Annotated in this window: 52 protein-coding genes, 1 tRNA gene and 5 pseudogenes (2 of these 58 only partly in view); 30 read left to right on the forward strand and 28 right to left on the reverse strand. The window is 64.6% G+C overall.

What is annotated here, in order from left to right:
- A protein-coding gene (locus PKO50_RS25720; RefSeq protein ID WP_275627617.1) for a transposase crosses the window boundary here: on the forward strand, window positions 1-161 show its 3' portion. 283 nt of this gene lie to the left of the window's left edge; the window shows 161 of its 444 coding nt (coding positions 284-444); the start codon falls outside the window, past its left edge; it ends in the stop codon at window positions 159-161.
- Between the two features lie 100 nt (window positions 162-261).
- On the opposite strand, the gene PKO50_RS25725 is transcribed toward PKO50_RS25720, so the two are convergent.
- Window positions 262-1275, reverse strand: coding sequence for a succinylglutamate desuccinylase/aspartoacylase family protein (locus tag PKO50_RS25725; RefSeq protein ID WP_275627618.1), 1014 nt, complete (start codon window positions 1273-1275; stop codon window positions 262-264).
- Between the two features lie 103 nt (window positions 1276-1378).
- Between PKO50_RS25725 and PKO50_RS25730 the strand changes: the two genes are divergently transcribed.
- Window positions 1379-2002, forward strand: a complete 624-nt coding sequence (locus PKO50_RS25730; RefSeq protein WP_275627619.1) for a TetR family transcriptional regulator C-terminal domain-containing protein — start codon at window positions 1379-1381, stop codon at window positions 2000-2002.
- Here PKO50_RS25730 and PKO50_RS25735 read toward each other — a convergent pair.
- The 4 genes from PKO50_RS25735 to PKO50_RS25750 all read right to left on the reverse strand — a co-directional run bounded on the left by PKO50_RS25735 (window position 1999) and on the right by PKO50_RS25750 (window position 6402).
- Window positions 1999-2748: an ABC transporter permease subunit gene (locus PKO50_RS25735; protein ID WP_109934208.1), complete on the reverse strand. Its 750-nt coding sequence runs from the start codon at window positions 2746-2748 to the stop codon at window positions 1999-2001. The genes PKO50_RS25730 and PKO50_RS25735 overlap by 4 nt on opposite strands.
- Window positions 2749-2758: 10 nt before the next feature.
- Entirely contained in the window at window positions 2759-3469 is a 711-nt protein-coding gene (locus PKO50_RS25740; protein WP_109934209.1) for an ABC transporter permease subunit, read from the reverse strand.
- Between the two features lie 48 nt (window positions 3470-3517).
- Entirely contained in the window at window positions 3518-4306 is a 789-nt protein-coding gene (locus tag PKO50_RS25745; protein ID WP_109934210.1) for a transporter substrate-binding domain-containing protein, read from the reverse strand.
- 68 nt (window positions 4307-4374) lie between these two features.
- Complete coding sequence (locus PKO50_RS25750; protein WP_275627620.1) at window positions 4375-6402, reverse strand: aminotransferase class I/II-fold pyridoxal phosphate-dependent enzyme; 2028 nt, start codon at window positions 6400-6402, stop codon at window positions 4375-4377.
- Between the two features lie 360 nt (window positions 6403-6762).
- Here PKO50_RS25750 and arnB point away from each other — a divergent pair, with 360 nt between their 5' ends.
- From arnB to PKO50_RS25790, 8 genes and pseudogenes are all read left to right on the forward strand, one after another.
- Complete coding sequence (arnB, locus tag PKO50_RS25755) at window positions 6763-7902, forward strand: UDP-4-amino-4-deoxy-L-arabinose aminotransferase (RefSeq protein ID WP_109934212.1); 1140 nt, start codon at window positions 6763-6765, stop codon at window positions 7900-7902.
- A 5-nt stretch (window positions 7903-7907) separates the two neighbouring features.
- Window positions 7908-8921 (forward strand): undecaprenyl-phosphate 4-deoxy-4-formamido-L-arabinose transferase, encoded by a 1014-nt coding sequence (arnC, locus tag PKO50_RS25760; protein WP_109934673.1) that lies wholly within the window; start codon window positions 7908-7910, stop codon window positions 8919-8921.
- Entirely contained in the window at window positions 8918-10921 is a 2004-nt protein-coding gene (gene arnA / locus PKO50_RS25765) for a bifunctional UDP-4-amino-4-deoxy-L-arabinose formyltransferase/UDP-glucuronic acid oxidase ArnA (RefSeq protein ID WP_109934213.1), read from the forward strand. The genes arnC and arnA overlap by 4 nt, the downstream gene beginning before the upstream one ends.
- Window positions 10921-11802 (forward strand): 4-deoxy-4-formamido-L-arabinose-phosphoundecaprenol deformylase, encoded by an 882-nt coding sequence (gene arnD / locus PKO50_RS25770; protein ID WP_109934214.1) that lies wholly within the window; start codon window positions 10921-10923, stop codon window positions 11800-11802. The genes arnA and arnD overlap by 1 nt, the downstream gene beginning before the upstream one ends.
- Window positions 11799-13444, forward strand: a pseudogene (gene arnT / locus PKO50_RS25775) (lipid IV(A) 4-amino-4-deoxy-L-arabinosyltransferase). The gene arnD and the pseudogene arnT overlap by 4 nt, the downstream one beginning before the upstream one ends.
- Window positions 13441-13785 (forward strand): 4-amino-4-deoxy-L-arabinose-phosphoundecaprenol flippase subunit ArnE, encoded by a 345-nt coding sequence (gene arnE / locus PKO50_RS25780; protein WP_109934216.1) that lies wholly within the window; start codon window positions 13441-13443, stop codon window positions 13783-13785. Before arnT ends, arnE begins: the two are co-directional and overlap by 4 nt.
- Window positions 13782-14228: a 4-amino-4-deoxy-L-arabinose-phosphoundecaprenol flippase subunit ArnF gene (gene arnF, locus PKO50_RS25785; protein ID WP_109934217.1), complete on the forward strand. Its 447-nt coding sequence runs from the start codon at window positions 13782-13784 to the stop codon at window positions 14226-14228. Before arnE ends, arnF begins: the two co-directional genes overlap by 4 nt.
- 17 nt (window positions 14229-14245) lie before the next feature.
- A complete protein-coding gene (locus tag PKO50_RS25790; protein WP_109934218.1) occupies window positions 14246-15622 on the forward strand; it encodes a UDP-glucose/GDP-mannose dehydrogenase family protein in 1377 nt (458 codons plus the stop codon).
- Window positions 15623-15894: 272 nt separating this feature from the next.
- Here the strand turns inward: PKO50_RS25790 and PKO50_RS25795 are convergent, their stop codons facing one another.
- The 3 genes from PKO50_RS25795 to ptsP are packed head-to-tail and all read right to left on the reverse strand — an operon-like array spanning window position 15895 to window position 21485.
- Window positions 15895-17631 (reverse strand): PTS fructose-like transporter subunit IIB, encoded by a 1737-nt coding sequence (locus PKO50_RS25795; protein WP_275627621.1) that lies wholly within the window; start codon window positions 17629-17631, stop codon window positions 15895-15897.
- A 48-nt stretch (window positions 17632-17679) separates the two neighbouring features.
- Complete coding sequence (gene pfkB / locus PKO50_RS25800) at window positions 17680-18609, reverse strand: 1-phosphofructokinase (RefSeq protein ID WP_275627622.1); 930 nt, start codon at window positions 18607-18609, stop codon at window positions 17680-17682.
- A complete protein-coding gene (ptsP, locus tag PKO50_RS25805; RefSeq protein ID WP_275627623.1) occupies window positions 18609-21485 on the reverse strand; it encodes a phosphoenolpyruvate--protein phosphotransferase in 2877 nt (958 codons plus the stop codon). Before ptsP ends, pfkB begins: the two co-directional genes overlap by 1 nt.
- A 228-nt stretch (window positions 21486-21713) precedes the next feature.
- Between ptsP and cra the strand changes: the two genes are divergently transcribed.
- Entirely contained in the window at window positions 21714-22706 is a 993-nt protein-coding gene (gene cra, locus PKO50_RS25810; protein WP_109934222.1) for a catabolite repressor/activator, read from the forward strand.
- A 5-nt stretch (window positions 22707-22711) separates the two neighbouring features.
- Entirely contained in the window at window positions 22712-23491 is a 780-nt protein-coding gene (locus PKO50_RS25815; protein ID WP_275627624.1) for a TatD family hydrolase, read from the forward strand.
- Window positions 23492-23819: 328 nt separating this feature from the next.
- On the opposite strand, the gene PKO50_RS25820 is transcribed toward PKO50_RS25815, so the two are convergent.
- From PKO50_RS25820 to PKO50_RS25835, 4 genes are all read right to left on the reverse strand, one after another.
- On the reverse strand, window positions 23820-25850 hold the full coding sequence (locus PKO50_RS25820; protein WP_275627625.1) for a methyl-accepting chemotaxis protein: 2031 nt from the start codon (window positions 25848-25850) through the stop codon (window positions 23820-23822).
- A gap of 152 nt (window positions 25851-26002) precedes the next feature.
- Window positions 26003-26842 (reverse strand): regulatory signaling modulator protein AmpE, encoded by an 840-nt coding sequence (gene ampE / locus PKO50_RS25825; protein WP_275627626.1) that lies wholly within the window; start codon window positions 26840-26842, stop codon window positions 26003-26005.
- On the reverse strand, window positions 26839-27399 hold the full coding sequence (ampD, locus tag PKO50_RS25830) for a 1,6-anhydro-N-acetylmuramyl-L-alanine amidase AmpD (protein ID WP_275627627.1): 561 nt from the start codon (window positions 27397-27399) through the stop codon (window positions 26839-26841). Before ampD ends, ampE begins: the two co-directional genes overlap by 4 nt.
- A 697-nt stretch (window positions 27400-28096) precedes the next feature.
- Window positions 28097-30379 (reverse strand): DUF1631 domain-containing protein, encoded by a 2283-nt coding sequence (locus tag PKO50_RS25835; protein ID WP_275627628.1) that lies wholly within the window; start codon window positions 30377-30379, stop codon window positions 28097-28099.
- 270 nt (window positions 30380-30649) lie between these two features.
- On the opposite strand from PKO50_RS25835, the gene nadC reads away from it, so the two are divergent.
- The 4 genes and pseudogenes from nadC to PKO50_RS25855 all read left to right on the forward strand — a co-directional run.
- On the forward strand, window positions 30650-31498 hold the full coding sequence (nadC, locus tag PKO50_RS25840) for a carboxylating nicotinate-nucleotide diphosphorylase (RefSeq protein ID WP_275627629.1): 849 nt from the start codon (window positions 30650-30652) through the stop codon (window positions 31496-31498).
- A 419-nt stretch (window positions 31499-31917) separates the two neighbouring features.
- Window positions 31918-32169, forward strand: coding sequence for a helix-turn-helix domain-containing protein (locus PKO50_RS25845; RefSeq protein ID WP_089390530.1), 252 nt, complete (start codon window positions 31918-31920; stop codon window positions 32167-32169).
- Window positions 32169-32844 (forward strand): annotated as a pseudogene (locus PKO50_RS25850) (HipA domain-containing protein). Before PKO50_RS25845 ends, PKO50_RS25850 begins: the two are co-directional and overlap by 1 nt.
- Window positions 32838-33053, forward strand: a pseudogene (locus tag PKO50_RS25855) (nicotinate-nucleotide diphosphorylase (carboxylating)); the annotation flags it as partial. The pseudogenes PKO50_RS25850 and PKO50_RS25855, both read left to right, overlap by 7 nt.
- Before the next feature lie 12 nt (window positions 33054-33065).
- Here PKO50_RS25855 and PKO50_RS25860 read toward each other — a convergent pair.
- The 5 genes and pseudogenes from PKO50_RS25860 to PKO50_RS25880 form a co-directional block, all read right to left on the reverse strand.
- The gene (locus PKO50_RS25860) at window positions 33066-33398 is read right to left on the reverse strand and encodes a DUF5615 family PIN-like protein (RefSeq protein WP_109931574.1); all 333 of its coding nucleotides are present in this window, start codon (window positions 33396-33398) and stop codon (window positions 33066-33068) included.
- Window positions 33395-33622 carry a DUF433 domain-containing protein gene (locus PKO50_RS25865; RefSeq protein ID WP_109931572.1) on the reverse strand — a complete coding sequence of 76 codons (228 nt, stop codon included), beginning with the start codon at window positions 33620-33622 and terminating at the stop codon, window positions 33395-33397. Before PKO50_RS25865 ends, PKO50_RS25860 begins: the two co-directional genes overlap by 4 nt.
- Before the next feature lie 154 nt (window positions 33623-33776).
- Window positions 33777-34067, reverse strand: a pseudogene (locus tag PKO50_RS25870) (type II toxin-antitoxin system HicB family antitoxin); the annotation flags it as partial.
- Complete coding sequence (locus PKO50_RS25875) at window positions 34064-35137, reverse strand: diguanylate cyclase (protein WP_275627630.1); 1074 nt, start codon at window positions 35135-35137, stop codon at window positions 34064-34066. The pseudogene PKO50_RS25870 and the gene PKO50_RS25875, both read right to left, overlap by 4 nt.
- A 151-nt stretch (window positions 35138-35288) precedes the next feature.
- Window positions 35289-35364 (reverse strand) — tRNA-Thr (locus PKO50_RS25880).
- A 192-nt stretch (window positions 35365-35556) separates the two neighbouring features.
- Here PKO50_RS25880 and PKO50_RS25885 point away from each other — a divergent pair.
- The 4 genes from PKO50_RS25885 to PKO50_RS25900 are packed head-to-tail and all read left to right on the forward strand — an operon-like array spanning window position 35557 to window position 38570.
- A complete protein-coding gene (locus PKO50_RS25885; protein ID WP_089390525.1) occupies window positions 35557-36861 on the forward strand; it encodes a nucleotide sugar dehydrogenase in 1305 nt (434 codons plus the stop codon).
- Between the two features lie 10 nt (window positions 36862-36871).
- Window positions 36872-37564 carry a class I SAM-dependent methyltransferase gene (locus PKO50_RS25890; protein ID WP_275627631.1) on the forward strand — a complete coding sequence of 231 codons (693 nt, stop codon included), beginning with the start codon at window positions 36872-36874 and terminating at the stop codon, window positions 37562-37564.
- Window positions 37561-37878: a hypothetical protein gene (locus PKO50_RS25895; RefSeq protein ID WP_275627632.1), complete on the forward strand. Its 318-nt coding sequence runs from the start codon at window positions 37561-37563 to the stop codon at window positions 37876-37878. The genes PKO50_RS25890 and PKO50_RS25895 overlap by 4 nt, the downstream gene beginning before the upstream one ends.
- A 23-nt stretch (window positions 37879-37901) precedes the next feature.
- On the forward strand, window positions 37902-38570 hold the full coding sequence (locus tag PKO50_RS25900; protein WP_275627633.1) for a hypothetical protein: 669 nt from the start codon (window positions 37902-37904) through the stop codon (window positions 38568-38570).
- 940 nt (window positions 38571-39510) lie between these two features.
- Here PKO50_RS25900 and PKO50_RS25905 read toward each other — a convergent pair.
- Genes PKO50_RS25905 through PKO50_RS25925 form a run of 5 tightly spaced genes read right to left on the reverse strand, consistent with a single transcriptional unit; the run spans window position 39511 to window position 44657 of the window.
- A complete protein-coding gene (locus PKO50_RS25905) occupies window positions 39511-40335 on the reverse strand; it encodes a hypothetical protein (protein ID WP_275627634.1) in 825 nt (274 codons plus the stop codon).
- The gene (locus PKO50_RS25910) at window positions 40332-41420 is read right to left on the reverse strand and encodes a UDP-N-acetylglucosamine 2-epimerase (RefSeq protein WP_275627635.1); all 1089 of its coding nucleotides are present in this window, start codon (window positions 41418-41420) and stop codon (window positions 40332-40334) included. Before PKO50_RS25910 ends, PKO50_RS25905 begins: the two co-directional genes overlap by 4 nt.
- A 1-nt stretch (window position 41421) precedes the next feature.
- A complete protein-coding gene (locus PKO50_RS25915; protein ID WP_275627636.1) occupies window positions 41422-42297 on the reverse strand; it encodes a glycosyltransferase family 2 protein in 876 nt (291 codons plus the stop codon).
- Window positions 42298-44196, reverse strand: coding sequence for a hypothetical protein (locus tag PKO50_RS25920; RefSeq protein WP_275627637.1), 1899 nt, complete (start codon window positions 44194-44196; stop codon window positions 42298-42300).
- A gap of 59 nt (window positions 44197-44255) precedes the next feature.
- Entirely contained in the window at window positions 44256-44657 is a 402-nt protein-coding gene (locus tag PKO50_RS25925) for a pilin (protein ID WP_275627638.1), read from the reverse strand.
- Window positions 44658-44883: 226 nt separating this feature from the next.
- Between PKO50_RS25925 and pilB the strand changes: the two genes are divergently transcribed.
- From pilB to PKO50_RS25960, 7 genes and pseudogenes are all read left to right on the forward strand, one after another.
- Window positions 44884-46587 carry a type IV-A pilus assembly ATPase PilB gene (gene pilB / locus PKO50_RS25930; protein ID WP_275627639.1) on the forward strand — a complete coding sequence of 568 codons (1704 nt, stop codon included), beginning with the start codon at window positions 44884-44886 and terminating at the stop codon, window positions 46585-46587.
- A gap of 3 nt (window positions 46588-46590) precedes the next feature.
- Window positions 46591-47808 (forward strand): type II secretion system F family protein, encoded by a 1218-nt coding sequence (locus PKO50_RS25935; protein ID WP_275627640.1) that lies wholly within the window; start codon window positions 46591-46593, stop codon window positions 47806-47808.
- Window positions 47809-47810: 2 nt separating this feature from the next.
- A complete protein-coding gene (locus PKO50_RS25940; protein WP_275627641.1) occupies window positions 47811-48683 on the forward strand; it encodes an A24 family peptidase in 873 nt (290 codons plus the stop codon).
- Between the two features lie 69 nt (window positions 48684-48752).
- Window positions 48753-49361, forward strand: a complete 609-nt coding sequence (gene coaE, locus PKO50_RS25945) for a dephospho-CoA kinase (protein WP_089390517.1) — start codon at window positions 48753-48755, stop codon at window positions 49359-49361.
- A complete protein-coding gene (gene yacG / locus PKO50_RS25950) occupies window positions 49358-49567 on the forward strand; it encodes a DNA gyrase inhibitor YacG (protein ID WP_089390516.1) in 210 nt (69 codons plus the stop codon). The genes coaE and yacG overlap by 4 nt, the downstream gene beginning before the upstream one ends.
- Window positions 49568-50019: 452 nt before the next feature.
- Entirely contained in the window at window positions 50020-50259 is a 240-nt protein-coding gene (locus PKO50_RS25955; protein ID WP_275627642.1) for a ribbon-helix-helix domain-containing protein, read from the forward strand.
- Window positions 50259-50348, forward strand: a pseudogene (locus PKO50_RS25960) (PIN domain nuclease); the annotation flags it as partial. The gene PKO50_RS25955 and the pseudogene PKO50_RS25960, both read left to right, overlap by 1 nt.
- 311 nt (window positions 50349-50659) lie before the next feature.
- Here the strand turns inward: PKO50_RS25960 and PKO50_RS25965 are convergent.
- From PKO50_RS25965 to PKO50_RS25980, 4 genes are all read right to left on the reverse strand, one after another.
- Window positions 50660-50875: a hypothetical protein gene (locus PKO50_RS25965; RefSeq protein WP_275627643.1), complete on the reverse strand. Its 216-nt coding sequence runs from the start codon at window positions 50873-50875 to the stop codon at window positions 50660-50662.
- Window positions 50876-50982: 107 nt separating this feature from the next.
- Window positions 50983-51699 carry an energy-coupling factor ABC transporter permease gene (locus PKO50_RS25970; protein WP_275627644.1) on the reverse strand — a complete coding sequence of 239 codons (717 nt, stop codon included), beginning with the start codon at window positions 51697-51699 and terminating at the stop codon, window positions 50983-50985.
- Entirely contained in the window at window positions 51696-52166 is a 471-nt protein-coding gene (locus PKO50_RS25975) for an FAD/FMN-containing dehydrogenase (RefSeq protein ID WP_109934231.1), read from the reverse strand. The genes PKO50_RS25970 and PKO50_RS25975 overlap by 4 nt, the downstream gene beginning before the upstream one ends.
- Window positions 52167-52168: 2 nt before the next feature.
- On the reverse strand, window positions 52169-52585 hold the full coding sequence (locus PKO50_RS25980; RefSeq protein ID WP_275627645.1) for a GNAT family N-acetyltransferase: 417 nt from the start codon (window positions 52583-52585) through the stop codon (window positions 52169-52171).
- A 132-nt stretch (window positions 52586-52717) separates the two neighbouring features.
- On the opposite strand from PKO50_RS25980, the gene PKO50_RS25985 reads away from it, so the two are divergent.
- The 3 genes from PKO50_RS25985 (at window position 52718) to PKO50_RS25995 (ending at window position 54933) form a co-directional block, all read left to right on the forward strand.
- A complete protein-coding gene (locus PKO50_RS25985; RefSeq protein WP_089390510.1) occupies window positions 52718-53347 on the forward strand; it encodes a DUF1780 domain-containing protein in 630 nt (209 codons plus the stop codon).
- A gap of 69 nt (window positions 53348-53416) precedes the next feature.
- Complete coding sequence (locus PKO50_RS25990; RefSeq protein WP_009617611.1) at window positions 53417-53590, forward strand: DUF3094 family protein; 174 nt, start codon at window positions 53417-53419, stop codon at window positions 53588-53590.
- Between the two features lie 44 nt (window positions 53591-53634).
- On the forward strand, window positions 53635-54933 hold the full coding sequence (locus PKO50_RS25995) for an NAD(P)/FAD-dependent oxidoreductase (RefSeq protein ID WP_275627646.1): 1299 nt from the start codon (window positions 53635-53637) through the stop codon (window positions 54931-54933).
- Window positions 54934-55229: 296 nt separating this feature from the next.
- Here PKO50_RS25995 and cyoE read toward each other — a convergent pair whose 3' ends face one another.
- Together cyoE and cyoD are read right to left on the reverse strand one after the other, a co-directional pair.
- Window positions 55230-56117, reverse strand: coding sequence for a heme o synthase (gene cyoE / locus PKO50_RS26000; RefSeq protein ID WP_089390508.1), 888 nt, complete (start codon window positions 56115-56117; stop codon window positions 55230-55232).
- Window positions 56118-56127: 10 nt separating this feature from the next.
- Window positions 56128-56410: the 3' portion of a cytochrome o ubiquinol oxidase subunit IV gene (gene cyoD / locus PKO50_RS26005; RefSeq protein WP_109934233.1), read on the reverse strand. Its footprint extends 56 nt past the window's final position; the window shows 283 of its 339 coding nt (coding positions 57-339); the start codon falls outside the window, past its right edge — the gene reads right to left on this strand; it ends in the stop codon at window positions 56128-56130.

The raw sequence follows: 56410 nt of genomic DNA on the forward strand, positions 1-56410 counted from the left end.
GACGAACAGGAAAAGCCTGGCAATCCGGCTACCACGACCGGGCACTGCGGCGCGAAGAAGACCTCAAGGCCGTCACCCGCTACATCATCGCCAATCCACTACGGGCCGGCCTGGTGAAACGCGTCGCCGACTACCCCTTCTGGAATGCCGTCTGGCTGTGATGCCGCAGGTGCTCTTCGTAGGAGCGAGCTTGCTCGCGAACAGATTCCGCAGCAGGGCTGGTTCGCGAGCAAGCTCGCTCCTACGAAAAGCGGTGTCGCGTCACGGATCCAACGCACCGGAACTCCAGGTGGACGACGGCGCCGAGCCGGTGAACTTCGCCGCTATCGCCCCGCGCGGGATCAGCCGGTCGCGATAGCGGGTGACGAACAGGCCGCTCTGCGGCGCCCGCAGCACCACTTCACTCTCCGCGTCCCCCGGCCTTGCGATGATGCGGGCGAAGCGTTCGCCCGCCTGCACCACCTCGCCCAGCTCGCGCTCGAACACCAGTACCCCGGCCACCGGGGCGAACACCGTTTCCATGAAGCCCATGGGCACTGCAACGCCCTTCCAGGCCGGCAACGCCACCGCGTCGTCGATCACCCCACGCCCACAGAGGAAGGCCCACAGCCCATCGGCATCCTGCTGCGCCAGCGCATCGCTGACGTCGCCCTGCCCGCGTAGCTCCACCGTGGTCACCAGGCGCCCGTCGAGGCGGCCCTCGGCCAGCCAGGGTTCGATCACCACTTCCTCGAAGGCGCCGTCGCTGTCGCCTTCCCAGATGATCGCCAGCTCGGCGCGCAGCGCCGCGGCCAGGTCCCGTGCCGCCGGCCACAGGCGCTCGTGGACGTAGAGGTACTGCAGCGCCTCGTCGTCGGTGTGCAGGTCCAGCACTATGTCCGCCGGCGCCGCCAGGGCGGCCAGCTGGCGTTGCCAGTCGGTGAGGTTATCCACAGTGCCCGTGGCTTTCGCCGAGGCCGGGAAGCCGCGGTTGAAGTTGCGCGCCGTCGCTTCGTGATGGCGGCCGAGGATGCGCCCCTGGCGGAACTGGCCGCTGCCGAAGGGGTTGGCCTGGGGCACCAGGGTCACGCTGCCGTTGAGCCGGCCCTGCTCCACCGCCTGGCGCAGCCGCGGCAGCAGCTGGTGCAGTACCAGCATGCCGGCGATCTCGTCGGCGTGCACCCCGGCCTGCAGGTGCACCCGCGGCCCCGGCCGGCCGCCGTCGATGCGCCAGGCCGGCACCGGCAGCGGCGCGCCGGAATCCCCCGTCACCCGCAGCGATACGTCTTCGATCATGCTTGCCTCCTCCCTCGTCGCGGGGCGTGGCAAACTTGCCCGGCGCCCCCTAGTATCGATTCCACCCACCGCGCCCCGGCGCCCCGCACAAGGAACTCCCCGCGTGGACAGCCCCCGCCAGAAAGCCCGCCGCGCCACGCCCGAGGAACGCCGCGACGACCTGGTGCGCGCCTGCCTCAAGTGCCTGGTCGCCGATGGCCACGCCGGCATCTCGGTGCGGCGCATCGCCAGGGAGGCGGGGGTGGCCGTCGGCCTGGTCAACCACCACTTCGGCAGCATCGAGGCGCTGGTGGCCCAGGCCTACGAGACCCTCGCCGCCGAGGTCACCCAGTCGCTGCGCGAGAGCGTCGCCGCTGCCGGCATCGACCCCGCCGCGCGCCTGGACGCCTTCCTGGTCGGCTCCTTCTCGCCCGGCGTGCTCGACCCCGACCTGCTCAGCCCCTGGGTGGTGTTCTGGAGCCTCATCCGCCACTCCACGCCGGTCAACGACGCCCACGAGCGCGGCTACCGCGCCTACCTGCAACTGCTGGAAACCCTCATCACCGACCTGGCGCGCAGCGAGGACTTCGCCATCGCCAACCCGCGCCTGGCCTCCATCGGCCTGTCGGCCATGCTCGACGGCCTGTGGCTGGAGTGGTGCCTGAACCCCACCACCTTCAGCGCCGAGGACGGCCTGCAGCTCAGCCGCCACTGGGTCGAAGGCCTGCGCCGCGGCGCCTACGCCTAGGCCTTCGCCTTGCGCCGCCAGAACAGGAAGCCGGCGCGCGAGCGCGGCGCGGTGGACTCGCGGCGCACCGGGGTGGCCCCCTCCAGCAGGTTGAACAGGCCCTCGATGATGAACGTCAGGCACACGTAGATGGCCGCCACCAGCAGCAGCGGTTGGTACACCTGGAAGGTCTGCGCGCGCACCACGTTGGCCGCGCCGAGCAGGTCGACCACGGCGATGGTCGAGGCCAGCGCGGTGGACTTCAGCAGCAGCACCGTCTCCCCGGCCAGGGTCGGCAGCAGCAGGCGGATGGCCCGCGGCAGCCACACGCGGTAGAGCACCAGGCGGCGGTGCATGCCAAAGGCCGCGGCGGCTTCCAGCTCGCCGCGCGGCACGGCCCTGAGGCCACCGCGCACCACCTCGCCGACGTAGGCCCCCACCGACAGCACCAGCGCCAGCACGATGTACCAGTAGCCGTCGCGCAGGTATGGCCAGAGGAAGCTGCTGCGGATCGGCGGGTAGGTGGCGAACAGGCTGCCCAGGCCGTAGTAGCAGGTGTAGATCTGCACCAGCAGCGGCGTGCCGCGGATGACGCTGGTGAAGGCCAGGCTGGCCTTGGCCACGAACAGGTTGCGCGACATCCGCGCCAGCGCCACCAGCAGCGCCAGGGCGAAGCCGAGCACGGCGCTGACCAGCAGCAGCGACAGGGTGGTGCCCAGGCCGCGCAGCAGCAGGCTGCCGTAGGTGAATATCCAGTGATCGCTCATCGCGCGCCCCTCACACCGCCGGTATCCAGCGGCGGAAGCGCCGCTCGAGCCAGCCGGAGAACAGGTTGGAGAGCACCGTGAGCAGGTAGTACAGCGCCGCCGCGGTGAGGTAGAAGGTCAGGTAGCTGCGCGTCGAGCCGGCCGCCTGCTTGGCGGTGTAGAGCAGCTCGTTGGTGCCCACCACGCTGATCAGCGCGCTGTCCTTGATCAGGTTGACCCACAGGTTGGCCATGCCGGCCAGGGCGTTGGGCGCCATGATCGGCAGGGTGACCCGGCGGAACAGGCCGAAGCCGTGCATGCCGTAGGCCCGCGCCGCCTCGATCTGGCCGTAGGGGATGGCCTGGATGGCGCCGCGGAAGATTTCCGAGGCGTAGGCCCCCTGCACCAGGCCGAGCACGGCGATGGCGACCACGGTGCCATTGAGCTTGACGTCACCGTAGCCGAGCCAGGCGAACAACTGGTTCAGGCCCATGGAGCCGACGTAGTACAGCAGCAGGATCAGCAGCAACTCCGGCACCGCCCGGCACAGGGTGGTGTAGCCGCGGGCGGTGGCGGCCAGCGGGCGCGGGCCGCTGAGCTTGGCGCTGGCGGCGCCCAGGCCGATGAGCATGCCGACCAGGAAGGCGCCGAAGGAAATCTGCAGGGTGACCAGCAGCCCGCGCAGCAGCGCCGGCCCCCAGCCCTGGGCGCCGAAGCCGACGAGGTCGAGATAGGATTGCATGGCGATGTCCTCGAAGCGCGGCGCCGCCCGCCGGGCGGCGCCGGTTCATCACGGCTGCTTGGGCGCGACGCTCAGGCCGAAGTACTTGTCCGACAGCGCCTTGTAGTCGTCGCTGGCCAGCAGCTTGCCGATGGCCACGTCCAGCTTCGCCTTCAGCGCCGTGTCGTCCTTGCGCAGGCCGGCGCCCACGCCGCGGCCGAACAGCGGGTCGTGGGGCACCTCGCCCTTGCTGACGATGCCCGCCGCCTGGGCATCGGGCGACTTGAGGAAGGTGTTCACGGCGATGCCGTCGGCCATCATCAGGTCGATGCGCCCGGCCACCAGGTCGGCGTTCACCGAGTCCTGGGTGTCGTAGTAGCGCACGTCGGCGATCTTCTCGTAGTACTTCTTCAGGTAGTTGGAGCTGACGGTGGAGATCTGCACGCCGATCACCTTGCCCTTCAGCCCCTCGGGGCTGACGACTATGTCGCTGGCGGCCGGCGCGGCCACCGCCACCGGGGTGTCGTAGTAGGGCACGCTGAAGGCGATCTGCTTCTCGCGCTCCTCGGTGATGGACAGGGAGTTGAAGATCACGTCGACCTTCTTCGCCAGCAGCGCCGGGATGATGCCGTCCCAGGCCACTTCGTCGATCTCGCACTGCGCCTGCATCTGCGCGCAGACCTTGTGGATCAGGTCCGGCTCGAAGCCGCTCCAGCTGCCGTCCGGCTGCTTCACCGAGAACGGCGGGTAGGGCTCCGCCGCCAGGGCGAAGCGCAATGTCTCCGCCTGCGCGCTGGCCATGCCCGCCGCCAGCAATGCCGCACCCGCCAACCAACCGCAAAGACCCTGTCTGTTCATGATGCCCCTTCCGCTTTCTTGTGGTTTGTCGTGCTAGAAGCTTGTCAGGTGGCCGCGCCGCGGCCGGTTCAGCGATTCTGGTGCGCGTTGACGAACTGCCGGCAGCGCTCGCTGCGCGGCCGCGCGAAGACCTCCTCGGGGGTGCCCTCCTCCTCGATCAGGCCCTGGTGGAGGAAGGCCACGTGGCTGGAGACGTCACGGGCGAAGGCCATCTCGTGGGTCACCAGGATCATGGTGCGGCCCTCCTCGGCCAGCGAGCGGATCACCCGCAGCACCTCGCCGACCAGCTCCGGGTCCAGCGCCGAGGTCGGCTCGTCGAACAGCATCACCTTCGGCCGCACCGCCAGGGCGCGGGCGATGGCCACGCGCTGCTGCTGGCCGCCGGAGAGGAAGGCCGGGTATTCGTTGCGCTTCTCCGCCAGGCCCACCCGCGCCAGCAGCGCCTCGGCGCGTTCGCGGGCCTCGGCCTTGTTCTCGTGGAGGACGAAGGTCGGCGCCTCCATCAGGTTTTCCAGCACCGTGCGGTGCGGCCACAGGTTGAAGTTCTGGAACACCATGCCCAGCCGCGAGCGGATGCGCGTCAGCTGCTTCTGGTCGGCCACCCGCGGCTCGCCGTGGCGGTCGTGGTCGAGGCGGATGGTCTCGCCGTCGACGCTGACGCTGCCGGCGTTGGGCACCTCCAGCATGTTGATGCAGCGCAGCAGGGTGCTCTTGCCCGAGCCGCTGGCGCCGATCAGCGACACCACGCCGCCCTCGCGGGCCGACAGCGACACGCCCTTGAGCACCTCGAACTGGCCGAAGCGCTTGTGCAGGTCGCGGACTTCGATCACGGGTTTCGAGACGACCGGCTCTTGTAGGAGCGAGCTTGCTCGCGAACCCTCTGCCGTGCGGTTCGCGAGCAAGCTCGCTCCTACAGGGGATACCACGGGCAGGGATTCGACGAAGGCGAGGATGCGCTCGCAGGCCTCGGCCAGGGTCTCGTCGGCCAGGGTGAAGGACAGCCGCACGAAGCCGTCGGCCTGGGGGCCGAAGGCGGCGGCGTCGAGCACCGACACGCCGCGGGCGCGGAACAGCTGCCAGGCGAAGTCCAGGGAGCTCAGGCCGGTACCGCGCACGTCGACCATCACGAACATCCCGGCCTCGGGGCTCAGCACCTTCAACCGCGGGCTGCGCGCCAGGCGCTGCACGACCAGGTCGCGGCGGCGGCGGTAGACCTCGCGCATTCCGGCGGCCACCTGGTCGTGCTGCCGCACCGCTGCCAGCGCGGCCTCCTGCACGAAACCGGGCAGGCCGTAGAGCATGTTCAGCGCCAGGTTCTCGATGTGCGTCACCAGCGTCGGCTCGGCGACTATCCAGCCGGCGCGCCAGCCGGTCATGGCGTGGGACTTGGACAGGCTGCCCAGGCTCAGGGTGCGCGCGGCCATGCCCGGCAGCGCGGCGAAGCTCTGGTGCGGCTGCTCGAAGGTCAGCGCCTCGTACACCTCGTCCACCACCACCCAGAGGTCGTGGCGCTCGGCGACGGCGGCGATGGCGCGCAGCTCGTCGGGGCGCATGACCACGCCGGTGGGGTTGTTCGGGTTGGCGAAGAAGATCGCCCGGGTGCGCGGGGTGATGGCCGCCTCCAGGGCCGCGGCGTCGAGGCGGAAGCCGTTGTCGGCGGGGGTCGGCACCGCCACCAGCTTCGCGCCGGTGGCCTTGAGGGTGGCTTCGTAGGTGACGTAGACCGGGTCGAAGACGATGACTTCGTCGCCGGCCTCCAGCAGGCACAGGGCGGCGGCGAACAGGGCGTTCTGCGCGCCGGCGAGGACGATGACGTTGTCCGCGCCCAGCGGCAGGTCGAAGCGTCGCCGGTACAGGTCGGCGATGGCCTGGCGCAGTTCCGGGCGCCCGGCCACGTCGCTGTAGTGGGTGTCGCCGGCCTGCAGCGCGGCCACCGCGGCGTCGGTGATGAAGGCCGGCGTGGCGAAGTCCGGATCGCCGACGCTGAGGACGATCGCATCCTCCCCGGCGCGTTGCGCCGCCACGGCGGCGTAGTGGATATCCCAGGCGGCTGCGCCCGGCCCGACCATCCTGTCCACAAGCGACGAATAACGCATGCACGGACCTCACCCGAATGACGGAGAACCCGCGGCTGCAACGCTGCCGGGCCGCGGGGCGTGGCATCACCATAACCACGAATGAACGAGTGTTCAACAGTGTTTTCCGGCCAAATCGAGCGATCGTTCAATTTGCCCCGGAATAGAGCGGCCGCTCCCTCCAGGCCCCGTTCCGGCGCCTGGCGCGGCAGGCACCGACGAGCCTGGCGGAGCGCCCGAAGCGGCCCGCGCGGTCCCGTTCACCCTGCCCCGCGAGGGTGCGGGTGGCGCCGCGACATTTTTCGAACATGCCCATAACGGGTTCTTAACGATTGCTCGGCGAGCATGACCCCTGACAATCGCCACCACCCCGTGAAGTGCATGGACAACCCCTTCCTCCCCTTCTCCCGGCCCAGCATCGGCGCCGAGGAAATCCAGGCCGTCAATGAAGTGCTCGGCTCCGGCTGGATCACCACCGGCCCGAAAAACCAGCTGCTGGAGCAGCGCTTCGCCGACTACGTCGGCTGCCGGCACGCCGTGGCCGTGGCCTCGGCCACCGGCGCCATGCACATCGCCCTGCTGGCCCTGGGCATCGGCCCGGGCGACGAGGTGATCACCCCGTCGCAGACCTGGGTGTCCACCGCCAACATGATCTGCCTGCTGGGCGCCACCCCGGTGTTCGTCGACGTCGACCGCGACACCCTGATGACCGACGCCGCGCGCATCGAGGCGGCCATCACCCCGCGCACGAAGGCGATCGTCCCGGTGCACTACGCCGGCGCCGCCTTCGACCTGGACCCGCTCTACGCGCTGGCCGAAAAACACGGCATCGCGGTGATCGAGGACGCCGCCCATGCCGCCGGCACCCGCTACCGCGGCCGCCACGTCGGCGCGCGCGGCACGGCGATCTTCTCCTTCCACGCGATCAAGAACATGACCTGCGCCGAAGGCGGGATGTTCGTCAGCGACGACGAGGCCCTGGCCAACCGCGTGCGTACCCTGAAGTTCCACGGCCTGGGGGTGGACGCCTATGACCGCCTGAGCCACGGCCGCAAGCCCCAGGCGCAGGTGACCGAGCCGGGCTTCAAGTACAACCTCACCGACATCAACGCCGCCATCGCCCTGGTGCAGCTGCAGCGCCTGGACGCCCTCAACGCGCGCCGCGCCGAACTGGCCGAACAGTACCGGGAGCGCCTGGCGCACCTGCCGGTGCAGCCGCTGGCCGTGCCCGGCTACCCGCAGCGGCACGCCTGGCACCTGTTCATCCTGCGCATCGACGAGCAGGCCTGCGGCATCGATCGCGACGCCTTCATGCAGGCCCTGCAGCAGCGCGGCATCGGCAGCGGCATCCACTTCATCGGCACCCACCTGCACAGCTGGTACCGCCAGCGCTTCCCCGGCCTCAGCCTGCCCGCCACCGAATGGAACTCGGCGCGCCTGTGTTCCATCCCGCTGTTCCCCGACATGACCGACGCCGACCTGGCGCGCGTGGTCGGGGCCTGCGAAACCCTTCTGCGGTGAACCCCGTGAAACCCTACGCCATCGACTGCGTCTCCGTGGTCATTCCGGTCTACAACGAAGAAGCCAGCCTGCCCGAGCTGCTGCGCCGCACCGAGGCGGCCTGCCGCCAGCTCGGCCGCGCCTACGAGCTGGTGCTGGTCGACGACGGCAGCCGCGACCGTTCCGCCGAGCTCATCCTGGAAGCCGCCGAGGCCCCCGGCAGCCACGTGCTGGCGGTCATCCTCAACCGCAACTACGGCCAGCACGCGGCGATCATGGCCGGCTTCGAGCAGTGCCGCGGCGACCTGGTGATCACCCTCGACGCCGACCTGCAGAACCCGCCGGAGGAAATCCCGCGCCTGGTCGAGCAGGCCGCGCTGGGCTACGACGTGGTCGGCACGGTGCGCGGCAACCGCCGGGACTCGGCCCTGCGCCGCTGGCCGTCGCGGCTGATCAACCTGGCCGTGCAGCGCTCCACCGGCGTGGCCATGAGCGACTACGGCTGCATGCTGCGCGCCTACCGCCGCGGCATCGTCAAGGCCATGCTGGCCTGCCGCGAGCGCAGCACCTTCATCCCGATCCTGGCCAACGGCTTCGCCCGCCACACCAGCGAGATCGTCGTCGGCCACGCCGAGCGCGAGCACGGCGAGTCGAAGTACGACTTCCTGCGGCTGATCAACCTGATGTTCGACCTGGTCACCTGCATGACCACCAGCCCGCTGCGCCTGCTCAGCCTGGTCGGCGGCGGCATGGCCGTGGCCGGCGTGGCCTTCGGCGTCCTGCTGCTGGTGCTGCGCCTGCTGTTCGGCGCGGCCTGGGCCGGCGACGGACTGTTCGTGCTGTTCGCCATCCTGTTCATCTTCACCGGCGCGCAACTGGTGGGCATGGGCCTGCTCGGCGAGTACCTGGGCCGCATGTACAACGACGTGCGCGCCCGCCCGCGCTTCTTCATCGAGCGCGTGGCGCGCGGTGCCGCCCTGCCCACCGCCGGCACCGCGTCGATCTCCCCTTCCCCTGTCGTCGAGTCCCTCGCCCAATGAGCGCCAAGACCCTCGTATTCGCCTACCACGACATCGGCTGCGCCGGCATCGAAGCCCTGCTGGCCGCCGGCTACCAGATCGACGCGGTCTTCACCCATGCCGACGACCCGCGGGAGAACCGCTTCTTCGGCTCGGTGGCGCAGCTGTGCGCACAGCGCGGCATCCCGGTGCACGCCCCGGAGGACGTCAACCACCCGCTGTGGGTCGCGCGCATCCGCGAGCTGCAACCGCAATACATCTTCTCCTTCTACTACCGCCACCTGCTCGGCGACGAACTGCTGGCCTGCGCCAGCCGTGGCGCCTTCAACCTGCACGGCTCGCTGCTGCCGCGCTACCGTGGCCGCGCCCCGGCCAACTGGGTGCTGGTCAATGGCGAGAGCGAGACCGGCGTGACCCTGCACCGCATGGTCAAGCGCGCCGACGCTGGCGCCATCGTCGCCCAGCAGCGCGTCGCCATCGACGAGGACGACACCGCCCTGAGCCTGCACGGAAAATTGCGCGAGTGCGCCGCCGAGCTGCTCGGCCGGGTGCTGCCGGCGCTGCGCGAAGGCGACTTCGTCGAACGCGAGCAGGACGAGAACCAGGCCAGCTACTTCGGCCGCCGCACACCCGCCGACGGCCTGCTCGACTGGCGCCGCCCGGCCCGCGAGCTGCACAACCTGGTGCGCGCGGTGACCCAGCCCTACCCCGGCGCCTTCGCCCCGGTGGGCGAGCGCAAGCTGATCGTCTGGCAATCGAAGGTGGTGCCCGGCAACCAGGGCCGCCCGGCCGGCGCCGTGCTGGGCGTGGAGCCGCTGCGCATCGCCTGCGGCGAAGACAGCCTGGAGATAGTCGCCGGCCAGCAGGGCGACGCCGGCCTCTACCTCGCCGGCCCGCAACTGGCCCGCGAGATGGGCCTGGTGGCGGGTTCGCGGCTGCATGCATTGGCCAAGCCCAGGCGCAAGACGCGGGTGCTGATCCTCGGCGTCAACGGCTTCATCGGCAACCACCTCTCCGAGCGCCTGCTGCGCGACGGCGGCTACGAGGTCTACGGCCTGGACATCGGCTCCGACGCCATCGAGCGGCTGAAGAGCAACCCGGACTTCCACTTCGTCGAGGGCGACATCGGCATCCACAGCGAGTGGATCGAGTACCACATCAAGAAGTGCGATGTGGTGCTGCCGCTGGTGGCCATCGCCACCCCCATCGAATACACCCGCAACCCGCTGCGGGTGTTCGAGCTGGACTTCGAGGAGAACCTCAAGCTGGTCCGCTACTGCGTGAAGTACGGCAAGCGGGTGATCTTCCCGTCCACCTCCGAGGTGTACGGCATGTGCAGCGACGCCAGCTTCGACGAGGACAGCTCGAACCTGGTGGTGGGGCCGATCAACAAGCAGCGCTGGATCTACTCGGTGTCCAAGCAGCTGCTCGACCGGGTGATCTGGGCCTACGGCCAGAAGGGCCTGCGCTTCACCCTGTTCCGCCCGTTCAACTGGATGGGCCCGCGCCTGGACCGCCTGGACTCGGCGCGCATCGGCAGCTCGCGGGCCATCACCCAGCTGATCCTGCACCTGGTGGAAGGCACGCCGATCCGCCTGGTCGACGGCGGCGCGCAGAAGCGCTGCTTCACCGACGTGGACGACGGCATCGAGGCCCTGGCGCGCATCGTCGACAACGAAGGCGGACGCTGCGACGGGCAGATCGTCAACATCGGCAACCCGGACAACGAGGCGAGCATCCGCGAGCTGGGCGAGGAACTGCTGCGCCAGTTCGAGGCCCACCCGCTGCGTGCGCACTTCCCGCCCTTCGCCGGCTTCCGCGAGGTGGAAAGCCGCAGCTTCTACGGCGACGGCTACCAGGACGTGGCGCACCGCAAGCCGAGCATCGACAACGCCCGCCGCCTGCTGGACTGGGAACCGGGCGTGCCCCTGCGCGAGACCATCGCCAAGACCCTCGACTTCTTCCTGTGCGAGGCCATCGCCGAACAGCGGCAGGCCGGCAAGCCGAGGCTCGCCAGCTGATGCAGGCCGGTCTGCGCATCGACGTCGACACCTACCGCGGCACCCGTGACGGCGTGCCGCGGCTGCTCGACATGCTCGACGAGGCCGGGATCAGGGCGACCTTCTTCTTCAGCGTCGGCCCGGACAACATGGGCCGCCACCTGTGGCGCCTGGCGCGGCCGCGCTTCCTGGGCAAGATGCTGCGCTCGAAGGCCGCCAGCCTGTATGGCTGGGACATCCTCCTGGCCGGCACCGCCTGGCCCGGCCGGCCCATCGGCCGCGACCTCGGCCCGCTGATGCGGCGCACCCAGGCGGCCGGCCACGAGGTTGGCCTGCACGCCTGGGACCACCACGGCTGGCAGGCCAACGCCGGGCGCTGGAGCGCCGAGCAGTTGCACCGGCAGATCGCCCTGGGCGTGGACAGCCTGAGCGACATCCTCGGCCGCCGCGTGGACTGCTCGGCGGTGGCCGGCTGGCGCGCCGACGAGCGCACCGTGCAGGCCAAGGAGGCCTTCGGCTTCCGCTACAACAGCGACTGCCGCGGCAGCGCGCCGTTCCGCCCGCGCCTGGCCGACGGCCGCCCGGGCACCCCGCAGGTGCCGGTGGACCTGCCGACCTTCGACGAGGTGGTGGGCACGGCGGTCCTCGCCGGCGCCTTCAACGACTTCATCATGACCCGGTTCCGCCCGCAGGCGCTGAACGTCTACACCGTGCACGCCGAGGTGGAAGGCATCGTCATGGCCGATGCCTTCCGCCAGTTGCTGGGCCATGCTCGCGAGGGCGGCATCCACTTCCACCCCCTCGGCCAGTTGCTGCCGGCCGACCCGGCGACATTGCCGCTGGGCGAACTGCGCCGCGGCAGCCTGGCGGGCCGCGAAGGCTGGCTGGGCGTGCAGCGATGAGCCGGCGCTACGGGCTGCTGGCCGCGGCCGTCCTGCTGTTGTTCTTCCTGGTGCCGCTGGGCCTGCACGGCCTGTGGATACCCGACGAGGCGCGCTACGCCCAGGCCGCCCAGGAAATGCTGCAGCGCGGCGACTGGGTGGCGCCGCACTTCCTCGGCCTGCGCTACTTCGAGAAGCCCATCGCCGGCTACTGGCTGGTGGCCCTGGGCCAGGCGCTGTTCGGTGAGAACCTGTTCGGCGTGCGCGTCGCCTCGGTGCTGGTCAGCGCCTGCAGCACCCTGCTGGTCTGGCTGCTGGCCCGGCGGCTGTGGCCGCAGCCGGGCCGGGCGTGGACCGCCGCGCTGCTCTACGCCAGCTTCGCGCTGATCGCCGGCCAGGCCGGCTACGCCAACCTCGACCCGCAGTTCACCCTGTGGGTGAACCTGAGCCTGTTCGCCCTGTGGTTCGCCTTCGAGGCCGAAGCCCCCGCGCCCGCCTGGGCGCCTGGGTGCTGCTGGGCGTGGCCTGCGCCATGGGCTTCATGACCAAGGGCTTCCTCGCCGGCCTGCTGCCGGTGCTGGTGGCCCTGCCCTATGCGCTGTGGCGCCGGCGCCTGGGCGAGCTGTTCCTGCTCGGCCCGCTGGCGGTGCTGGTGGCGCTGCTGGCCAGCCTGCCCTGGGCGCTGGCGGTGCACCTGCGCGAAGCGGACTTCTGGCATTTCTTCTTCTGGCACGAGCACATCCAGCGCTTCGCCGGCAGCGACGCCCAGCATGCGCGGCCGTTCTGGTTCTTCGTACCGCTGCTGTTCGCCTGCGCGGCGCCCTGGACGCTGCTCGTCCCCGCCGCCTTCCAGCGCGGCTGGCAGGCACGCCGCGAGCCCCATGCGGTATTCCTGCTGCTGTGGTTCCTGATGCCCTTCCTGTTCTTCAGCCTGGCCAAGGGCAAGCTGCCGACCTACATCATGCCCTGCTTCGCGCCGCTGGCCCTGCTGATGGCCGATGCCCTGGCCAGCGCCCTGGAGCGCGGACGCCTAGGGGCGCTGCGCCTGAACGGTGCGCTGAACCTGCTGCTGGGCCTGCTCGGCCTGGCCGCGCTGGTGTTCCTGCAGGCGAAGAAAGCGCTGTACCACCAGCAACTGCCGAGCCTGCTGCTGGTCGGCCTGGTCTGCGCCCTCTGGGCCCTGTGCGGTGCCCTGCAGTGGCTGCGCCCGCAACAGCTGTGGGCAGCCCCGGCGCTGGCTGCCTGGCTGCTGGTGGCCGCGGCGCCGGCGGCGCTGCCCGAGCGCATGGTCAACAGCAAGATGCCCGACCAGTTCATCGCCCAGCACCTGGAGGAACTGGGCACGGCCACCACCCTGCTGAGCAACGACCTGGGTGCCGCCTCGGCACTGGCCTGGCGCACCGGGCGCAGCGAGGTGTTCCTGCTCAACACCGAGGGCGAGCTGAAATACGGCCTCGGCTACCCCGACGCCAGTGGCCGGCGCATCGGCCTCGAACAGTTCCCCGCCTGGCTCGCCGCGGCGCGCCACCAGGGCCTGGTGGGGGTGATCCTGCGCGTCAACAGTCCCGGCGACGAAGCCGAGCTGGCGCTGATGCCGCGGGACGCCACCAGCTACCGGGAGAACCACCTGGTCTTCCTGCTGATCCCGCAGGCCGCGCCATGACCGCCGCGCTGCTCGCCGCCGTGTGCCTGCTCACCTGCCTCGGCCAGGTCGCCCAGAAGCTCGCCGTGGAGGGCTGGCGCGAACGCAGCCTCAGCCTTACGGGCAAGCTGCTGTCGCCCTGGCTGCTGCTGGCCATGGCCTGCCTGGGCGCGGCCCTGCTGCTCTGGCTGCTGGTGCTGCAGCGCCTGCCGGTGGGCCTGGCCTACCCGATGCTGAGCCTGAACTTCGTGCTGGTCACCCTGGCCGCGCGCCTGCTGTTCGGCGAGCACGTCGATACGCGCCACTGGCTGGGCATCGCCCTGATCGTCGGCGGCGTGGCGCTGCTGGGGCTGCAGGCATGAGCCGGGTCCGCGGCTTCGCCCTGGCCCTGGGCAGCGTGGCCCTGGTCAGCGCTGCCCAGTTGGGCATGCGCTGGGCCATGGCGCGGCTGCCCGAGCCCGAGCAATGGCTGGAAGCGCCGGGCAGCCACCCCCTGCCGCTGCTGGGCGTGCTCGCCGCCGCCGTACTGGCCTACGCGCTGTCGCTGCTGTGCTGGCTGGGCGCCCTGCGCCACCTGCCCCTGGGCCGCGCCTATTCGCTGCTGAGCATCAGCTACGCCCTGGTCTACCTGGGCGCGGCCGCGCTGCCCGGCTTCGGCGAGCCACCCAGCACCCGCGGCGCCCTGGGCGTGGCCCTGGTGATCGCCGGCGTGCTGGCCATCAACGCGCCGCGCGGCAAGAGAACCGTAACGAAGCAGCGGCATGCTGGCTCCAGCGCCGGGCCGGCGCCCTCGAACCACCTGTAACCACTAGGGACACCACCATGAAAATCAGTGTATTCGGGATCGGCTACGTCGGCCTGGTGCAGGCCGCGGTCATGGCCGAAGTGGGCCACGACGTGGTCTGCATGGACATCGACCAGGCCAAGGTCGCCAAGCTGCAGCGCGGCCAGGTGAGCATCTACGAACCCGGCCTGGCCGAGCTGGTGAAGGAGAACCTGGAGGCCGGCCGCCTGCGCTTCACCAGCGAGGTGGAAGTCGCCGCGGCCCACGGCCTGGTGCAGTTCATCGCCGTGGGTACGCCGCCGCGCGCCGACGGCTCGGCCGACCTGGCCGCGGTGTTCGCGGTGGCCGAGGGCATCGCCCTGCACCGCAAGGCGCCGGTGGTGATCGTCGAGAAATCCACGGTGCCGGTGGGCACCGGCGACCTGGTCAAGGCGCACGTCCACAAGGTGTTGAGCCAGCATGGCCGCAGCCTGGACTTCGATATCGTGTCCAACCCGGAATTCCTCAAGGAAGGCTCGGCCCTGGCCGACTGCCGCCGCCCGGACCGCATCGTCATCGGCTGCGAGCGAGCCGAGGTGCTGGACGTGATGCGCGAGATCTACGAGCCCTTCAACCGCAACCACGAGCGCATCCTGTGCATGAACCTGCGCAGCGCGGAGCTGACCAAGTACGCCGCGAACTGCATGCTCGCCACCAAGATCAGCTTCATCAACCAGATAGCCGAACTGGCCGAACACCTGGGCGCCGACATCGAGGCGGTGCGCCAGGGCATGGGCGCCGACCCGCGCATCGGCTACCACTTCATCTACCCCGGCTGCGGCTACGGCGGCTCCTGCTTCCCCAAGGACGTCCAGGCCCTGATCCACAGCGCGGACGACGCCCACTGCTCCAGCGACCTGCTGCGCGCGGTGGAGGCCATCAACCAGCGCCAGAAGCACAAGCTGTTCGAACGCATCGACGCCTACTTCGGCGGCAACCTCAAGGGCCGCACCTTCGCCCTCTGGGGCCTGTCGTTCAAGCCCAACACCGACGACATGCGCGACGCCCCCAGCCGCGCGCTGATGGAAGCGCTGTGGGCGGCCGGGGCCAAGGTCCGCGCCTTCGACCCCGAGGCCATGCCCGAGGCCCAGCGCCTGTACGGCCACGACGAGCGCCTGACGCTGATGGGCACCCCCGAGGCGGCCCTGGGCGGCGCCGATGCACTGGTGGTCTGCACCGAGTGGCAGCAGTTCAAGGCGCCGGACTTCGAACTGCTGGCCAGCCGCCTGAAGGCCCCGGTGATCTTCGACGGGCGCAACCTCTACGATCCGGAACGGATGGCGCGCTATGGCTTCGAGTACTTCGCCATGGGCCGCGGCGACTCGCACCGGCTGCCGGTGCCGGCGCAGGAGCAGCCGTTGCGGCGCAGTGCCTGAGAGCGGCTCTTCGTAGGAGCGAGCTTGCTCGCGAACCGTGTTTCCCGGGGGCTGTGGTGTAGCAGGTTGACTCCGCCCCCTCTCCCCAGCCCTCTCCCTGAAGGGAGAGGGGGCTTGTCCGTGCCGAGATGAGCATGGTTTTAGCCGGAAACTGCAGAGCTGCCGGCTGACTCTGAAATATCCGAGCACTCCGAACGGTCCCCTCTCCCTTCAGGGAGAGGGTTAGGGAGAGGGCGCTCTTGGAACTGGCACCGGTGCATTGCCCAACGGAATCACTCAGCAGCCCGCTCCGGCACCCCCACCATCCCCTGCACCTCATCCCGCTTGAGCACGGCATAAATCACCCCCGTCACCACGCTCCCCGCGACTATCGCCAGCAGGTACATCAGCGCGTGGTTCATCGCATTGGGGATCAGCAGCACGAACAGCCCGCCATGGGGCGCCAGCAGCTTGCAGCCGAAGTACATCGACAGCGCCCCGGTCAGCGCGCCGCCCACCACGCTGGCCGGCAGCACCCGCAGCGGGTCCCTGGCGGCGAAGGGAATGGCGCCTTCGGAGATGAAGCACAGGCCCAGCACCAGCGCCGCCTTGCCGGCCTCGCGCTCGCTCCGGGCGAACTTGCGCCGGGCCAGGAGGGTGGCCAGGCCCATGCCGATCGGCGGGACCATGCCGGCGGCCATGGTCGCCGCCATCGGTGCGTAGCTCTGCGAGGCCAGCAGGCCCACGGAGAAGGCGTAGGCGGCCTTGTTGATCGGCCCGCCGAGGTCCACGCACATCATGCCGCCGAGCAGCAGGCCGAGGAGGATGGCGTTGGCCGTGCCCATGCCGGCGAGGAAGTCGGTCAGCGCGCCCATCAGCCCGGCCACCGGCTTGCCCACCACGTAGATCATCACCAGCCCGGTGAACAGGCTGCACAGCAGCGGGATCAGCAGGATCGGCTTGAGCGCCTCCAGGCTCTGCGGCAGCTTCAGCCACTGGCTGACCGCCCGCGCCGAATAGCCGGCCAGCAGGCCGGCGACTATGCCGCCGAGGAAGCCCGCGCCCAGGCTGCTGGCCAGCAGGCCGCCGATCATCCCCGGCGCCAGGCCCGGGCGGTCGGCGATGGACCAGGCGATGTAGCCGGCGAGCATCGGCACCATCAGCTTGAAGGCGCTCTCGCCGCCGATCTGCATCAGCGCCGCGGCCAGGGTGCCCGGCTGCTTGAACGCCTCGATGCCGAACACGAAGGACAGCGCGATCAGCAGGCCGCCGGCCACCACCATCGGCAGCATGAAGGACACGCCGGTCAGCAGGTGCTTGTACAACCCGCGCGCCTCGCCCTTGGCCGGCTTCGACGCAGCGGCGGCGACGGTGCTTTCCGCAGTGCCTTCCTGCTGGGCCCTCTTCAGGGTCGCTTCGGGCTGCTTCAGCGCCACGCCGGTGCCGCAGCGGAAGATGCGCTTGCCGGCGAAGCGCTCGGCGTTCACCTCGATGTCGGCGGCCAGCAGCACCACGTCGGCGGCGGCTATGTCTTCGGCCGACAGCGGGTTGCGCGCGCCCACCGAGCCCTGGGTTTCCACCCGCAGTTGCCAGCCCAGGCGTTCGGCGGCCTGCTGCAGCGCCTCGGCGGCCATGAAGGTGTGCGCCACGCCGGTGGGGCAGGCGGTCACCGCCACCACCCGCACCGCCTTGGCCTCGGCTTGCGGTTCGGCGGCACCTTGCCAGGGCCGGGCCTCGGCGGCGGCGCGCTGGAGGAAGGCCGCCGGTTCCGCCAGGGCTTCGGCCGGGCGGGCCTGGACCAGGCGCTTGCCGGCGAAGCGGGAAAGCTCCAGCGGCTGGCTGCTGACCACCAGCACCAGGTCGGCGGCGGCGATCTGCTCGGCGCTCAGGCGCGCCTCGGGGCGCTGCGGTTGGTTGCTCTCGACGCACACCGACCAGCCCAGGCGCTCGGCGGCGGCGCGCAGCAGGCGCGCGCTGAGCAGGCTGGTGACCTGGCCATTGGGGCAGGCAGTGATCAGGGCAAGATTCATCGTGGTACCTCTTGTCATGGCGCCGCCCGACGCAGCCGGGCGGGCGAATCAATCCAGCGCGCGCACCGCCACCTGCGCCTGCAGGCGGGCCAGGCGCTCGCGGTCGGCGATGCCGAAGTCGAACTGGGTCACCGCCAGGGCGGCCACCGCGGTGGCCTGGCGCAGCACCTGTTCGGCGGGCCGGCCGGCGAGCAGGCCGTCGACCATCGCCGCCAGCAGCGAATCGCCGGCGCCCACGGTACTGGCCACCTCGACCTTCGGCGGCGTCGCCTGCCACAGCCCCTCCGGGCCGTACCAGCGCACGCCCTCGGCGCCCTCGGAAAGCACCAGGTGCTCGATGCCGCCGGCGCGCAGGGCGCGGGCCTGGGCATCGAGGCCACCCTCGCCCGCCGGGCCGCAGGCCTCGGCCAGCTCCTCGGCGTTCGGCTTGACCAGCCAGGGCCCGGCCGCCAGCCCCTGGCGCAGGGCCTCGCCGCTGCTGTCCAGGGCCACCCGCAGGCCCAGGTGCTTCAGGCGTCGCAGCAGCTCGCCCAGCCACTGCGGCTCCACGCCGCGCGGCAGGCTGCCGGCCACCACCACCAGGTCCTGGCCGGCGGCCAGTTCGTCCAGGCCGTCGAGCAGGCGCTGCCGGGCAGCGGCGTCCACTTCCAGGCCCGGACCGTTGAGGTCGGTGATGCGCCCGCCGCGCTCGGCCAGCTTGATGTTGCTGCGCGTCTCGCCCGGCACGCGGACGAAGGCGTCGCGGAAGCCGCGGCGGCGGAACAGCGCCTCGAAGGCTTCGGCATTGTCGGCGCCGAGGAAGCCGCCCACGCTCAGTTCATGGCCGAGGTCGGCGAGCACCTGGGCCACGTTCAGGCCCTTGCCGGCGGCCTGGGCCAGCACCGCCTCGCTGCGGTTCACCGCGCCCAGTTCCAGGCTGCGCAGGCGCACGGTGAGGTCCAGCGCCGGGTTCAGGGTAAGGCTGAGGATGCGCGCCATCAGCGTGCCTCCCCCAGCGCCCGCGCCACCAGGGCGCGGACCTCCGCCGCCGAGGCCAGGCCGAGGGCGGCGCTGGCCAGTTCGCGGGCCCGGCCCATGTCCAGCTCGCGCACGCCCTGCTTCACCAGCGGGATGCTGCGCGCGGACACGCTCAGCTCGTCCACCGCCAGCCCCAGCAGGACCGGCAGCGCCTGGGCGTCGGCGGCCAGCTCGCCGCACACGCCCACCCACTTGCCGTGGGCATGGGCGGCGCGCACGGTCATGTCGATCAGTTGCAGCACCGCCGGGTGCAGGCCGTCGGCCTGGGCGGACAGCGTCGGGTGGCCGCGGTCGATGGCCAGGGCGTACTGCGTCAGGTCGTTGGTGCCGACGCTGAAGAAGTCCACCTCGCGCGCCAGCACCGGCGCCAGCAGCGCCGCCGAGGGCACCTCGACCATGATGCCCAGCTGCAGGTCGGCGCAGTCGTACTCCTCGCGCAGGGCCAGCGCCAGGTCGCGCGCCTGGCGCCACTCCTCGACCTGGCCGACCATCGGGAACATGATCCGCAGCGGCCGGCCGGCGGCGGCCTGCAGCAGGGCGCGCAGCTGCGTCTCGAAGATCTGCGGGCGCTGCAGCGTCAGGCGGATGCCGCGCACGCCCAGGTAGGGGTTGGCCTCGGCCGCGATCGGCCAGTACGGCAGCGGCTTGTCGCCGCCCACGTCGAGGGTGCGGACCACCAGCGGGCGGCCGCCGAGGGCGTCGAGCACGCGGCGGTACTCGGCTTCCTGGGCCGCCAGGTCCGGCGCGCGCGGGCTGTCGAGGAAGGCGAATTCGCTGCGCAGCAGGCCCACGCCTTCGGCGCCCAGTTCCACCGCCTGGGCGGCGCCGGAGCTGTCGCCGAGGTTGGCGCAGACTTCCACCCCATGGCCGTCGCGGGTGCGCGCCGGCTCGTGGCGGCGCGCCTCGGCCAGGGCCTGGTGGCGCAGGCGCTCCTCGCGCTGGCGCAAGGCCTGTTCGAGCACTTCGTCCGCGGGCGCCACCACGAAGCGGCCGCGTTCGCCGTCGAGCAGCAACGGCGTGCCCGGCGGCAGCGCCAGCAGCCCTTCGCCGGCGCCGACCAGGGCGGGAATGCCCAGGGCGCGGGCGATGATGGCGCTGTGGGAAGTGGCGCCGCCGCGCACGGTGAGGATGCCGGCCACGCGTTCGGGGTCCAGGCGCGCCACGTCGGAGGGGCCGACCTCGTCCATGACCAGGATGTACGGTTGCGCCGGCTCCGCGGGCAGGCTCACCCCGCACAGGCGCGCCAGCACCCGGCGGCCGAGGTCGCGCAGGTCCGCGGCGCGCTCGGCGAGCAGGGCGTCACCCAAGGCCTCCTGCTGGCTGGCGGCCTGTTCGATCACCGCGTGCCAGGCCGCTTCGGCGCTGGCGCCGTCGGCCAGTCGCACGGCCACCTCGGCGCCCAGTTCGGGGTCGTCGAGCAGGGCCTGGTGGGTGACGAAGATGTCGCGCACCGCCTTGCTGCGGCTGCTCTCCACCAGGGCCTCGATCTCCGTGGCGATGGCAGCCTTGGCCTCGGCCATGCGCTGCGCCTCGATCTCAGGGGATTCGCCGCGGGCCGGGTAGCGGAAGGTCGGCTCCACCTGCAGGTGTGCCGGGCCGCTGGCGATGCCCGGCGCGGCGGCAATGGCGGCCAGCCATTCGCCCCGGGCCGGCTCGGGCTGCGGGGCTTCCGGCGCGGCGGGCGCCTCGGGCTCCACGGGCGCTTCCGCCAGCGGCAGGACCTCCTCGCCCAAGCCCTGCTCCACTGCCTCGCGCAGGGCCGGCAGGGCCGCCTCGGCGATCGCCGGTTCGGCGAAGAACTCCAGCACCTGGCCGCGCCGCGCGCCCAGGCTGAGCAGCTTACTCAGGCTGCGGATGGACACGGGCACGGCGTCGCTGTCGGCGATGCGCACGCGGATCTCGCCGTCGAAGTCGCGGGCCATCTGCATCAGCACCTGCGAGGGCCGCGCGTGCAGGCCGTGGGGGTTGGCCAGGGGCACGCGCAGGCTCGGCCAGTCCACCGGCAGTTCGCCGCCCAGGGCCTCCAGCACCGCGCGCACCGAGGCGGCCCGCGCCAGCTCGCTGCCGCGGCCGTCCACCAGCAGGTCGCACAGGCGCTCCAGCGCAGCGCGTGCGGCGTCGCCGCGCTCGGCCAGGCAGAACAGCCCGCGCAGGGGCAGGCCGGCATGCTGCAGCTCGCGCTGCGGGGTGACGAAGGCCAGGCCGGGGCGGTTGACCTTTTCCCCGCCGCCCAGCCACCACAGGCCTTCGCCCAGCGGCAGCGCCTCGCCCTGCTGCAGCGCGGCGAGGAAGCCGCTTTCCACGCAGCCGGCGGCCTTCAGCCGGCGCGCGGCGAGCAGCAGCAGTTCGTCGAAGTCCTCGGCGCCCTGCCCCAGGGCCACCAGTTGCGCGTCCAGCGCCAGGGGCTGCGGCGCGCCACGCAACGCCTTCAGCAACTGCTCGGCGTCCTGCGCCTGGCGCAGCACCGCGCCGGTGTCGCCCTCGCCCAGGGCGCGGGTCAGCAGTTGCAGCAGGTTCAAGTGCTCGTCCGAGCGCGCGGCGATGCCGATGGCCAGGTAGACGATCTGCCCGCCGCCCCAGTCCACGCCCTCGGGGAAGTGCAGCAGGCGCACGCCGGTGCGGCGCACCAAGTCGCGGGTCTGCGGGGTGCCATGGGGGATGGCGATGCCCTGGCCGAGGTAGGTGGAGCCCTGGGCCTCGCGATCCTCGAGCCCGGCGAGGTAGCCCGGTTCGACCAGGCCGTCGGCCTCCAGGGCCTGGCAGAGCAGTTCAAGGGCGGCCGGCTTGTCCGCGGCCCGCTGTTGCATGCGGACCTGCTGCGCGGTCAGTTCGAGCACATCGTTCTCCTCACCGGCCCGCCCGGGAGGAGGACCGGGTTGCCGGAACGGGGCGGTTATCCGCTTGTTGGGGTGAACAGCGAGGCTGTCCCTGGTGACCAGCATAGTGGCCGCAGGCAGGGGGACAGCTTTTGCTGAATCGTTTCACCTATTGAGACTGGCACGTTACCCGATAATGCGTGATCCTTGGAAGCCTCCAGTTGTCAGTCAGCAGTGCCGGGGTATGCGTTGAAACTCAGTGATATCGCCCGTCTGGCCGGGGTCTCGGTGACCACGGCCAGCTACGTCATCAACGGCAAGGCCGTGCAGCGGCGCATCAGCGCGGCCACCGTGGAACGCGTGCGCGCGGTGATCGAGGCCCACGGCTACCACCCCGACCAGCAGGCCGCCAGCCTGCGCCGCGGGCAGACGCGCACCCTCGGCTTCATCCTCCCGGACCTGGAGAACCCCAGCTACGCCCGCATCGCCAAGCTGCTCGAACAGGGCGCCCGCGCCCGTGGCTACCAGTTGCTGATCGCCTGCTCCGACGACGAGCCGGAAAGCGAACGCCAGGCCCTGAACCTGTTCCGCGCGCGGCGCTGCGACGCGCTGGTGGTGGCCAGCTGCCTGCCGGCCGACGACGACAGCCACCAGTTGCTGCTGGACAAGGGCGTGCCGGTGATCGCCATCGACCGCCAGTTGGACCCGCAGCGCTTCTGCTCGGTGGTCAGCGACGACCGCGACGCCGCCCAGCGCCTCACCGCCACCCTGCTGGCACCCGCCCCGCGGCACGTTGCCCTGATCGGGGCGCGGCCGGAGCTGATCATCAGCCAGGAACGCAGCGCCGGTTTCGAGCAGGCCCTGCGGGGCTTTCGCGGCGAGCGCTTCATCGAACAGGGCGCCAGCTTCAGCCGCGAGTGCGGCCGCCAGTTGATGGAGGGCCTGCTGCAGCGCCTGGGCTACCTGCCGGACGCATTGATCACCACCTCCTACGTGTTGCTGGAGGGCGTCTTCGATGTGTTCCAGGCGCTGCCCGGCGGCTGGCCGCGCGACCTGCGCCTGGGCACCTTCGGCGACACCCAGCTGCTCGACTTCGTGCCGCTGAAGGTCAACGCCATCTCCCAGCAGCACGCGCTGATCGCCACCCGCGCCCTGGAACTGGCCCTGGAGGCCGTGGAGCAGGAGCACTACCGGCCCGGCGTGCACCCCATCCCGCGCACCCTCAAGCTGCGCGCCGGGTGACCGCCATGCGCCTGGTCGACACCCACAACCACATCGACTTCCCGGACTTCGACGCCGACCGCCCGGCGCTGCTGCAACGCTGCGCCGAACTGGGCGTGGAACGCCAGGTGCTGCTGGGGGTGTTCCGCGAGAACTGGGAGCGGGTGCTGCAGTTGGCCGAGCGGAACGACGCGCTCTACGCCGCCCTGGGCCTGCACCCGATCTACCTGGCGCAGCACCGCCCCGAACACCTGCGCGACCTGCGCGAGCATCTGCAGCGCCTGGCCGGCCACCCGAAGCTGTGCGCGGTGGGCGAAATCGGCCTGGACTACTACATCGAGGAACTGGACCGGGAGGCGCAGCAGGCACTGTTCGAGGAACAGTTGCGCATCGCCATCGACTTCGAACTGCCGGTGCTGCTCCACGTGCGCCGCGCCCACGCCGCGATGATCGCCACCCTCAAGCGCTTCCGCCCGCCGCGCCGCGGCATCGTCCACGCCTTCGCCGGCAGCCGCGAGGAAGCCCGCGAGTACATCAGGCTGGGTTTCCGCCTGGGCCTGGGCGGCGCGCCCACCTGGCCGCAGGCCAACCGCCTGCGCAAGACGGTGGCGGAGCTGCCGCTGGATTCGATCGTGCTGGAAACCGACGCCCCGGACATGGCCCCGGCGATGTTCCCGGGCCAGCGCAACAGCCCGGCGCACCTGCCGGCGATCTGCGAGGCGCTGGCGGAGTTGCGGGGGGTGAGCGCGGAGGAACTGGCGGAGGCTAGTACGCGGAATGCGGGGGAGGTGTTTGGGTGGACGTAGGGCGTACAACCGTTCGCGGTTGTACGCCGTTACACCGAGGCCCTAGCCAACGCCCAGGTCAACCCCGGAGCCGCCGGGAATCAAGGCCAGACGGCGGATAACGCCGTAGGCGTTATGCGCCCTACACCAGACCCACCCATAACGTAGGGCGCATAACCGTTCGCGGTTATCCGCCGATACACCGGAGCCACAGGCCAAACGGCGTATAACGCGGAGCGTCATACGCCGTACGCTCCCGGCAACATCCTTTTCACCGACAACCCGGCACCCGCGAGATGGGGAAGCGTCCTTGCGCTCGCGCGGGGGCCGGGCTGCTGGCGAAAACCCCTTAGACCCTGAAGGCGCCGATCAGCCGCTTCAGCTCCACCACCTGCCCGGACAGCTCGCGGCTGGCGCGCTCGGTCTCGTTGGCGCCCAGGGCGGTGCGTTCGCCGGCCTGGTTGATCTGCACGATGTTCTGGTCGATGTCGTGGGCCACCGTGGTCTGCTGCTCGGCGGCGGCGGCGATCTGCTGGTTCTGGTCGACGATCATGCCGACCGCGCCGAGGATGTTGTCCAGCGCCTGCTGCACCTGCGCCGACTGGCTCACGGTGCCGTCGGCGGTCTGGTGGCTGCTGCCCATGGCCTTGACCGCCGCGCCCACGCCGTTCTGCAGGCGCGCGATCATCTGCTCGATCTCCTCGGTGGACTGCTGGGTGCGCTTGGCCAGGGTGCGCACCTCGTCGGCCACCACCGCGAAGCCCCTGCCCTGCTCGCCGGCCCGCGCCGCCTCGATGGCGGCGTTGAGCGCCAGCAGGTTGGTCTGCTCGGCGATGCCCTTGATCACGTCCAGCACTCGGCTGATGGAGGCGCTGTCGGCGGCCAGCTGGTTGATCACTTCCACCGACTGGTCGATCTCCGCGGCCAGGCGCTGGATGCTGCCGACCTGGGACTCCACCAGGTCGCGGCCGCTGACCGTCTCCTGGTTCACGCTCTGTGCGCTGCCCACGGCGGCGGCGGCGCTGCGCGCCACTTCCTGGGCCGTGGCGGCCATCTGGTTCATCGCCGTGGCCACCTGCTCGATCTGGTCGCGCTGGCCGGCCACCGCCTGGTTGCTCTGCGCCGACACCACTTCCACGCGGCCGGTCTGCCGTTCCACTTCGGCCACGGTGCGGCCGACCTGCTCGATCAGGTCATGCACCCGGCGCACCGTCTCGTTGAAGGCCTGGCCCAGCTCGCCCAGTTCGTCGCGGCTCTGCGCCTGGTAGTTGACCGTCATGTCGCCGGCGGCGACGCGCTCCATCATCGCGCCCAGGCTCTTGAGCGTGGAGCGGGTGGAGACGTAGAAACCGCCATAGAGGTAGACGATGGCGAGGAACACCACCAGCAGCGCCACCACCAGCAGGACCATCTGCGCCTGCTTGCCGGTCAGGCGCTGCTGCAGCTGGCCGTCGAGGTAACCGAGCACCTTGTCGTCGAGCTGGTAGGTCTTGTCCATGCCCTGGCTGAACTGCTCGTAGAACTGCGCCCAGGGCGTGTCGAGGGCGTCGGCCATCACCACCTTGTCCTCGACCAGCTTGCCCAGGCTCTTGAGCGTCTCGCGGCTGGCCGCGGCGTCGCCGGCCAGCGCCTGCTGCGCCGCGCCGCTGGCGCCGAGCACTTCCTGCAGCTTCAGGGCATATTCGGCGTGGAGCTTCTCCAGGTCCTGCAGCAGGTCGTCGAGCTTGCTGCTGGTGGAGGAATTGAGGAACCCCTGGCCCAGCGCCGCGGTGCCCAGCACGCGGCCGCGGCTGATGGTCTCGGTGACCGCCGGGGTGACGCTGCTGATCAGCTCGGCCATCTGCCGCACTTCGGCGCTGTCGTCCTGGCTCAGGCCGGACTGCGCGGCCAGCAGCTTGTTGAAGATCTGCACGTTGCTCAGCAGGTGCGTGGCCATGCCGGCCTTGCTCTGCATCGAGCCCTCGGCCTCCACGGCCTTGAGGGCGGCGACCAGTTCGTCGCGCTTGGCGGTGAAGGCTGCCACCTGCTCGCTGTCCCGCGCCACCGGTTGCAGGGCCGCAACCGCGGTGCGCAGGCGTTGCTGCAACTGGGCGATGCGGCTGTCCAGGTCGCCGGTGCCACGGCTCTGGCCGATGCCGATGTTGATCTGCAGGAGGTCGTTGTAGGCCTCGACGTCGCGGCGGACCTGCATGCCCGAGGCGATCAGCTGCAGGCTCTGCAGCTCGGCGCGGGTGCTGACGAACTGGCGGTAGGAATCGCGCACCAGGTAGAAGTTGGTCACCAGCATCGGCAGGAAGAAAAGCACGCTGATGAGGCTGAACTTCATGCCGAAGCTCAGGCGGTTCATCAGTGCGATAGCTGGATAGAGCACGGTCTTCACGTAAGACGTCTCCTGTTCCCGTTGTTGTTCTTGTGTGGGATGGCCGGTGCGGGGCGCCGGGCCCGCGCATGGCGCAGGCTCCTGTGTACCCGATATCGGCGGGACGTTCTGTAACTTAAGGTTAAAACGCCATCAGTGGCGACGTGCGGTACTCAGAGGAACAGCGCACACAGGGCGAAAGCCGCGTACCAGAAGACCGCCGCCCGCACCAGCAACTGCCAGAGCGCATCCAGGCTGGCGACCCCGGCCGGGCCGGGCGTGGCATCGCACAGGTCTTCGCCGACGCAGGCGGCCTGGGCCAGCAGGCGGGCCGCCGGGACGTCCCAGGCCAGCAGGTGGTGCAGCAGCACCCGGGCCACGGCGGCGAAGTTGCCGACGAAGGCGAAACTCAGCGCCAGGGCCCGCGCCGGCAGCCAGTCGAAGGCATGGCGCAGCAGTGCGGCCCGCTCGCCGAGCCCCGACGTACGGCCCAGGTGCACCTCGGTCAGCGACAGCAGCCGGTAGGCCAGGGCCGCCGCCGGGCCCAGCAGGGCATACCAGAAGATCACCGCGAAGAAGCCCTGGAAGGCCTGCCACACCAGCATGCCCTGGACCTGGGCGAACAGCTCGGCATCGGAATCGGCCTGCACGCCCAGGTCGCGCTCGGCGACGTGGTAGGCGCCCTGCAGGTCCTCGCGCCGCCAGGCGTCGCGGAACGGCCCCATGGCCTGGTGCACGTCGCCGCGGCCCAGGCTCCAGACCAGCACCAGCAGGTGCACCGGCAGCGCCAGCAGGCCGTAGGCCAGCGGCTGCAGCAACGTCAGGACCAGCGCCAGCACCAGCAGGGGCCCGAGCAGGGCCACCAGCAGCGCCAGCCAGGGCCGCGCCGCCACGGCCGGCAGCCCCTGCACCATACCCAGCCAGGCGAGCCAGGCGCCATCCTTCTGCAGGCGCGCGCGCCAGCCGGAGAACTTCTCTACCAGCAGGGCCAGCAGCAGTACCAGGAAACTCATGTCGACTCCTTGGAAAGAGCGGCGAGGAAACGTTGCCAGTCGAAAGCCGGGCCCGGGTCGGTCTTGCGCCCCGGGGCGATGTCGCTGTGGCCGCGGATGCGTTCGGCGGTGATGGCCGGGTAGGCCCGCAGCAACTGCCGGCCCAGCGCCGCCAGGGCGGCATATTGCGCATCGCTGTAGGGCTCATCGTCGGTGCCTTCCAGCTCGATGCCGATGGAGAAGTCGTTGCAGTTCTCCCGCCCCTCGAAGCGCGACACGCCGGCATGCCAGGCGCGGTCGTTGCAGGAGACGAACTGGAACACGCTGCCATCGCGCTCGATGAGGAAGTGCGCGGACACCGTCATTTGCGCGATGTCGGCGAAATAGGGGTGCTCGTCGGCATCCAGGCGGTTCTGGAAGAAGCACTGCACCTTGCCGGTACCGAACTGCCCCGGCGGCAGGCTGATGTTGTGGATCACCAGCAGGGAGACCACCTCCCCCTCCGGGCGGGCATTGAAATTGGGCGAAGGACAGTGGCTGACGCCCTGGCACCAGCCGCTGCGGGGATCGAACTGCATAGGGGCTCCTTGATTGGGCCCACTCTAAAGCAGCTTGCGGCGGAAGAGAACGATTGGGGTTGTTGTGGGGGATGTCGGGGCCTTGCGGTTCTACCGCCCACCGCGAGGCATGGCACTCCCGTAGGAGCGGACTCCGTCCGCGATAGCCGAAGGTGCCGGCGCGATTCGCGGATGAGATCCGCTCCTAGGGGTTGCATCAACACCGCGTCCATGTAGGAGCGCGCCCTGCGCGCGAATCGCGGGCAGGGCCCGCTCCTACAGTTTGCTGTGAGGCAGGGCGTTTCCGCTGTGTAGGAGCGGACTTTGTCCGCGATAACCGGAGGTATCGGCGCGATTCGCGGATGAGATCCGCTCCTACGGATTGCCCCGACACCGCGTCCATGTAGGAGCGCGCCCTGCGCGCGAATCGCGGGCAGGGCCCGCTCCTACAGTTTGCTGTGAGGCAGGGCGTTTCCGCTGTGTAGGAGCGGACTTTGTCCGCGGTAACCGGAGGTATCGGCACGATTCGCGGATGAGATCCGCTCCTACGGGCTGCCCCGACACCGCATCCATGTAGGAGCGCGCCCTGCGCGCGAATCGCGGGCAGGGCCCGCTCCTACAGTTTGTTGTGAGGCATGGTGCTTCTGCTGCGTAGGAGCCTTGTCCGCGATAAATGAGGGTACCGGGAGCACGGAGCGTGCTCCCTGGGGAGGAAGGCTCAGGCGTTCTTCAACCGCCGCAGATTGCCGATCACCGACTCCAGAGCACGGTCGAACAGCAGGGCGTCGTCCAGCAGGCGCACCGCATTGCGGCGGAATTCCACGGCCAGGCCCATGCGGGTCTTCTCCAGCACCTTCATGCCGGTACGGTTGACGAAGATGTAGCGGCCGGTCGGCTTGATCACCGCGGCCAGCTTGCAGCGCAGCTTGTGCTCGGCATCCTCGTGGATTTCCACCCAACTGCCCACGCGCAGCTCGTCGACCTTGCGCAGCGACTCGTCATCGTCCGCCAGCAACTCTTCCGGCTCCGGCGCACGCTCCTCGTCAGGCGTCGCTAGGACGATCTCTTCCACCACCGCGACCATCTCCGGCTGGCTGCCGGCCTGCGCCAAGGGCGCCTCGACGGGTTCGTCGAGCAGCGGGATGCCGTCCAGCAGGTCGTCGTCGGCCGCCGCTTCCTGCGCCTGCTTGAAGCGCTGGAAGGCCTGAACGTGCAGGCTCTCCAGGCGGCTGAAGAACTCGCCGGTGGAGAATGGATCGAAGGCCGCGCTGGTCAGGCCCTCGCGCAGTGATTTGAGCAGTTGCGGGACCATTTCCAGCAGGCGCGTGCGGGACTCCGGGTCCTCGTGGGGCTCGACGCTCCAGATCAGGTCGTCCATGGTCGCCACGGCGTCGCGCCAGGGTTGCGAATCGCTGCCGTGCTTCAGGCAGGTCAGCAGCAGGACCTTGCTCCAGGCCTCGCGCAGCAGGCGCACCACCACCTCGGGCAGGGTACGGCCGAACAGCCGCTGGTTGAGCACCAGCGCCACCTCGCGCCGGGCCGCGTCTGCACGGGCGCGGCCTTCCTCGGCATCGCGGGTGCGCTGTTCGAGCAGTTCGCTGCGGCGGCGCTCGTCGCCGGTGTAGGCGATGAAGTCTTCCAGCAGCACGCCGAAGATCGCCGTGTCGTCGACGAAGTCGTTCAGCAGGCGCATCACCACCTGTTCGATCTTCTGGTACAGGCTGTCGCGCTGCAGGTCGGTCTGTTCCGCCCAGCCGAGCGCCGCCGAGGCGATCTCGTTAAGCAGGCGCCGGGCGGGATGGTTGCCACGGCTGAAGAAGGTCTTGTCCAGCACCGCGACCTTGAGCATCGGGATCTGCATGCGGCCGATCAGGGCCTTGAGCGAATCCGGCAGGTTGCGGTCGTCGAGGATGAACTCGAAGAGCATGGACACCAGGTTGATGACGTCCTCGTCGACCTGCCCCACCACCCGCGAGCGCCCGCTCTTGTGGCTGACGCGGTTGAGCAGGTGGTCCAGGTGGTGGCGCACGTCCACCTCGTCCATGCCCTGGGCCGGCAGGTGGTCCTGCAGGTGCGAGAGCAGGCGCATCAGGTCGTTGCTGGAAATCGGCACCGCGTCGGCGGGCACCTGGCGGCGCGCGGCCAGGCTGCCGCGGACCTGGGACATCAGCTCCTGCAGGACGCCGAAGGCCTCCTGGCTCTCGGCATCCGGATAGGCAGCGGAGGCGGCGCCCTGTGCGGCTGCACCGGCGTAGCCGCCACTGGCCGGGGCCTCGGCGGCGGGACGGGACGGACGGCGCACGGGGGCGGACTTCAGCTCGGGCAGCACGCCGTGGGCGACGAGGATCTCGTTGGCCTCGGCATACAATTGCTCGAGCTCGGAAAGGACGTACTTCTCGAACAGCTTGAGGACGATCAGCTTGACCTTGATCTCCACGCCCAGGCCCTGGCAGGCCTCGAGGAAGGCCTCGCACAGCGGGCGCGGGCCGAGCGGGTTGGTCTTGTCCTCGACCTTGTTGCTGACCAGGGTGTTCAGGCGCGTGGTCAGGTGGCCCAGGGCCAGGCCGTCGCGGCTGAGCACCTTGCCGACCATGGCGTCCATGGCCACGGTCTCTTCCAGTTCGTCGTTCTGTACCAGCGACAGGTTGTCGAAGGAGACGGCGTCCAGCTGGGGCGCCTTGCCGATCTGGTACTGGTTGAGGTTGGCGAAGCCCTCGAAGAACTTCTGCACGAAGCCGCGCTCGATGCCCTTGCGCTTCAGGCGCAGGTCGCGCATGGCCTCGAAGAAGGCGCTCTGCTCGGCGTTGCTGGTGGCACGGTCGGCCATCTCGAAGAGGGTGTCGTCGGCATTGTCGAACAGCACCTGCAGGGCCTGGCGCAGCTGGACCGAAGCCTTGTCACGGACGTTGACCAGCGCCGCGGGCAGGCGCCCGGGGATAGCAGTCGGCGACTGGCCCTGGGCCGCCTTGTTCAGCGGCACTACGTTCGCGTCGTTCTGCATCGCAAGTCTCCTGCCGACGGGCCTGCCAGGGCTTCGACGGCAATGTTCGGGGGAGCGTTGTCCGTAACGTCAATCAGATGGCGTCAAAAATAAGAATCATCTTATTCATTATAGAGAACCCCCGATTACAACCAAGAGCCTTCAAGGGCATTCTTGATGAAATTCACACAAGAACAGCCACCGTTCGTCCGACTCCCGGCGGCCACCGCGGATGCACACGGCCGCCGCCGCGCCCCGTATAATCCCGCCACCGCGAATCAGGAGCCCGCCATGCCGAACCTCACCCTTGCCGACCTCACCGGGGAAATCCAGGCCAACGTCCGCGCCGCCCTGGCCGAAGACATCGGCAGCGGCGACATCACCGCGCAGCTGATCCCCGCCGAACGCGAGGCCCAGGCCCGCGTCATCACCCGCGAGGACGCCACCGTGGCTGGCTGCGCCTGGGTCGACGAAGTCTTCCGGCAGATCGACCCGCGCGTGCAGGTGCAATGGCAGGTGCGCGACGGCGAGCGGGTCAGCGCCGACCAGACGCTGTTCAGCCTGCAGGGCCCGGCCCGCGCCCTGCTCAGCGGCGAGCGCAGCGCCTTGAACTTCTTCCAGCTGCTCTCCGGCACCGCCACCCGCGCGCGCCACTATGCGGACCTGGTGGAAGGCACCGGCGTCAAGCTGCTGGACACCCGCAAGACCCTGCCCGGCCTGCGCCTGGCGCAGAAGTACGCGATCACCTGCGGCGGCTGCCACAACCACCGCATCGGCCTGTACGACGCCTTCCTGATCAAGGAAAACCACATCGCCGCCTGCGGCGGCATCGCCCAGGCCATCGCCGAGGCCCGGCGCATCGCCCCGGGCAAGCCGGTGGAGATCGAGGTGGAGGACCTGGACGAACTGAACCAGGCCCTGGCCGCCGGCGCCGACATCATCATGCTCGACGAGCTGAGCCTGGAGGACATGCGCACCGCCGTGCGGGTGACCACCGGCCGCGCCAGGCTGGAGGCCTCCGGCGGGATCAACGAGAGCACCCTGCGCGGCATCGCCGAGACCGGCGTGGACTACATCTCCATCGGCACCCTGACCAAGGACGTCAAGGCGCTGGACCTGTCCATGCGGTTGAGCCTGTAACGGCGCCGCGGGTCAGATCAGCTCCACCAGGCCGACGGGCCACCAGGAAGGGGAACGGCATTGCGGGTTTGGCATGAGAACCCGCGCCCCTCCCAGCGAAGCCACAAGCGGGCCCTGCCCGCGATTTCGCGCGCAGGGCGCGCTCCTACAAGGGAATGGCGTGGGTGGGGCAGCGTAGGAGCGGATCTCATCCGCGAATCGCGCCGATATGCCCGGTCATCGCGGACAAGGTCCTACGGGGGAGGAATACCGTGCTTCCCGGCTACCTGTAGGAGCGGGCCCTGCCCGCGATTCGCGCGCAGGGGCGCCCTCCTACAAGGGAATGGTGCGAGTGGGGCGGCGTAGGCGACCCAGGGCTTTGCCTTTCCAGCAGGTTCCGTATACGTTACATAACACATGCCTTGTCACGTATTCAGAACATGGACTATTCCCTCATCTCAACCCGCCTGGGTGAGCAGATTCGACAAAGGCGCCTGAATCGCGGGCTGACCCAGGCCAAGCTTGCCTCCATGGCCGGGCTCACCCGACAAAAGATCATCGCCGCCGAGAAAGGCAGCCTGTCGGTCGCCATGATGGCCTATGCCCGCATCCTCGGCGCCCTGGACTGCGAGTTCGCGCTCGTACCGGCAGCGAGACCTACGCTGGAGGAAATCCAGGGAGTGTTCGACTGATGCCGGTGACGCTGAAGGTTTCAACGCCAGAAGGTCCGAGCGGAAGGCTCTTCAGTAGCGCAGATGACTACCTGTTTCGCTATCAGGAAGGGGCGGATGCGCGCGCCGCGGTCAGCCTGCTCATGCCTGTGCGCCAGGAAGAGTATCGCCATCGCGAGCTGCACCCGATTTTCCAGATGAACCTGCCCGAAGGCTATGTCCTGGAACAACTGCGCAACCGCCTGGCCAAGCGGCCATTGCCAAGGCCATCCGACTGTTCTGTCCTCCCGAGTATGTGCCAGCCTCCCTGGAACAGTTTTTCGGCATCGTGTCCCTGAGCTGCATCGTCGGCAATGGCGACGCACACCTGAAGAATTTCGGCCTGCTCTATTCGGATCCGACACAAGGCGACGCGCGGCTGGCACCGGCCTATGACATCGTCAATACCACTGCCTATATCCCAGAGGACGTGCTTGCCCCGGACCTTGCCGGCAACAAGTCGCTGTTCGCGTCGAGGCAAGGGCTTCTGGACCTTGCCAGGGTATGTGATGTGGCCCGGCCGGAAGTCATATGCGCGCGCAACTGCAAGCGGTGGAAAAGGTGCTGGCGAGCCACCCCGAGCTCTGCGAGCAAGCGCCCCGGGTGGTGGCCGCCATCCGACACAGCGCCGAACCCTTCGCCAGGACCTTCGGCTAGGCCCGGGCAAGCCGGTGGAAATCAAGGTGGAAGACCCGGACGAACCGAACCAGGCCCTGACCGCTGGCCGCGCCAAGCTGGAAGCCTCCGGCGGGATCAACGAGAGCACCCTGCGCGGCATCGCCGAGACCGGCGTGGACTACATCTCCATCGGCACCCTGACCAAGGACGTCAAGGCGCTGGACCTGTCGATGCGGTTGAGCCTGTAACGGCGCCGCGGGTCAGATCAGCTCCACCAGGCCGATGCGCTCGTCTTCCAGGCTCCTTTTCAATTGCTCTGCCGAATTGCAAAGGGCCTGGACGATTGACTGGTTCGAACCGTTACCCATCGCCAGCAGGATCACCTTGGGTGGATATCCCCAAGCTGCCTGCAAATCATGAAAGTCCTCATCCTTGGTGACGATCACGTAGTCGCGCTGCTTCGTGTATTCCCATATCCGCCTATCACTTACCTGCTCGAGCCCGAGCAAGGCAACCTGGGAAGAACCGGGAAAGTCCATTTCCAGGGAGGGCAACATGCGCCGGGAAAGATTCTCGTCCAGCAACAGCTTCATGCCGCCTTGATCCACGCCGAATGCTTCATGCGAGCCGCCGCGAAGGCCAGGCAAGCGAGAATGTCTTCACGCTCGAGCTCCGGGTAGTCAGCGATGATTTCTTCCTGGCTCATTCCGGCGGCCAGCCAGCTCAGGACATCCTCCACGGTTATCCGAAGCCCGCGCACACAGGGTTTCCCGCCACGCTTGCCGGGCTCCAGGGTAATCCTCGACTCATCCGCCATGGCTCTGTCTCAGTTGAAAGGGTAACGTCATCCAACTGTATCATCCGCCTCGGCTCGCATAGCGAGCTTGGCCTGTAGCGGCGCGACGGGCCAGGTCAGCGCCACGAGGCCGATAGCTCATCCAGCAAGCGCCTCTTCGAGGGTATTCGGCGCCTCAACCATGGTGCTGCAGATATTCGCTCAGCGCCTGCCGGGCAAGGTCGTTCAGGCTCATGCGCTGCCGGTTGGCCGCCACGCTCGCGGCCAGATGCAGGTCATGGCCGACCCGCACATTGAACGATCCCTTGCAGGGCACCTCTGGCTCCCGCCCCTGTTCCTGGCAGGTGGCCAGGTAGTCGTCCACCGCCTCGCGGAAGGCGGCCTGCAATTCGCTCACTGTCTCGCCTTCGTAATTGACCAGCGCACGGATGAAGAGCAGCTTGCCGAACAGGCAGTTGTCCTCTAGGCCAGGCGCGCCGCGGCGTCCAGTTCGGAAGCCAGGACGATGCGGTCGCGCCCCTGCCCCTTGGCCTCATAGAGCGCCTGGTCCGCCCGGCGCAGCCACTCGGTGGCGTCGGGCATGGCCGGATCGAAACCGGCGATGCCGATGCTGAGGCTGACGCGCAACTCCGGCACCCGCTCCCAGGCCTCCGCGGCCAGTTCGCGGGACAGCCGCCCCAGGACCTCCCGCGCCGCCTCCGGCTCCAGCCGCGGCAACAGCACGCAGAACTCGTCGCCGCCATAACGCCCGGCCAGGTCCTCGGCCCGCAGATGGCTGCGCATGAACTCACTGAGGCGACGCAGCACCAGATCGCCGATCACGTGTCCGTGGCTATCGTTGGTGGCCTTGAAGTGATCGACGTCGATCAATGCCAGCGAGGCCTGCTGCTGCGCCTGCCGGCAGTGCTCGAACTCCTGCTGCAGGCGCTCCTTCCAGTAACCGCGGTTGAACAGCTGGGTCAGGCTGTCGGTACGGCTCAGGTCCCGCAGCGCCTTCTTGTGCCGCGACAGTTGGATGGCCAGGCGGTAGAGCACCAGGCCGATGGTCATGGGGTGGATGACCAGCATGGGAATGCAGGCGTACAGCTCGGCCTGGGAGGTGTCGGGCGAGAAACCGAAGCCCAGCACCAGGCCGGACAGCACCATGCCCAGCGACTGCAACACGAAGCCCTGGACCACGAACCGTGCCCCGCCCGCCGCGGTGTTGTTCATCGCCAGCATGGAAAGCATCATCACCGAGGGCAGCACGTTGAACTGGATGGTGGCGATCCAGAACCCGCCCATCAGCGAATCGAACAGCACGAAACGCCGCTCCAGCTCCTTCGGCCGCGACGAGCGCGAGGTGACCTGGTAGGCCATCAGGGGCCACAGGTAGCAGAACCACAGCAGCAGCCCCCACAGCCACGCCGAATACCCCTTCCCCCAGAGCACACCGGCGACACAGAAGAACCCCACGGCCAAACCCACCGCGCGCGGCAAGAGCACGCGCTGGGCATAGGAACGGCTGAACCTGGCGGACTCACTCGACTGCTTCACAGACCGCTCCCTTCCTCACCGAAAGCTTCCCTGGGCAGCGGCAGTATAGTCCGGCGCCTGATGGCCGTTCGATAGCATCCATGCGGCGGATACGACGGTTTCGGAGCCGAAAAAGCAAAAGGCCCCGCCGAAGCGGGGCCTTTGCCAGAGATGGTGCCGGTAAGAGGAATCGAACCCCCGACCTTCTCATTACGAATGAGCTGCTCTACCGACTGAGCTACACCGGCGGGCGGGGCGTAAGCTAGCATTCTAATGAATGTAAAGCAATTGCTGGCAGGGCTTTTGCTTCTGCAACCACACAACCGCACAGCGTCCCTATCACGAGAGCGACATCACATATTATCGTATCCGCCAAGCCAACAATTCCCAGCACGAGAAAAACTCGCCAGAATAGCCCTACATACTAGTTGGAAGTATTCATGAGCATGCTTGAGCAACTTCAAACCAAAATATCTAACGGCACAGCAATCGTTGGCATATACGGCCTTGGATATGTCGGACTCCCACTTGCATTGCGCTTTTCAGAAGTCGGCATAAGGGTTATCGGATTTGATATTGATGAAAAAAAGGTTAATGCTCTAAACGCAGGGAAAAGCTATATTGAGCGCCTAGACTCAGGCTCAATAAAAAAAGCTCTAGCAAACGGATTCATGGCAACTTGTGACTTCGCACAAACACAAAAAGCCGATGCACTAATCATCTGCGTCCCAACACCGCTCACCTCTCATCACGAACCGGATCTTAGTTTTGTCATAAACACAGTGGAGTCTATTCTCCCACATTTTCACGAAGGGCAACTTATAAGCCTAGAGAGCACCACTTGGCCAGGTACTACGGAAGAGGAGCTGGCCCCTAGACTTGTACGACGCGGTTTCATCCCAGGAGAAAACTGTGCATTAGTCTTTTCACCTGAACGAGAGGACCCTGGAAATCCAAAATTCGATACCAAGAGTATTCCCAAGATAATTGGCGGCATGACGCCACAATGCCTTTCTTTAGGTAAAGCACTCTATAGCAAAGCCATAGAGGTAATGGTACCGGTCAGTAGTCCACGTGCAGCTGAAATGACCAAACTTCTGGAAAACATCCACCGAGCAGTCAATATCGGACTCGTAAATGAAATGAAAATAGTTGCAGACCGAATGGGCATCAACATCCATGAGGTCATAAAGGCGGCCGCAACAAAACCTTTTGGCTTCGTACGTTACAATCCAGGACCTGGGCTTGGCGGGCACTGTATTCCAATCGACCCTTTCTACTTAACATGGAAAGCCAAAGAGTATGGCATAAATACCCGCTTCATTGAACTTGCCGGAGAGATCAATCACTTTATGCCAAAATGGGTAGTACAGAAGGTAACAGATGCGCTCAACGATAGATGCAAATCTATTAAAGGCAGTCGCATTCTAATCTTGGGAATTGCCTACAAAAAGAACATTGACGACTCTCGAGAATCACCGGCAATCGAAATAATGAAGCTTCTTCGCGACAAAGGCGCCGAAGTAGAGTACTCAGATCCACATATTCCGAACTTCCCTGAGAAACGCGACTACTCATTCGAACTCAACTCCATTGAATTGGGCCCAGGAATTATCGAGAAATTTGACTGTGTCGTATTAACCACAGATCACGACATATTCAACTACTCAGACATCACAAAACGCGCCAGACTAATTGTTGACACACGAGGGGTTTTTCCATACGACAAGGCCGTACAAGCTTGAGGGTCCCATAATGCAAAACCCTCAAAATTTGGATTGGGAAAAACTCTATCTAGACAATGTCAGTACCTATAAAAAAGGTCGCCCCAAAAGAGCAGAATTCATAATAAGTCATCTAAAACAAATAAACTTATTAGATGAAATTGAAAGCTTCTTAGAAGAAGGAGCTTTCAGCGCCAAGGACTTGAGCTACCTAGCAAAGAATCTCTCCAAAAAAATCTTCGTAGCAACAGATCTTAACGAACTATCAATGGTCAATAGAAAAACCGAAAATATACTTAACTGCGCGGCAGATGCTTTTAATCTTCCTTTCCGCGACAGGCACTTCGGCGTCACTTTTCACTCCGGTCTGATAATATACTTCAACAACTCCGACGCCATAAAAATAATTCAAGAGCAGACACGAGTAACAAAATCAATCGCCTATATATTTGCACATAACAAACACAACTACCTAGACACGCTAATAAGCAATGGGAAATGCATCATGGGAAATAGGTTATTCTCTTTTCGCAGATACTCAAAGGGAGAGCTTATTGAGATAGGGACGGCGATTGGCTGCCCATTCGAAATAGTGCCGCATGACAATATGCTCGAGAATTTTTCACAAAGAAACTGCCGCTGGCTTTTGCCAGTCATTCAAAAACTCGGCCTTCACAAAAGCCTTTTCTTTGCGAACGAATTGACTCTAATAATAAAACCATGAGCCACATCATTCTCGGCGGAAGTGCAAATGCACTAGCCATTGCCAGGCTACTAAAAGACCCCAACTCTATCATTCTAGACTTCAATGACTGCTCACCAGCAATGTCTACAAAATATGCGAAGGGACTGAGGCTTCTCTCAAAAAACGAGCAGGAGGTTCTAGAAACATTACTTTCATTAAAAGCCCCCCCCCCAAGACTCTATACCCCACAAGCGATTACTGGGTTGAGTTTATTGCAAAAAACTCTTCCACACTTCAAGAACATGGTTTTTTATTCTTTAAAACTCCCTATAACTGCTCAGAAACAATTTTAGACAAGCTCAAATTCTTCCAAATAATGTCGCCATGCTTTCCGACTCCCCTAACGCGGCTTGCCGATAAAGTCCCTACTAGATCGGAAGAAATAATAAAACCAAGAAAATCCTTTATCGACTCCAGCCTTGTAGATAAAGGTTTTTTATATACAACAAAATATGTTAGAAATGCATCAACCTACGTAAAGCAACAGAGACTCAACTCTAATATATACAATCATCTTTCCATTGCTGGACTTTTCTTAGCGGGAAAACTGCACACAGTAATATACACGCGAAAACTGCTGGAATACCCTCACCCAGGAGGAACAGCAGTAATGGTATCAACGATTGACTCAGAAGAAATAAGAGCGCGCCTTAGAAAATTAGCGGAGAGCGCTCTCCGGCACATTAGCTATGAAGGAATTTTTGAATTAGAGGCTATTCTGGAAGATGAAACACTGTGGCTAATTGAGATTAACGGCAGGTTCTGGCTACAGCATGCAATTGGTGAGCAGCTTGGCATAAACTTCCCAAAGCTTTATCATCAAGCATTAACTGGATGCATTACACCAACAGAGGCTAAGAGCAGAGTCACCGCGCTATGGATTCATGAAGGCTTGCCTCTTGCCTTTCTTAAGGCCCCCTCATACATGAAAAAAATAGTGCTGAAAGAGCTATTGAAAAAAGAAACTGGGCTTTTGCTCATATAGACCTCAAAGACCTCACCCCTTTCATCAAATTTATTCGATGCAAATTAAAAAAATAGTAAAAAAACTAACCCCCATCGTTATATCAATTGTATTTGCGGGCTACTGCTATCTGCATAGAGGTGACCTCTACGCTCTATTAAGCTTTCCTAGGGAAAACCTTTTCATAATCTTGATTCTCTATATAGCGTTTCACCTAATCAATGCCCTAATAATAAAGTCATTAACCGACAAAATCACTCCAACAAAATCTATAGCATTCTTCATTGGCGTCAATCAAATATCTAGCGCCCTCAACTACATAGCTCCATTCCGTCTTGCACAGTTCACCAGCCGCGCAGCCATCTTAAAAAAATATCTCTCCATTTCGATAACTACGAGCGCAGCACAATTCTTAATTTCATCTGTTTTTAATATTCTATGCAGCATATTGATCACAATGGCGATCATAGGCTACGCGCCAAAACTTATACCTAATAGTTTAGCCCTATCGGCCATTAGCCTAGGCCTACTTGGAGCGATCGCACTAATTCTATACGTTATACGAAAAAGCAAACCAAGGCCTTGGTTAACAAGTCTGACCGAGCCCTTTAAAAGCCTAACCATTAGAGACACATTACACTTATCCATACTTAATACACTACAAATAGCCATCGCAAGCGCAATTACTTACCAGCTATTGGATGGTACAGGGATGTCGTTTAAACTTACGGACTGCATTCTTTTATCCACAGCCAGCGTCCTACTCTCCATTGCTTCATTAACACCGGGAAACCTTGGATATAAAGAGCTCTCACTGACGGCGCTTGGTGTTTGGCTAGGGTTAGATCAAGGGACACTTCTAGCTGTACTTATATTAGATAGATCTATTCAGCTAGTCTTAACCTTTGTCTTAGCATCTTTCTTTACGCTTGTTTTCAAGCATATAACCCCACATAAAATCTTATAAGACCAGTTCGCTCATGGTAACTATTTCTGCCTGTTCTCTTAGAGCACAGACAAATTGGGAAAATACCTGTTTTCCCTTCCCTGCAATAAAGCAGGGATGCGAATAATAAACCCCAAACCCATCCTCACCAATGCTTTGCTCAATTGCATTTTCCAACGGGCTACTTGCACCCGAAGCGACATACCACTCTAGAAAATCGACAGTATTCGCTGCACTAAGCGTAACGGGAACGTCGGGCAATCCACATGGAGAACATCTTACTCTCCCTGTACAATCAATGAAGTCAGACAGATAAGCACACCCAGCCCCCGCCAGAATCTCATATGCAGGCTGGCTACTCTTGAATCCAGGGCTAGAGAAACCAAAGGAGTTGTAACCTAAGATATTTTGATAGCGCTCGATAGCCGGGGTCAGAAATCTATGCATTTGATCAGCGTCCATAGAGCTAGCTGCAAAGTGCCATAAACTGTGATTTAACCCACCATGCAACCCAATTTCATGGCCACTGTCGCGTGCCTTGAGCAATGCATCAGCAGAGAGCCTGTGCAACTCAGGGTTTATCAGAATACTCTCCAAAATACCTTTCCATCCAATCTTATCGCGTATTGACAGCTTCATCATCGGCTCTGTCGGATTACCCCGAACTGATCGTTGAGATAATCGCCGTAAAAATGCAGCTGACAAACTTACAGAGCGCCCCATATTGGCAAATATGGTGAATTTAACTCCCAGCCTATTTCCAAGTTCAACAACATCGATCAGCTTGCGCGCACAAACCGTCGTATCAATATCGAGGCGAACTGCATACTTTCTCGTCATTCCACGCAGTACTCTTCACAAACATCAACGATCCGAGCAGATGGTGAACCCAGTAATTCATTAGGCATAGTGGGTTGACGCTCCCGTAACGACTCCATGAATTCCTTAACCTTCACTGGTGCATACTCCGAAAGCACACAGTTCTTCCCCAATCCTTCCTGACGTTCGGTTGCAGCACGTAACAGTAAAAGAGGCTTATCTAGATAAAAGCACTCCTCTTGGTTACTTCCACCATCACTAATAACAAACTTTGCAGCCATCACCAAGCGCATAAACCTCAAATAGTCGTAGCGATGCCGAAACTCCACCCCCGGCAAAGCGGACAGCCTATCAAATAGTCCAAACTGCCGAAGCTTACGTTCGGTAGGCTTATGAAGAATGAACAACAGCGAAAACTGACCAGAAATAAGCTCAATTAACTCTACAATTCTTAGTAGAGAACGCTTGTCCTTAATATTTTCAAAACGATGAATGCTGACGACCCCAAACTCCTCGTCGGGGATCGGTAGATCAAGACTCGAATGTCTGCTCAAAATTATCCTAAGCGAGTCCTGCAAAGTGTTGGCTCCAATATCAACGTTTCGTCCCAGACGGTACCCTGAAACATTTTGAACTGCCCACTGACCAGGGCAAAACCTGATATCGGCAAGGCGGCCAACTGCTATTCGTATCAACTCCTCGGGAAAAGGATGAAAGTAGTTGTAGGAGCGTAGTCCGGCCTCCACATGGCCAACCTTCTGCCCCGCCAGCTTGGCAATCAATGCTCCCAATAGGGTCGAGGCGGTATCACCATGCACAAGTACCAAACCGTTATTTTTAGGAAATAATACTTGGCGAGAACGGAACGCACGAGCAACTACCTTAATCCCCCAAGCCAACATCTGCCGGATCGAAACAATATCATGTCCTTGATACAGTACCACTTCCGGACCAGAGATCTGGAAATTAGCCAAGATATCGTCTGTCGTTTCCTTATGCTGTCCTGTTGAGATAAACTTGTACTCAAGACCTCGGTCACGTAATTCCATCAGCACCGGCGCCATCTTGATCAATTGTGCCTTAGTGCCCAACACAACGTAGATCATGTCATTCCCCGATGCGGCTATAGAGCAAATTTGTGATCTGCTCAGAGACCAGTCCCATCAGGAAAACCATGATAGATGTTGTGAACAACAATGCACTCATATTCGTGAAGCGTGAATATTCTATAAAGGTGTAAAGGTAGTAACCCAGTCCTAGGGAGAATAGACTGGCGCTAATGGGAAGAAAGATCTTCAGCGGCGAGTAGAGCGTGCCGATCTTGAAGATGATCATCAGAAAGCGAATGCCATCACGAAACAGCCTGATGTGGCTATGAGTTCCCGCCAAGCGCGGCTTCACGTCCACGGGCACATATGCCACCGAGTACCCTGCGCGGAAGAAACACATGGTTGTAGTGGTCGGGTATGAGAAGCCGTTCGGCAGCAGACATATGAACTCTTCAACCAAATCCCGGCGCATCGCGCGGAATCCAGACGTGAGGTCCGCCACCGGCTGCCCCACCATCCAACTGGCCAGGCGATTGTAAAAGGCGTTCGCCAAGCCACGATGCATTCCGGCCTGGGCTGTACCGGAGCGGGAGCCGACCACTAGGTCATAACCGTCGTACAGCTTGCTCAATAGCAGTTCGATATCCGCAGGACAGTGCTGGCCATCGGCATCCATGCAGACCACCACAGACCTACCCGCATTACGCAGGCCAGTCTTGATAGCCGCGCCATTGCCCTTGCTATAAGGATGACGAACCACCTTGGCTCCCAGGCTGCTCGCCACCTCAGCAGTTTTGTCGGCGGAACCGTCGTCGACAACGATGATCTCCGCCAACGGATACAACTGCCGCAGTTCCGGCAGCACTAGTAATAGACCCTGCGCTTCGTTCTTGGCCGGCAATATAATCGAGAGATCTCGTCCGCGCTCCTCCACTTATCCCTCCTTAGGCTTTGAAGATTCTTTCTCGATATGCGCCATCGCCGCGGCACAGCGTTCACGCCGTGCGTCCGCCAACCAGGGATTGAGCGGCAAGCCTCGGCACATTTCGCCGCTGACAAAATCACGTGCCTTATCGAACTCTTGCTGGCGCAACCAGTAGCCCACCAGAATCTCTGCCACACCAGGATCGTTCTTAATGGCCCAAACCTTCTGCAGATAGAGCATCGCATCCTGATCATCGCCCCGCTCTACGGCCAAACGCTGTAGGTTAGAATACAAGTGCAGCAGATAGTGATTAGCCCCGCCCTGCTCCTGAGCCTTGGCCATGGCATCGTTCAGCCGCCGTAAATCATTGAAGGTGAGGGCCTTGCATTGCCCCGATTCGATTTGTTTGAAAGCGCCTGTCAACGCCGACGGAGCACTCCCTAGATTGGAGGTTGAAGCCAGGCTCAGTGCGCGCTCGTAATATTTGCGCACATCAGCATTCCGGCCCTCGACACACGACAACTGCATCGCCTGCACAGTCGAGCCAACGCAACTCGGGCATCGCTCGGCCTGCATGTCCATGACACGTCCCGCCTCATAAACTTTCCCCTTGTTCAAGAACATCTGGGCGAGATGCTCGGCAGCCCGGGGAGAGCCCCTGGCGCTATCGAACCACACTAGCGCCGCATCCAACGGCTTACCCCATAGTGCCGTCACTTGGCAGAGGATGGCGAAAAGCCCGAAGCAATAGGCGATGACCACACTGAGAGCAATCTTGCGATAGCGTTGCGCAAGACCGAACGCCCCCCAGCCAATCGCCAGACAAGGACCAAAGAGAGCAATGTAATTGCGATGCTCAAAATAGAGTTCCAGACCAACAACGCTCGACTCAAGCACGTGCGCGGCGAGAAACCACAATACAGCGAACGACAGGACCGGGAGACGTCGGCGCAGCAGCAGGGCAGTAACCAAGCCTCCGCCCAAGACCACAATCGCCAGCCCGTTTCCCCAGCCGAGTGTTCTCAGTATTGGGTATTGATCATGGAATGGACTGATATTGAATGGATCCGGGAGAAATGCGGAACGCAAGTAGTCAAAAAGCACTACAGGCTCCGTCAGAAGGCGCTGCCCTAGTGTAAAGTCTCGACCGGCATAATCGGTACTGAAGAAACTTCTCACGAGCAGATATCCCAGCAGCAATAGCGTTGCGGTACCGCTAAGCAATAAACGTAGCTTCCGCCAAGGGGCAACGGTAGCCACACCTGCGAGCAGAGTTAACTCTAGGACGAATATAAAGACAGGCAACAATGCGCCATTTTCCTTGGCAAACATCGCGAGGGCCGTCATGCCACCAAGCATTGCCAAAGGATATAGAACACTGCCAAATTTACGCTCATCCAATGAGCGAAGTGCATGTATGTATACTAGCACTCCAGAGAATACGAAGAACGCCGAAAGCCCTGCCATACGCTGAACGATAATAAGGGACGCGGCAACCTGAATAGGTAGCACAGACCAAAGAACGGCAATCAAAAGGGCTACAAAATTCGCGATATAATACGAACTGCCTCTTAACAGCAATACAGCACGCGCAATAAGCAACACCAGCCCTGCATTAATGACATGCAGCAGGCTATTTATCAGCAGAAATCCAGCAGGGTTATTTGGCCAATCATTCAGGTTAAGCAGAAAGCTGAGCATGCTCAACGGACGCCCGAGCGGGCCGGAGATATCGCCCAGGGTAAAAATCATAGCCGAGGAGAGGTCGTTAACGGTGGAAAGACCTGATAGTGGGCGCAGGTCGTCGTAATAGAACGTCCCGGACAGCCCAAATGAATAGGCTACAAACAAGCAAACTCCCCATGCGAGAGTCGCTACTAAAAAAAACACATTGCGCTTCAGATTCATTCCCTCGAACTCAAATAAAAAAATGGACCGCCTAGGCGGTCCATTTCTCAGCTCTGTAATTACTGGCAGCCTTTCGGCGCATATTCATCAGTAATTTTGGAACCATCCGTAGCACAGGCCCAAGAGCCAGTGGATGCAGTGCGAGTCCAAGTGATAGTCCCGCCTTCAACTTGAGAAGGAGCATGAACCAGCTCACACTCGATAGAGTTACCAGTAACACTAATGTTGCAGTTAGAGGTAGAAGCAGTCAGGCCAATCTGAGCGACAGTACTGACGGTGTCGCCATCATTCAGTCGGGTTTCGAATGCAGTCTTACCGGCAGAAATCTCGGCCAAGCCCGCAGCCACCTTAGCTTTAGCTTGGTACTTACTGTAAGCAGGAATAGCAATAGCAGCCAGAATACCAATAATCGCAACAACGATCATCAACTCGATCAGGGTGAAACCTTTTTGAACTTTCATGCAACTCTCCTTGAATAGGGTAGCGGTCCGATGACCTGAGGCTTATCAAGCACAGGCCATGCCAATTTCCTACATTGATATTCAAGGCTTCCTACGACTGCAAAGGGCTTTTTCGTGCCGGTAACAGGCAGCAACTGACAAAAAATGGCACTCGTCGTACTGGCATTTGGCACTCGAGAGAGCGTGGGTTATAAGAGCCGATGAATCCCTTGTCGGCCCTGAATCCATGAACGATCAAGTCGTGCTCTCCGGCCTCGCCCGCCAACTAGTGATCGCCGAGCTTCTTGACGAGAAGAGCGCCCAGCAAGCGCAACAACAGGCTCAGCGCAACAAGCTGTCGTTGGTCACCTATCTTGTGCAGAACAAATTGGTGAAAAGCCGCCCATTGACGGAGCTAGCGGCTGACCAGTTCGGTGTTGCCTTCTGCGACCTGGGAGCCATCGACAAGGACAGTCTTCCCAAGGAGCTAGTCAGCGAAAAGCTGGTGCGCCAACACCGAGTCATCCCACTCTGGCGCCGAGGCAATAAGCTCTTTGTGGGTATCTCCGACCCTACCAACCACCAGGCCATTACCGACGTTCAGTTCAGTACCGGCCTGACCACTGAGGCCATCCTGGTTGAGGACGACAAGCTCGGAGATACCATCGAAAAACTCTTCGAGAGCGCTACCGGCGGGCTGGATGACCTAGGCGACGTCGATCTAGAAGGCCTGGATATCGAAAGTGGAAACACCGAGCGCAAAGAAGAGTCCATCGGAGGGGACGCCGACGATGCCCCAGTGGTCCGCTTCGTCAACAAAATGCTGTTGGACGCCATCAAGGGGGGCTCCTCCGACTTGCACTTCGAGCCCTACGAAAAAGTCTACCGCGTGCGCTTCCGTACCGACGGTATGCTACACGAGGTAGCCAAACCCCCCATTCAACTGGCAAGTCGCATCTCCGCACGCCTGAAGGTAATGGCCGGCTTGGATATTTCCGAGCGGCGCAAGCCCCAGGACGGTCGCATCAAGATGCGTGTATCCAAGAGCAAATCCATCGACTTCCGCGTTAACACCCTGCCTACGCTGTGGGGCGAGAAAATCGTGATGCGGATTCTCGACTCGGCCAGCGCGCAGATGGGCATCGATGCGCTGGGTTATGAGGAGGAGCAGAAAGAACTTTACCTGGAAGCCCTCAAGCAGCCCCAGGGCATGATCCTAGTGACAGGCCCCACCGGCTCGGGCAAGACGGTATCCCTCTATACGGGCCTGAACATCCTCAATACCCCAGACATCAATATCTCCACCGCAGAGGACCCGGTGGAGATCAACCTGGAGGGTATCAACCAGGTCAACGTCAACCCTCGCCAGGGCATGGATTTCGCCCAGGCCCTGCGCGCCTTTCTGCGCCAGGACCCGGACGTGATCATGGTCGGTGAGATCCGCGACCTTGAAACCGCCGAGATCGCCATCAAGGCCGCGCAGACCGGCCATATGGTGATGTCCACCCTGCACACCAACAGTGCCGCAGAAACCCTCACGCGCCTGCTGAACATGGGCGTGGCCTCCTTCAACCTGGCTACATCGACCAACCTGATCATCGCCCAACGCCTGGCGCGCAAGCTCTGCACCCACTGCAAGAAGGAGCACGATATCCCACGCGAAACCCTGCTTCATGAGGGCTTCCCCGAGGAGCGGATCGGCAGCTTCAAGCTGTACTCCCCCGTGGGGTGCGAAAATTGCAAGAATGGCTACAAGGGTCGCGTGGGTATTTATGAAGTGGTTAAAATCACGCCTGCGCTGCAGCGGATTATCATGGAGGAAGGCAACTCCATTCAGATCGCGGAGCAAGCCCGCAAAGAAGGCTTCAATGACCTACGCATCTCGGGCCTGCTCAAGGCCATGCAAGGCATTACCAGCCTCGAGGAAGTCAACCGCGTGACCAAGGATTAATCCATGGCGGAAAAAGCAGTGAAGATAAGCGTCTTTACCTGGGAGGGTACGGACCGCAAGGGTGGGAAAGTAAAAGGGGAGCTTTCCGGTACCAATACCGCGCTGGTCAAGGCGCAACTGCGCAAGCAGGGTATCAACCCGACCAAGGTACGCAAAAAAGGCATTTCGCTGCTGAGCAAGGGCAAAAGCATCAAGCCCATGGACATAGCTCTCTTCACTCGGCAGATGGCTACCATGATGGGTTCCGGTGTCCCACTGCTGCAGTCCTTTGATATTATCGCCGAAGGCTTCGACAATCCCAATATGAGAAAACTGGTCGAAGATATCAAGCAGGAAGTGGCGGCCGGTAACAGCCTTGCCAACTCGCTGCGCAAGAAACCGCAATACTTCGACAATCTCTACTGTAACTTAGTCGATGCTGGCGAACAGTCCGGCGCATTAGAAACTCTGTTGGACCGCGTCGCCACCTATAAAGAAAAAACCGAGTCATTGAAAGCCAAGATCAAGAAAGCTATGACTTACCCGATCGCAGTTATTATTGTTGCGATCATCGTTTCATCCATTCTGCTGATCAAGGTAGTCCCACAATTCCAATCTGTATTCCAAGGCTTTGGAGCTGAACTTCCGGCATTCACTCTCTTCGTTATTCATATCTCAGAAGCCCTACAGTCTTGGTGGTTTGTAGTTATAATTGCTATTTTTTGTATCGGTTTGTCATTTCGTGAGGCGTATAGGCGCTCCGAGAAATTCAGGGACTCCGTAGATCGTTTGCTATTAAAAACCCCTGTGATCGGCATGATTCTTTACAAATCCGCCGTTGCGCGTTATGCCCGTACACTGGCCACAACCTTTGCTGCCGGGGTGCCTCTTGTAGAGGCTTTAGACTCGGTTGCTGGCGCCACAGGTAATGTGGTGTTTCGAAATGCCGTCACGAAGATCAAACAGGACGTGTCATCGGGTACTCAATTGAACTTCTCCATGCGAACTACGGGAATATTCCCCAGTATGGCCATACAAATGGCTGCAATTGGTGAAGAGTCGGGTTCCCTAGACTCCATGCTGGATAAAGTAGCGACTTTTTACGAAGAAGAAGTCGACAATGCTGTAGACAACCTCACAACGTTGATGGAACCACTGATCATGGCTGTCCTCGGCGTACTGGTCGGCGGCCTGATCATCGCCATGTACCTCCCCATCTTCCAACTGGGCTCCGTCGTCTAAGCATGCCTGTACTCGACTTCCTGGCCAGCCACGTGCTGGCCTTTGTTTTATGCGCCGCCCTCCTCGGCCTGCTGATTGGCAGCTTCCTCAACGTGGTCATCCACCGCCTGCCGAAGATGATGGAGCTGGAATGGCAGCAGCAGGCGCGGGATGCGCTTTCCCTGCCCCAGCCCGAGCAGAAGGCCACCTACAACCTGGTCCTGCCCAACTCCCAGTGCCCACATTGCGGCCATGAGATCCATGCCTGGGAGAACATCCCCGTGGTCAGCTACCTGGCCCTGCGCGGCAGGTGCTCGGCCTGCAAGGCGCCGATCAGTGCGCGTTATCCGCTGGTCGAGCTGGCCACCGCCCTGCTCTCCGGCTTCGTTGCCTGGCACTTCGGCTTTACCTGGCAGGCCGGGGCCATGCTGTTGCTGACCTGGGGGCTGCTGGCCATGAGCCTGATCGACGTCGACCACCAGTTGCTGCCGGATGCGCTGGTCCTGCCGCTGCTCTGGCTGGGGTTGATCGTCAATTACTTCGGGCTTTTCACCAGCCTGGGCGATGCGCTCTGGGGGGCGGTGTTCGGTTACCTGAGCCTGTGGTCGGTGTACTGGCTGTTCAAGCTGCTGACCGGCAAGGAAGGCATGGGCTATGGCGACTTCAAGTTGCTGGCCATGCTCGGCGCCTGGGGCGGCTGGCAGGTGTTGCCGCTGACCATCCTGTTCTCGTCCCTGGTCGGGGCCGTGCTGGGCGTCATTCTGCTGCGCCTGCGCAACGCCGAGACCGGCACGCCGATCCCCTTCGGGCCCTATCTGGCCATCGCCGGCTGGATTGCGCTGCTCTGGGGTGATCAAATAACCACTACCTATCTGCAGTTCGCCGGCTTCCGGTAATCCTGCCCGAGCGCTGCCCCTTCGGCCCGGCGTTCGCGGGACGACGGGGAGCCAGGCGCGAGGAGTACGATGAAACCCTGGATTCTTGGCCTCACCGGCGGCATCGGCAGCGGCAAGAGCGCCGCCGCCGCCCACTTTGCCAACCTTGGCGTGCACATGGTGGATGCCGACCATGCCGCGCGCTGGGTCGTCGAGCCCGGCCGGCCGGCGCTGGCGAGTATCGTGGAGCGCTTCGGCGAAGCCATGCTGCTGCCCGACGGCAGCCTCAACCGCGCGGCCCTGCGCGAGCGCATCTTCCAGTCCGCGGAGGAGCGCCGCTGGCTGGAGCAGCTGCTGCACCCGCTGATCGGCCAGGAAATCGCCAGCAACCTGGCGCAGGCCGAGTCGCCCTATGCCATCCTGGTCTCGCCGCTGCTGGTGGAGTCCGGGCAGCACCGCATGGCCCAGCGGGTGCTGGTGGTGGATACCCCCGAGCACCTGCAACTGGAGCGCACCGTGCGTCGGGACAACGTCCCCGAGGAACAGGTGCGCGCCATCCTGCAGGCGCAGGCGCAACGCGACGACCGCCTCAAGCATGCCGATGACATACTGCTGAACGACCGCGATCTCGGCCACCTGCAGCGCGAAGTGGAGCGCCTGCACGACTTCTATCTCAGCCTGCGCGGAGGACGCCCATGAGCCAGCCCCTGACCGTTGAATGCCCGACCTGCGGCGCCCCGGTGGAGTGGAGCGCCAAGAGCCTCTACCGCCCCTTCTGCTCCGAGCGCTGCAAGCTCATCGACCTGGGCGCCTGGGCCGCCGAGGAGCATGCGATTCCCGGCAACGACCTGGAGGACGACGTGTTCTCCGCGGAGCTGGATGCACCGCCGCTGCGGGGGCATTGAGGGTTCGCGAGTTGGATGGGCCGGCCTGTTGGCCGGCATCGCGGATGAATCCTACGCGGGCCGAGCCATGCCATTCCCCTGTAGGAGCGCGCCCTGCGCGCGAATCGCGAGCAGAGCCCGCTCCTACAATGGGGCGACATGGGAGACGCGAATTTTGATCCAGTCACCCCCGCGAACGAGGGAGCCCAGAAGACAGTTGCTCCTACGGGTGTAGAAGAAACTCCATCGCCATGGCCGCAGGGTTTCTCCAAGGCTCAACCCATCCTACAAAGAGCGCTCGGCTCAGGTGGCTCACAGTTACGCCTATGCGGTCGCCGCACAACATATTTCTGGTAGGAGCGAGCTTGCTCGCGAATGGCTTCTGCCTCGGGGCTTGATTGCGCTGTTGTGCTCGCTACGGATTTCGGCATATGAACACACAGGCACATAAACACCTATTGCAGGAAATCATCATGGAAACCGTTCGCTGGAACGTCGCCGTCTCGGCCGATACCGACCAGGCGCTACGCATGTTCCTGGCCAGCCAGGGCGGAGGGCGAAAGGGCGACCTGTCGCGTTTCATCGAGGAGGCGGTGCGAGCCCATATCCTGGAACTGAGCGCCGAACAGGCCAAGGCCGCCAACGCCCAGCGGAGCGAAGCCGAACTGGCTGGTGCGGTCGACGAAGCGCTGGCCTGGGCACGCAAGCGCTGATGCGGGTCGTGCTGGATAGCAACATCCTGTTCAATGCCCTCATCTCGCCCCATGGCGCGCCCGACGCCATCTATCGCGCGTGGCGGGCAACATTGCGGGCCGTGGCAAGCTCATCGACCTCGGAGCCCGGGCCGTCGAGGAGTCGAATGCGTCGCCGCTGCAGGGGCATTGCGGATGAATCCGCCCGGCGGGGACAGGCTTAGCCTGCTCGCGAATGAGCTTCACTGCGGAATCTGTTCGCGAGCAAGCTCGCTCCTACGAAGAGCATCTCGGTGCAGGTTGTTTCGACAGTGCCCGCACGCTCCCACCATCAACAGCAAGGACGGCATTCCCCGTCATCCGGTACCGGCGATGGGTATCGCTTCGCTCCACCCATCCTACGAACGGACTCGGTGCAACGTCACGGCCGCATGAACGCGTAATCGCGCTCCTCATCGAGGTTCTCGGCCAGGAAGTGCAGTTCGTGCGCCAGGTCTTCTTCCGTGCGCACCTGGGCGTTGGCCCGTACCAGCGAGCTGAGCAGGGCGCGCAACACCAGTTGCGTGTCCATGCCGGCCGCCTCGGCTTCCACCAGCAGTTCGTGAAGGCGCTGTTCGGCCCAACTGTGAATGCTCATGCCGTTCTCCATCGCTGTGGGGCAGCAGAGTGTCCCGGCGTGGCGCTTGCGGCGAACTGACCTGGATCAATCCGAGGAAAGGGATGACAGCCGCGAATCGGCTGTCATCAACGCCGGTCATCCTCGTCGTCCGTGCCCTCGTCCTTCTTCTCTTCCTTCCAGGGCGCCTGCAGGTAGCGGGTGCGGTTGAAGGTTTCCAGCCAGTCCGGGTAGAAGACCACCAGGCCGGTGACCACGGTGCCGTTGATGAAGGCCTCGGGGAACATGATCAGCCACAGGTAGCCGATGAAGTCGTCCAGCCAGGGCGGCATCGGGAAGATGCCGTCCACCCACAGCAGGCCCAGGCCCAGCAGCATGCTGCACAGGGCTGCCAGCGCCGCGGGGAAGAAGCCCGAGCAGAAGATGTAGACGAACAGGTTGCGCGGCTGGCGGCGCTCGACGAACAGCGCCGCCATTTCGGTGATGAACACCGGCACCAGCACCAGCAGCACGCCGTTGACGCCGATCGCCGCCCAGTCCTGGCGCCCCAGCAGGCACAGGCCGAGCTGCGCCACCAGGCCGACGAGCAGCGCCAGCGGCCAGTCCAGCAGCAGGGTCACCGCGGTCATGCCGATGAAGTGGAAGGACAGCCCCGAGGCGAAGTCCCTGCGCACCAGCCACAGCAGGAACAACGCCAGCATGGTGCCGAACACCAGGTGCTGGCGGCGGAAGTCGCTGACCAGTTCCACCCAGGGCGTGCGCCACGCGGCAAGCGCCAGCGCGGGCAGGTAGAGCGCCCAGCCCAGGGCCAGGCTCTCTTCCGAGAGCAGTTGCGCGGCTATCACGGGCGGACCTGCTCCAGGGCCTCACGCAGCGCGGGCGCGGAATCGTAGGCCTGGGTGGCGGTCACCCTGCCCTGCTGCAGGCTTATCCACAGCACGCTGTCCGCCGGCACCTGGAAGTGGCTGGCCACCCGCGGCTCGCGGTCGAGCAGCACGCGGTAGTTGTAGTCGCGCATGGCCGGCACGGCGAACATCTTCGAGACCAGCGAGGGCATGCGGCTGATGTCGGCGACGAAGATCGCGTGCCGCCGTTCCAGGTAGCCCTGCGGGCGGCCTTCGAGCGCCGCCTTGAGCAGCTTGCCGCCGGCCATGTCGCGGGCGACCAGCAGGACCTTCAGGTCGTCGTTCTGAGTGTAGGGCTTTTCGTACTGGTCGAGCAGCGTCCACCCCGCCGGGGGCACCTCCTCGCCAGCGGCCTGGGCCAGCAGCGGGACCAGGAACAACAACAGTGCGGCACACAGGCTTCTCATGCTCAGGCTCCAGCGGAATAGACCAGGATGTCGTCGCGCCGCCCCCAGCCGGCCTGCCCTTCCCAGAAGGCCAGGGCTTCGGGCGCGTCGCGCAATACGAAGACATGGGACTTGCCGATGCCCAGCCGCGCCAGGCGTGCCAGCGCCTCGTCGAGCATGCGCCGGGCCAGCCCGCGGCCCCGGTAGGGCGCATCCACCACCAGGTGCTGCAGGTAGCCGCGGCGGCCGTCGTGGCCGACCAGCAGGCTGCCGACCAGTTGCCCCTCGGCCTCCAGTACCAGGCTGAGACCGGGGTTGCGCGCCAGGTAGGCGGCGAAGGGTTCGAAGTCGTCGTCGCGGCGCAGCTGGATGCCCGGCGTGCGCGCCCAGAGGGCGATGAGCCGCGGGTGATCGGCGGTCGAGGCGCTGCGCAGGAACATGCTGAAGGGCTCCGGGGAAGGACCGCCACAGTGTACACAGGGCGTCGCCAACTCCGGCACTTTTGCCCGGCCATGGGGTGAGGCGCCATGTCGCAGCGGGACCGAAGCGCCAGCAGCGGCTAAGCTGTTGATATGAATGAAACCGATTACCTGCACCTGCTCCGGCGTCAGGCGGAACTGGCCAATGAGTTCCTCTCCAACGCGCGCAAGTGGGACCGGGAGTGCTGGGCCTGCGAGCGCCTGCTGCAGACGCTCAAGGTACCCTTTCGCCAGGAGGAGTTCATCGCGCCGGAACAACAGCCGCCGGACGTGCTGTTCCGCGACGCCTGCTTCGAGGTGTTCTTCGTCCTCGACGAGGGTCGCCGGCTCAACGAGGAATGGCGCGAGGAGCTGCAACGCCGGCGCCTGGCCCAGAGCCTGCGCCAGCTGATCCGCCGCGAGCAGAAGCCGCGGCGGATCAACTGCAGCGAGCTGCAGCGGCGTCTGGCGCCAACCCTGCGCAAGAAGGCGCACAACTACAGCGAGCGCGGCATCGACCCGGGCGAGCTGGACCTGCTCGCCTTCGTCAGCCTCAAGCGCGAGACGCCGGACTTCAACACCCCTTTTCCGCCGCCCACGGAGTTCCTGCGCCAGGGCTGGCGTTCGCTGTCGCTGGTGGGGCCGAACTTCGCCCGGGTGATCTTCGCCCACGAGGACGCCCCGGATTTCCTGCGCAGCCAGCTCGGCCGCGTGGTGCTGCTCGACAATGGTGTCGGGCTCTGACCGACGGGTCGGATTGAGCGCAAGCCAACACCCGACTAGAATGCTCGGCATTAGAAACGGAGGCCGCCCATGCCCAGTCGCTTGAGCCCCGAAGACCAGCAGAAGGTCGAGCAGTACCTCAGCTCGCCCGTTCACCAAGTCGAGCGTGCACCTTTCAAGCCCTGGCTGATGATGGCCGGGCTCACCCTCGTGGTCATCGTCCTGGGACTGCTCAGCCGCCTCCTGGCCTACCTCGCGCACTGAGCGCCGCCGGCCCGCACAGGATTCCCTAGCTATGAGTACGTCCCATGTCCCATCGTATCGTGATCGTCGGCGGCGGCGCCGGCGGGCTGGAGCTCGCGACCCGTCTCGGCCGCACCCTGGGTAAAAAGGGTCGCGCCCAGGTCACCCTGGTAGACGCCAACCTCACCCACATCTGGAAACCCCTGCTGCACGAAGTGGCCGCCGGCTCGCTCAACTCCGCGGAGGATGAGCTGAACTACGTCGCCCAGGCGAAATGGAACCACTTCCAGTTCCAGCTCGGCCGGATGAGCGGGCTGGACCGCGCGACCAGGCGCATCCAGCTGGCCGCCACCCTCGACGAGGACGGCAGCGAGCTGCTGCCGGCGCGCACCCTGGGCTACGACACCCTGGTCCTGGCCATCGGCAGCACCACCAACGACTTCGGCACCGCCGGGGCCGCGCAGCACTGCATCTTCCTGGACACCCGCGAACAGGCCGAGCGCTTCCACAAGCAGTTGCTCACCCACTACCTGCGCGCCCATGCCCGCCAGGGCGAGGACGACCAGATCAGCGTGGCCATCGTCGGCGCCGGCGCCACCGGCGTCGAGCTATCGGCCGAGCTGCACCATGCCGCGCAGGAGCTGGCGGCCTACGGGCTGAACGGTATCCAGCCGGAGAACATGCGCATCACCCTGATCGAGGCCGGCCCGCGGGTACTGCCGGCGCTGCCCGAGCGCATCAGCCAGCCAGTGCACCGCACCCTGGAGAAGCTCGGCGTGCGCGTGCTGGTCGGCTCGCCGGTCAGCGAGGTGACCGCCGAGGGGCTGAAGACCGCCAGCGGCGAGTTCATTCCCGCCAGCCTCAAGGTCTGGGCCGCCGGCATCCGCGCCTCCAGCCTGCTCAAGGACCTCGACGGCCTGGAGAGCAACCGCATCAACCAGTTGGTGGTGCGCCCGACCCTGCAGACCACCCGCGACGAGAACATCTTCGCCTTCGGCGACTGCGCCGCCTGCCCGCTCGGCGATGGCAGCGAACGCAGCGTGCCGCCGCGCGCCCAGGCCGCGCACCAGCAGGCCTCGCTGCTGGCCAAGTCGCTGGTGGCGCGCCTGGAGGGCAAGCCGCTGGGGGAATACCGCTACACCGACTACGGCTCGCTGATCTCGCTGTCGCGCTTCAGCGCGGTGGGCAACCTGATGGGTAACCTGATGGGCAGCGTGAAGCTGGAAGGCTGGCTGGCGCGGATGTTCTACATCTCGTTGTACCGCATGCACCAGATGGCGCTGTATGGCTTTACCCGCACGGCGCTGATGATGATCGGCGACCGCATCGGGCGCAGTACCGAGCCGCGGTTGAAGTTGCACTGACGCGCCGGGAAACGGCGGATAACCGCGAACGGTTATGCGCCCTACGCCAGGGGCCCGTACACCTGTAGGAGCGGATTCATCCGCGATCCGCTCCGTGCTCCCTGTAGGAGCGGGCCCTGCCCGCGATTCGCGCGCAGGGCGCGCTCCTACAGGAGGGTTCGGCGGTGGGCCTATTGTTCGCGAGCAAGCTCGCTCCTACGAAAAGCCGTGCGCGATCACAGCGTAACGTTCGCGATGTTTTTCCAGGCATGAAAAAGCCGCCCCTCGGGGCGGCTTTTTCGTACCACTGGCTTGCCTTACAGCGCGGCTACCAGCGCCGGGGCCGGCAGGCCCTGGAAGTCGATCGACATCATCAGGCTCAGCACGCTGATGGCGATGATGGAGAACGCGAACAGCTTGCGTGCCCACAGGCGATCGTCTTCGGCGCGGAAGCCCGAGACGGCGATGAACAGCCACCAGGCGCTGACCGCCAGGGCCACCACCAGGTAACCGTAGCCGGCGAAGCCGGTGACGGTCAGCAGCAGGGTGGCGGCGCCGAAGGCCAGCACGTAGTAGAGGATCTGCCGCTTGGTCGCCTCGATGCCGCGCGCCACCGGCCACACCGGGATGCCCGCCGCCTTGTAGTCGTTCAGGCGGAAGATGGCGATGGCGTAGGAGTGCGGCATCTGCCACAGGCAGAAGATCAGCAGCAGCACCGCGGCGCCCATGTCGAAATGACCAGCGGCGGCGCAGTAGCCCACCACCGGTGGCATGGCCCCGGAGAGGCTGCCCACCAGGGTGCCGTAGATCGACGTGCGCTTGAGCCAGAGGCTGTAGAAGCCGACGTAGACGACGAAGCCGAACGCCGCCATCAGGGTCGCCTGCACGTTGGTCTTCCACCCCAGCAGGCCGAAGCCCGCCAGGCCGAGCACCACGCCGTGGGCCAGGGCGGCCTTCAGCGAGATCTGCCCGGTCACGGTCACGCGGCCGCGGGTACGCTCCATGTGGCGGTCGATGTCACGGTCGATGCAGTTGTTCAGCACGCAACCACTGGCCACCACCAGCGACAGCCCGATCACCGTCGCCAGCAGCAGCATCGGGTCGACACTGCCGCGCGCGGCGAGGAAGAAGCCCCCCGCCACGGCGATCAGGTTGCCGAAGATGATGCCTGGCTTGGTCACCAGGAGATAACGCTTCAGCTTCACGTCGTCAGCCTCAGTTCACCATCGGCATCATCAGGGTGTCGGCGCTGAAGATGATCCACAGCGACAGGCCCACCACCAGCAGGATGACGATCACCGTGAAGATGAACGCCATCACGTTCCAGCGGCCTTCCGAGGACATGTTCATGTGCAGGAAGCACACCAGGTGCACCACCACCTGCACCAGGCCGAGGATGACCATGGCGAGGATGGTCGCGTGGCGGGTGAAGCCGCCGTCCATGACCATGTAGAACGGAATCGCGGTGAGGATGATCGACAGCACGAAACCGATTGCG

The sequence above is a fragment of the Pseudomonas sp. 273 genome (genome assembly GCF_029201425.1).
Classification (GTDB): Bacteria; Pseudomonadota; Gammaproteobacteria; order Pseudomonadales; family Pseudomonadaceae; genus Pseudomonas; species Pseudomonas delhiensis.

Coding starts and splice junctions, on each gene's coding strand:
- PKO50_RS25980 (WP_275627645.1), bottom strand. CDS start 52,585: ATGTTCCTGCGCAGCGCCTCGACCGCCGATCACCCGCGGCTCATCGCC.
- PKO50_RS25910 (WP_275627635.1), bottom strand. CDS start 41,420: ATGATCTACGTTGTGTTGGGCACTAAGGCACAATTGATCAAGATGGCG.
- ampD (WP_275627627.1), bottom strand. CDS start 27,399: ATGCAGTTCGATCCCCGCAGCGGCTGGTGCCAGGGCGTCAGCCACTGT.
- yacG (WP_089390516.1), top strand. CDS start 49,358: ATGAGCCAGCCCCTGACCGTTGAATGCCCGACCTGCGGCGCCCCGGTG.
- ampE (WP_275627626.1), bottom strand. CDS start 26,842: ATGAGTTTCCTGGTACTGCTGCTGGCCCTGCTGGTAGAGAAGTTCTCC.
- PKO50_RS25925 (WP_275627638.1), bottom strand. CDS start 44,657: ATGAAAGTTCAAAAAGGTTTCACCCTGATCGAGTTGATGATCGTTGTT.
- arnF (WP_109934217.1), top strand. CDS start 13,782: ATGAGCCGGGTCCGCGGCTTCGCCCTGGCCCTGGGCAGCGTGGCCCTG.
- PKO50_RS25885 (WP_089390525.1), top strand. CDS start 35,557: ATGAGCATGCTTGAGCAACTTCAAACCAAAATATCTAACGGCACAGCA.
- PKO50_RS25990 (WP_009617611.1), top strand. CDS start 53,417: ATGCCCAGTCGCTTGAGCCCCGAAGACCAGCAGAAGGTCGAGCAGTAC.
- PKO50_RS25940 (WP_275627641.1), top strand. CDS start 47,811: ATGCCTGTACTCGACTTCCTGGCCAGCCACGTGCTGGCCTTTGTTTTA.
- coaE (WP_089390517.1), top strand. CDS start 48,753: ATGAAACCCTGGATTCTTGGCCTCACCGGCGGCATCGGCAGCGGCAAG.
- PKO50_RS25995 (WP_275627646.1), top strand. CDS start 53,635: ATGTCCCATCGTATCGTGATCGTCGGCGGCGGCGCCGGCGGGCTGGAG.
- PKO50_RS25985 (WP_089390510.1), top strand. CDS start 52,718: ATGAATGAAACCGATTACCTGCACCTGCTCCGGCGTCAGGCGGAACTG.
- PKO50_RS25905 (WP_275627634.1), bottom strand. CDS start 40,335: ATGACGAGAAAGTATGCAGTTCGCCTCGATATTGATACGACGGTTTGT.
- PKO50_RS25920 (WP_275627637.1), bottom strand. CDS start 44,196: ATGAATCTGAAGCGCAATGTGTTTTTTTTAGTAGCGACTCTCGCATGG.
- PKO50_RS25725 (WP_275627618.1), bottom strand. CDS start 1,275: ATGATCGAAGACGTATCGCTGCGGGTGACGGGGGATTCCGGCGCGCCG.
- PKO50_RS25795 (WP_275627621.1), bottom strand. CDS start 17,631: ATGAATCTTGCCCTGATCACTGCCTGCCCCAATGGCCAGGTCACCAGC.
- PKO50_RS25815 (WP_275627624.1), top strand. CDS start 22,712: ATGCGCCTGGTCGACACCCACAACCACATCGACTTCCCGGACTTCGAC.
- PKO50_RS25965 (WP_275627643.1), bottom strand. CDS start 50,875: ATGAGCATTCACAGTTGGGCCGAACAGCGCCTTCACGAACTGCTGGTG.
- PKO50_RS25935 (WP_275627640.1), top strand. CDS start 46,591: ATGGCGGAAAAAGCAGTGAAGATAAGCGTCTTTACCTGGGAGGGTACG.
- PKO50_RS25735 (WP_109934208.1), bottom strand. CDS start 2,748: ATGAGCGATCACTGGATATTCACCTACGGCAGCCTGCTGCTGCGCGGC.
- arnA (WP_109934213.1), top strand. CDS start 8,918: ATGAGCGCCAAGACCCTCGTATTCGCCTACCACGACATCGGCTGCGCC.
- PKO50_RS25865 (WP_109931572.1), bottom strand. CDS start 33,622: ATGGCGGATGAGTCGAGGATTACCCTGGAGCCCGGCAAGCGTGGCGGG.
- arnD (WP_109934214.1), top strand. CDS start 10,921: ATGCAGGCCGGTCTGCGCATCGACGTCGACACCTACCGCGGCACCCGT.
- PKO50_RS25745 (WP_109934210.1), bottom strand. CDS start 4,306: ATGAACAGACAGGGTCTTTGCGGTTGGTTGGCGGGTGCGGCATTGCTG.
- PKO50_RS25835 (WP_275627628.1), bottom strand. CDS start 30,379: ATGCAGAACGACGCGAACGTAGTGCCGCTGAACAAGGCGGCCCAGGGC.
- PKO50_RS25750 (WP_275627620.1), bottom strand. CDS start 6,402: ATGCGTTATTCGTCGCTTGTGGACAGGATGGTCGGGCCGGGCGCAGCC.
- arnB (WP_109934212.1), top strand. CDS start 6,763: ATGGACAACCCCTTCCTCCCCTTCTCCCGGCCCAGCATCGGCGCCGAG.
- pilB (WP_275627639.1), top strand. CDS start 44,884: ATGAACGATCAAGTCGTGCTCTCCGGCCTCGCCCGCCAACTAGTGATC.
- PKO50_RS25890 (WP_275627631.1), top strand. CDS start 36,872: ATGCAAAACCCTCAAAATTTGGATTGGGAAAAACTCTATCTAGACAAT.
- PKO50_RS25860 (WP_109931574.1), bottom strand. CDS start 33,398: ATGAAGCTGTTGCTGGACGAGAATCTTTCCCGGCGCATGTTGCCCTCC.
- pfkB (WP_275627622.1), bottom strand. CDS start 18,609: ATGGCGCGCATCCTCAGCCTTACCCTGAACCCGGCGCTGGACCTCACC.
- PKO50_RS25975 (WP_109934231.1), bottom strand. CDS start 52,166: ATGAGAAGCCTGTGTGCCGCACTGTTGTTGTTCCTGGTCCCGCTGCTG.
- PKO50_RS25845 (WP_089390530.1), top strand. CDS start 31,918: ATGGACTATTCCCTCATCTCAACCCGCCTGGGTGAGCAGATTCGACAA.
- PKO50_RS25790 (WP_109934218.1), top strand. CDS start 14,246: ATGAAAATCAGTGTATTCGGGATCGGCTACGTCGGCCTGGTGCAGGCC.
- nadC (WP_275627629.1), top strand. CDS start 30,650: ATGCCGAACCTCACCCTTGCCGACCTCACCGGGGAAATCCAGGCCAAC.
- arnE (WP_109934216.1), top strand. CDS start 13,441: ATGACCGCCGCGCTGCTCGCCGCCGTGTGCCTGCTCACCTGCCTCGGC.
- PKO50_RS25740 (WP_109934209.1), bottom strand. CDS start 3,469: ATGCAATCCTATCTCGACCTCGTCGGCTTCGGCGCCCAGGGCTGGGGG.
- PKO50_RS25955 (WP_275627642.1), top strand. CDS start 50,020: ATGGAAACCGTTCGCTGGAACGTCGCCGTCTCGGCCGATACCGACCAG.
- PKO50_RS25895 (WP_275627632.1), top strand. CDS start 37,561: ATGAGCCACATCATTCTCGGCGGAAGTGCAAATGCACTAGCCATTGCC.
- PKO50_RS25900 (WP_275627633.1), top strand. CDS start 37,902: ATGTCGCCATGCTTTCCGACTCCCCTAACGCGGCTTGCCGATAAAGTC.